Source organism: Microcella alkaliphila, from assembly GCF_004216855.1.
In the GTDB taxonomy this organism is placed as follows: Bacteria; Actinomycetota; Actinomycetes; order Actinomycetales; family Microbacteriaceae; genus Microcella; species Microcella alkaliphila.
Genome location: NZ_SGXT01000013.1, coordinates 56,188 through 113,483 on the forward strand (window position 1 = coordinate 56,188; position 57,296 = coordinate 113,483).

Here is a 57,296-nt window from a genome sequence, read left to right on the forward strand (position 1 = left end):
GCCTACACGGCGCGCATGCTGCGAGCCACCTTCAACCCGCCCGGCGACTTCTCGGGCGCCCGCGAGCTCACCCGGCCCGCGCGCACCGTGGCCATCGTGCCGCTGGCACTCGCCGCCCTGTCGGTGGTGCTGGGTCTCATTCCGTGGCTGCTCATTGAGGTGCTGAGTGCCGCGCCGATGGGAGGTGGCGCATGAACGACGACACGGTCACCGTGATGAGCGCGCTGCCGGTCGTGCTTCTGCTGACGTCGCTCGTGCCGGCGCTGCTGATCTTCGCGCTGCGCGAGAAGCAGACGGTACTGCGCACCACCCTGAACCTCGCCGGCGCGATCGCGAAGGTTGTGCTCGTGATCGTGCTGATTCCGCGCGTCGTGGCGGGCGAGGAGCTACGCGCCGAGTTCACGTGGATTCCCGGGCTCGACATCGTCTTCGTCACCGACACGTTCTCGCTGTTCTTCGTCGCGCTCTCGGCGGGCCTGTGGTTGGCGACGACGATCTACGCCGTCGGCTACCTGGAGGGCTCGCCCAACCGCAGCCGGTTCTTCGGCTTCTTCAGCCTGTGCGTCACGGCCACGGTCGGTATCGCGTTGGCCGGCAACCTGCTCACCTTCCTGATCTTCTTCGAGCTGTTGACGCTCGTCACCTACCCGCTGGTGGCTCACCGCGGAACGCGGGCGGCCCTGCGCGGCGCCCGCATCTACCTCGCGTACACGCTCGGCGGCGGCGTCGCCCTGCTGCTCGGCGTCGCCTGGCTGACTCTCGAGGTCGGGCCGGTCGAGTTCCGTGCCGGCGGCATCCCCGAGGTGGCGGAATTCGCCGCCCGCGACCCGCTCACCGCGACGGTGATCGGCGCAGTGTTGTTGCTCGGCGTCGGCGTGAAGGCCGCGCTGTTCCCGCTGCACGGCTGGCTGCCGATTGCCATGGTTGCCCCCGCGCCGGTGAGTGCCCTGCTGCACGCGGTCGCCGTGGTGAAGGCCGGCGCGTTCGGAATCATCCGCATCGTCGAAGACGTTTTCGGCCTGGCCCTGTTCGCCGAGCTCGGGATGCTGCAGGCGCTCGCCGTCGTCGCCTCCGTCACGATCGTCTACGGGTCCGTCCGCGCGCTCGCGCAGGATGACCTGAAGAAGCGCCTCGCGTATTCGACGGTGTCGCAGGTGTCGTACATCGCGCTCGGCGCGGCGCTACTGTCGCCGATCGCCACCGCCGGGGCGATCGTGCACATGGTCAACCAGGGCTTCATGAAGATCACACTGTTCTTCTGCGCCGGCCTGTTCGCCGAAGAGCTCAAGCTGTCAAAGGTCAGCCAACTCGCCGGGGTCGGCCGACGGATGCCCGTCACGAGCGCCGCCTTCACCATCGCCGCGCTCGGCATGATCGGGCTGCCGCCGTTCGCCGGCTTCATCTCGAAGTGGGCCCTCGGGCTGGGCGGGCTCGACGCGGGCCAGCCATGGGTGATCGCCGTGCTGCTGACAAGCACGGTGTTGAACGCCGCCTACTTCCTGCCGATCATCGCGACCATCTGGACGTCGCCGCGATCCGAGTCGGAGGGCAGCGATGAGGGCACGTTCCCGGCACCCGCCCGGCGGTCGGGCTGGGAGGCGCCCGCGAGCCTCCTGCTGCCCGCGGTCGCGACCGCACTCTTCGTCATCCTGTTTGGCGTCGCCGCCGGCTGGGACTACTCGCCCTGGGTTCTCGCGCAGATCGTGGGGGAGGGAGCATGGCCGTGATGTGGGCTCTCTCCTTCGTCGTCCCGCTTCTGGTGGCGGCGACAATCGCCGCGCTGAGTCTCGGAGCGGGCGAGGCGCGCACCCGCGCCCGCGAGCTCGTCGTGCAGTACGCGTGGCTCGCGGTCGTGCCGACGGGCATCGTCGCGAGCCTCGACGACGGCGCGCTGAAAACGGTCGACTGGATGCTGTTCGGCACCGCGATCCGCCTCGATGAGGTGGGGCGCCCGCTCGTGCTGCTCGCGGTCATCCTGTACGGCATCGCGCTGGCGTTCGTGCCGCGGTCGATCTCCGAGCGCCCCGCCGGGCTGAACGGCTTCCTGCTGCTGTGCTTCACCGCGAACGTGGGGGTCTTCGTTGCGGCGAACCTCGTCACCTTCTACCTCGTGTTCGCCGCGATGAGCTTCCTCGGCTACGCGATCGTCGTGCACGACCGCACGACGTCGGCCCGCCGGGCCGGTGCGGTGTACCTCGTGATGACGGTGTTCGGAGAGTCGGCCGTGCTGGGCGCATTCCTGCTCATCGCGTCCGAGGGCGTCACCGACGTTCTCGACGTGCCTGCGGCAGTCGCCGCATCTGACGCTCGCGACGTCATCGTGGCGCTGCTCATCATCGGCTTCGGGGTGAAGGCCGGCACGATTCCACTGCACGTGTGGTTGCCGCTTGCCCACCCCGCCGCGCCGAGCCCGGCCAGCGCCGTGCTGTCGGGTGTGATGCTCAAGGCGGGAATCATCGGCCTGCTGCGCTTCTTGCCGCTCGGCGAGGGCGCCGCCGAACCGCTCTGGGGCGGTCTGCTCGTCACGCTCGCCCTCGTCGGGGGGCTGCTCGCTGCCGTCGTGGGCGTACTGCATGACAACCCGAAGGTGATTCTCGCGTACAGCAGCATCGGCCAGATGGGCTTCATAACCGCGCTCATCGGTGCGGCACTGCTTGAGCCGGCGATCGCGCCCGCGGCCATCGCCGCCGCCGTCGTCTACAGCGTCGCCCACGGGCTGATCAAGGGCGCGCTGTTCTTCAGCATCCAGGTGTGGGATCTCAGCCGCGCCCCCACCTGGGCTGTCGTCGTGCCCCAGACCGTGGCCGCGCTGGGCCTTGCCGGAGCGCCGCTGACGGCGGGCTTCATCGCCAAGTACGTGTCGAAAGAGTCGCTCGGAGACGTCGCATTGCCCGGCCTTCCGGTGGTCGCGCTCGCCGACCTCCTCCCGTGGTTTGCCGTTGGGTCGACCGTGCTGCTCGCCCGATTCGCCATCGCCATGAGCCGCCGATCGCGCCGCCGCACCGCTGGTAAGCCGATCAGCACCACGGCCTGGGCGGTGCTGGCGCTCGCCGCGGCCGCCCCCGTGTGGTGGCTCGCGACCGGGTTCGCACCCCCGCTCACCGTGCCCGGCTGGTTCTCGCCCGGCCCCGTCGTCGACCAGTCGTGGCCGTTCCTGCTCGGCATCGCCCTCGCGCTGGCCGCGGCCGCGCTCGCGCGTCGGCCACGATTCCGGGATGCTCGCCTGCTGCATCCGCGCGGAGACATCGTGCCCGAGGGCGACGTCGTGGTGCTGCTTGAGCGGGCTACCGGCGGCACGATGCGGGGCGTGATCCGGGCATCCGGTGTTCTGGGGGCGACGCGCGACGCGCTCGTGGAGCGCGTGCGGCGGGGGCCGTCGCCGATGCCGACGGTCAGCGGCGTTCAGGCGCGGCTGGGAACCTGGGTGGTGTCGGGTGCGCTTGCGGTCGCAGCCCTGGCCGGCGCCCTCCTATTCGTGGTGCTGGCGGGAGGGGGCGGCTGATGGTGGTCTCGGTGATCTTTCGCACGATTGTCATCGCGGCGGCGTGGTTCGCTGTGACGGAACTGCGCCCCTCGGCAATCGTCTACGCGCTCGCGGCCGTGCCCGTGGGGGTTGCCGCTACGTACCTCGTGACCGGGATGCCCGCGCGGGGAGGCTCGCTGCGACTCTCTCGGGGCGTCGCGGCGACGGCCGCGAGCCTGCGTTTCGTCGGCTGGATCGCCCGCAGCGCGATCCTGGGCGGCGGTGACGTCGCGCGCCGGGCGTTGTGGCTGCCGCGCCCCGACGTGGACCCCGCATGGGTGACCCGGCGCACCACCCTCGGGACCGCGGCGGGGCGCGTGACCCTGGCCCTCGCCATCAACCTCGCCCCCGGAACGCTCAGCGCGCGCATCGACGGGGACGAGCTCGAGATTCACGTCATTACGAATGAGCTCGATGTGGACGCGGCGGTGACGGCGCTCGAAACCCGCATCGCGGCCATCGAACGCGCGATGGCGTGATGTCAGGCGGGGGATGCCGTGTCGAGCGCGGCTTCCACCCGTTCCACCACCCGACGCTGCGCGTCGTTCAGGGAGTCATTCGAGTACTCCGCCAACAGGGCAACTGCTCGCGGGTCGAACGACACCTCGTCGTCTCGAAGAGCTCTGATGACGTCTCCGTACGTCGCCACCATGTCGGCGACGATCGCCTCGACGACGCTATCCGGAGCATCCGCGTCGAGGTCGGCGAGGCGGCGGGTGAGCGTGAGTGACGTCTCGAGCAGCGCGGGTTCCGAGAAGCGCGCGTACAACCCCGCCAACTCGTCGAGCACCTCGGGGCTCGCCAGGTGGCCGATCAGGATCGCCTGCTCGCGGTCAACGCGGGCCAGCGTAGAGTCGCCGAGTCGTGCGGCGAAGAGCGCGATGTGCGGCGCGAAGGCATCGGGCAAGTCGGGCGCGGCGTTCCACGCCATGAGCTGTGCGATCAGCGCTCGACGCTCGGTTAGGCGCTCGATCTCCCGGGCCGTCTCATCGTCGAGCCGCTCGAGCACCTCTGCCGTGTCCTTGCCGTCGCGGTCGAGCATCGGCGCCAGTTCGCCCAGGCGGAAACCGAGCGACGCGAGTCGGACGATACGCAGCACGCGCACCAGGTGGTGCACCGAATATTCGCGGTATCCGTTGGTCGTCCGCGGAGGCTCGTCGAGGAGGCCGAGCTGGTGGTAATGCCGCAGGGTGCGCACCGTGACGCCGGCGAGGTGGGCGAGGTCACTGCTGCGCATCGGTCGGATCCTCATCGGCAGGGGGCGTCGACGAGTTCAGACTACGGAGTGATCGCGAGACCAGCGAGACAGCGAGGGCAATGAGCCAGAGGGAGGCGATCGACCACGACGCGATCTCGAGCGTGGCGTACTCGACGAGCAACGCCGCGGCCATGATGCCTGCCGGTGCCGCCACCGTGAGTGCGGCATTCTGCGTACTCAAGATGCGGCCGCGCATGCTTTCGGGAATGCGCTCGATGAGCACGACCCCGATGATCGTGTTGAGGATTCCGCCACCCGCGCCGACCAGTGCGGCGGCACCGATGACGATCAGCACCGATGGCAGCGAGGCCATGGCGAAGAAGCCCGCGGTCGCGAGCAGCAGTCCGCCCATGAACCACGCTCGTCGGTGGCCCGGCGTGCCGACGGCGGCGAACAGGCCAGCGCCGAGCAGGATGCCGCCGGCGAGGGCCGACAGGATGAGGCCGAGCATTCCCGCCTGATCCTGAATGGTGACGTACACCGGCAGAATCAGGCCCTGGTAGGCGGCGAGCACCATCGCCACAATGACGCTGAAGACGGTGACAGTGACGAGAAAGCGATCGCGGGCAAGCGTTCGCCATCCCTCGCTCAGATCGCGCCAGGGCGACCGCGTGGGGGTGGGTGTAGGCGTGGGCGTGCCGGGTGCGCCCGCGGTCGCAACGGGCACGTCGGCGCTGATGCGCCCGATTCGGTGAGGCATCGCCAGCGTCACCATCGCGGCGAGAAATGACGTGCCGGCCGTCACCCACAGCACCGTCGACCCGTCGAGGAGGGTCACCAGTAGCCCGGCGAGCGCTGGCCCGATGAGGAAGGCGACCGAGCCCAGCATCTCGCGCAGACCGATGAGTCGCTCGGCGCTCATCGCCCCGTGCCGCACGATCGCCGGGAGGAGTGCCTCGCGTGCGGTGATGCCCGGCACGTCGCCGATCGAGCCGAGGATGCCGAACAGCACGAACCACCCGATGGTGAGTCCCGTGATCGCGTCGACGATGGGAAGTGCCGCCATCGCCGCCGCCGAGACGAGGTCGGTGACGACAGAGGAGGTTCGCCGGTTGATGCGGTCGATCACGACGCCCATGAGCAGCCCCGCAACCACGGCGGGGAGCGCTGTTGCCGCGGCGACGGTTCCCGCGCCTAGCGCGCTTCCCGTCGTCAGAAGCACGATGAGGGGTAGGGCGATCGCGGCGATCGAGTTGCCGAGCGTCGACAGGAAGTATGACGCCAGATACGCAGTGGGGATGAGTCGCATGCCCCCATCTGAAACTATGACGTTACGTCGGGGTCAAGCGGCCCCGTAGTCAGTGCGCCAGCGTCACCTTCAGCACGACGACGACCCCGGCGGCGAGGGCCAGCGCGATGCCGCTCCACAGTGTGCGGAGCGTCGGCCGGCGGCCGCTGAGGCGGGCGACATCGACGCCGAGGAACGAGAACTGCAGGGCGATCCAGCCGCCCGCGATGAGCTTACGCGGCCTCGGTGGGGAGCGACGTCACGGTGGGTAGCAGCAGCACGATCGTCGGTGTCACGCCGGCAAACAGAATCGGAGTCGAGTCGCGCGCCTCCTGCCGCCAGTGATCGCGTTCCGTGCCGCGCGGCCGCCCGATCTGCTCGCCGACCCGGTGCGCGAGCACGTGCGCGAGATAGGTCGTCGCCGTCGTCGCCGCGACGACAAGGGCCGCATGACCGTCGGCGATCGTCTCACCGTTTGCCACGGCGATCGCCCCGAGAACCAGAATCCCGCCGTATACGTACGCGGCGAGCCGCAGCCTCATGCGCTCGACGGGCAACGACTTTCCGCGGCGCACGAGCAGCCAGCGCGGCAGTCGGGTCGGCAGCTCGACAGTGCTCACCCTGTCACTGTGCCACGCGCGAGCGATCGGCGGAACATCCGAGGCCGCTCGGGCGTTACCCCAATATGACCCTCAGCCCTGCCCCCTACGCTGGAGGGGTGACCGAGGCCGCCCCGTTCTCCTCCGCTGAGCTGGAGCACATTCGCGCGCAGTTTCCCATTCTGCGCCGCGACCTGCACGGGCATCCCCTCGTCTACCTTGACTCGGCGGCGACCGCGCAGAAGCCGAGCCGCGTCATCGAAGCCGAGGCCACCTTCTATTGGGAGGCGAACGCCGCCGTGCACCGCGGCGCGCACACGCTCGCCGGCGAGGCGACAGAGCTCTACGAGGATGCTCGTGGCACCGTCGCGCGCTTTCTGGCCGTCAACGATGACGAGGTCATCTTCACGTCGAACGCTACCGAGGGCCTGAACCTGATCGCGTACGCGATCGGGAACGCGAGCCTCGGTCGCGGGGGAGCGGCGGCCGCTCCCTACGCGCTGCGCGAGGGCGATGAGATCGTCGTCACCGAGCTCGAGCACCACGCGAACCTCATCCCGTGGCAAGAGCTCGCCGCCCGCACAGGCGCGACCCTGCGATACATCCCGGTCGACGACAGCGGGGCGATCGACGTCGACGCTGCAACGGGCGTGATCGGGGCGCGCACGCGCATCCTCGCCGTCAGCCACGTGTCGAACGTGACCGGGGCGCATTCCCCGCTCGAGACGCTCGTTCCGCTCGCGCGCGCGGCCGGAGCGCTCGTCGTGCTCGACGCGTGCCAGTCGGCGCCGCACCTCCCGCTGCGCCCGCGCGAGCTCGACGTCGACGTCGCGGTGTTCAGCGGGCACAAGCTCTACGGCCCGACCGGCATCGGCGTGCTTTACGGCCGCGCCGAGCTGCTCAACGCGCTGCCGCCCTTCCTCACGGGCGGGTCGATGATCACGACCGTCACGATGGAGGGCGCCGAGTACCTGCCGGCACCCCAGCGCTTCGAGCCGGGCACGCCGCGCATCGCGCAGGCGATCGGGCTGGCCGAGGCGATCCGCTTCGTCGACGAGTTGGGTTTCGACCGCATCGCGGCGACCGAGCACCAGCTCGGTGCGCGCCTGCTCGCGGGGCTCGCTGAGTTGCCGGGTATCCGCGTGCTGGGGGCGGGCATCGACGCGCCGCGGGTGGCGCTCGCGAGCGTCGTCGTCGACGGCGTGCACGCGCACGATGCGGGTCAGGTGCTCGACAACGTCGGCATCGCCGCGCGTGTCGGCCACCACTGCGCGCAGCCGCTGCACCGCCGCCTCGGCGCGACGGCGAGCCTGCGCATCAGCGCGGGCGTGCACACGACGGCTGACGAGATCGACCAGGCCGTCGCCGCCATCGCGGGCGTTCGCCACTTCTTCGGACTGACGGGAGAGAACGCATGAGCGGGCTCGAGCAGCTGTACCAGCAGATCATCATGGACCACTCGAAGTCGCCGCATGGCTACGGCCTAACGGAGGGCGACGTGACGAGCCACCAGCGCAACCCGGTCTGCGGCGACGAGGTCACGCTGGCGCTGCGCTGGAGCGCGGACGGCACGCGCGTCGAGGAAGTCGCCTGGGAGGGCTCGGGATGCTCGATTTCGCAGGCGAGTGCGTCACTGTTCGCGACGCTCGCGGCCGAGGACGCCGACGCCGGCAACGCGTGGACCCCTGACGACCTGCAGGCCTTCATTGACGAGTTCCGCGAGGCGCTGCGCTCGCGCGGTCAGATCCCCCTCGACGAGGAGCGCTTCGGTGACGCCGCCGCCCTGAGCGGGGTGTCGAAGTTCGTCGCCCGCGTCAAGTGCGCGATGCTCGCGTGGGTTGCGGCGGAAGACCTGCTGACCCGCCGCGCTGCCGAGGCGTGACCACGGAGGGAATGTTTCCCTGCTGTCACTGAGGATCACTAGAGTCGGCACATGACCGACGACGACGTCCAGTTCGCCCGACTTTTCCAGCGCTTCCTCGAGCGTACGACGCAGCTTGCCGTCGACGGCGCCCCACAGCGCACACCGCTGGGCGACCGACTGAGTGAGCACCTGGGCGTCGACGCCGCGGGCCTGTCTGTCGTCGACGAAGACATCCCCAGTCACCGCCTCGCCGACCTTGAGCTGGCGTTCGATGCGCTCGGACCGGGGGCCGACCTCATCGGTGTCGGCGGCGGTCAGAACAAGTACTTTGAGCGTTTCGCCGACATGATCGCGCACCCGCACTTCCACTACGCCCCTGCGCAGGTGGACTACACGACCGTGGCAGAGGGCCCCGGAAACTCGCGGATGGCGGTGGCCTTCGGCGTGCGACTCCTCGAGGTCGATGGCGAGAAGATCGCCGTGTTGCAGCGAACCGCTGACCCGCAACGCGGCGTACCGACCGCGCGCATCGAGGTGCTGGCGCGTGAACCGCAACTCGCCTCGTCGGCGATTGCGCGCATCCGCGAACTGATGGATGCACGGAGCGCTCTGCGCGGTCAGGTTCTGACGTTCGGGCATCACCCCGACAACTACGGGCAGGTCACCGCGCAGTTCCGCGAACGTCCGCGGGTGGACGCGGAGGCGATCGTGTTGCCGGATGGCGTGCTCGATCGCGTGCGGCGACATGTGCTCGGGGTCAGGGAGCACGCCGAAACCCTGCTCGCTCAGGGCGGCCACCTGAAGAGGGGCGTGCTGCTCTACGGTCCTCCCGGCACCGGCAAGACCCTCACGGCGTCACACCTGGTGAGTGAGGCGCAGGGCGTGACGTGCATCCTGCTCACCGGCGCCTCGATCGCATTCATCTCCGAGGCCGCTGCCCTGGCCCGGTCGCTTCAGCCGAGCCTCGTGGTGCTCGAAGACGTTGACCTCGTCGCCTTCGACCGAGACATGCATTCTGGTGGCGGTCAGCCGCTGCTGTTCGCCGTGCTCGACGCACTGGAGGGCCTCGACGGTGACGCCGACATTGCCTTCGTTTTGACGACCAACCGCGTCGAGGTGCTGGAGGAAGCGCTCGCGCAACGCCCGGGGCGCGTCGATCTCGCCGTCGAGCTGCCGAGGCCATCAGATGCGGAGCGGCGGCGGCTCTTCGCGCTCGCCGCGCACAACGCCCCGTTCAGCGCCGCGGCCGTCGCCGCCGCTGCAGACCGTGCAGAAGGAGTGACCGGGTCGTTCGCCAAGGAGCTCGTGCGACGGGCCCTGTTGACGGCGGCGAGCGACGGGCGAGAGCCCTCAGACGACGATCTTGCCGACGCGCTCGGCGCGCTGCTCTCCGAAGCAGAGGCGCTGTCGTCCCGCATGCTCAGCGGGCCGAGTGGGCCCGATGACGGAGGGCACCATATTCACCTCTCGAGCCACTTCTCGTAGGGGGCTGCACCGGGCTCTTGGCGTGTCGGGGCGGCCCGGCATACTATCGAGCATTCGAACACACGTTCGAATGCGGGCCGCGTGTCGCGGCACCGCGTCAGCGTGACCCGTGCCGGAGGTGAGGCGAATGGCCCACGCCATCCGCACAGCAACAACAGCAGAGCGTGCGCCCGAGCAGGGGCACCGCGCGTCGCCCGACATCGATGCCGTCGTGTGGTCCGATGACGCCGGTCGCCCGCTGCGGTTGATCTGGCAGGGGCTCCGGTGGCGGGTCACCGACCGGCCAACGGTGATCACCGCGCCGGTGTCGTGGTGGCGGCGCGTCGACCCAGCGGGCGACGACCTCGATCTCGCCCCGAGCGAGTGCGTGGGGTGGCGTTTTCAGGCGACGGGCGAACACGGCGAGACGCGCGTGTTCGACATTCGCGACACGGGGGACCCTCGGCGCTGGCGCGTCGCGAAAACCTACCGCTGAGGGGCGGCGCGCGTCACGACTCGTCGATGAGTCGGGCCAGGTTGGCGATGAACCCCGCGAAGTCACCGCTATCGCGCGCGAGCCCCGCGACGTCTCGACGTGCGGCGAAGACGTTCACGAACTGGTCGAACAGCGGCTGGAAGCGGGCGCGGCCGTCGGCACTGAAGGCGATGAACGCGACGACGGAGACGCGTGCATCCCCCCATGTCACGGGGTTCGGGCACAGCGCTAGTGCAATCGCGGTGCGGTTGGCGGTGAGCCCCATGGCGTGCGGCACGGCCAGGGTTTCCGTGAATGCCGTGGACGACATACGTTCCCGCTCGAGCGCTCCCTCGACATACGCCTCGTCGGCCGCGCCGACCTCCACGAGCGCCGCACCGAGGCCGCGGATGATCGACTCGGGGTCGTCGCCGGGCGGAGTGGCGAAGAAAAGTCGTTCGTCGAAGTACTCCAGCAGTTCGTCCGCGATGCCGGCTCGGCGACGTTGGCGGCGTGCCCGCGATGCGGCCTGCCGGATCGCGTCGATGTCGTCGTCAGTGAGGAAGGGTTGCACAACGACGACGCCCTCGCGCACCGCCCCCGTCGGCACTGTCGTGATGACCAGTTCGCTCGCGAGGTCGCGCGGATCGACGTCGGATCGAGTCACCACGTACTCGATCGTGAGCTGATCGCCGAGTTCCTCCTCCACCTTCTTCCGCAGAATCTGGTGCAGGTCGTAGTAGCTCGGGCAGACGATCGAGCACGTGACCCGTTGCTCCCGACGCGACGCGCGCTCCAGGTGCGAGCCGAGGTGCAGGGCGATGTACGAGATCTCGTCGTCGTCGACGGTGATGTCGCGCTCGCGCTGCACGATCGAGGCGATGAACACGGCGATGTCGAAGATGAGCGGGTACGAGCTCTTGATCGACCGCGTCAGCGGGTTGCGACTGCGGGCGTTGTCTCGGGCCCGAGCCACGAGGTTTCCGAGGTGGATCGCGAACCGCGTCATGAACGCGTCGTCGCGGAAATCGACCGAGTACTCGTCGAGCACCTGCGTGACGATGCGGTCGACGGTGTCACGGTCATCCGGGTCGATGGCGGGAGTCTCGGCCGCGCGGTTGCCCGGCGCAACGACGCGCGTGACGAGAAGGCGCGCCAGGTACTCGAGGTCGGCCGCATTCAGCTCGACGCCGTAATGCTCGTGAGTGAGTCGACGCAAAACGTCGACGACCGCCACGTGCTGCGGGTCGGGGTGCACGTTCGCATCCGACAGGTGCTGATCGCGTCGCGCGCGGTCAACCGCGATCGCGATGTGCAGCAGAACGGCGTCGACCCCGTACTCGTTGACGAAGAACCCGTCGGCCTCGAGCGCCTGCATCAATTCGGCCTTGAAGGCGCCGAGCGCTGTCAGCCCAAACTCGTTTTCGAGTGCATCAAGGTCGATGACCCCCCGCGAGCTCTCGGCCTGCAGGAGGCTGCTCAGCAGTCGGCGGCGTGAGCCCTCGGTTCCGATGAGACGCACGCGGCTGCCGGCGCGCTCGAGCGAGGCCCCGGCCGTGTCGGCGATCGTCTTGACCTTGCGCAGATCGGCCTCGAGGGTCGACTCACTGACGAAGAGGGTGTCGGCGAGGGCGAACACATCGATTCCGTCGTCGAGCTCGGTAAGTCGACGAACGAGGTGGTGCACTCGCTCCTGGGGCGTTCCCGCGATGTCACCCCGGGTGCGGGCCCGGTCGAGGAACTCGCCGTACGCCTCACGGTTCAGTCGGTAGCCCGACGTCGAGGCAATCACGATCGGCAGCGGCTGAGCGGCGGTCTTCGCGGCAGCGACGTAGCTGCGCACCGAGCGGGTGGTCACGCCCAGATCGTCGGCGAGCTCCGACGCCGTCACCCAGTCGTCGGTCTGCGCCAGGAGCTCGAGCATGCGCTCGTACTTGTCCGCCATCGTGCGTTCACTGTAGGTGATTGCGCCGCACGGCACACGATTTCCGCAGGGGAGGAAACACGTCTGTTGGCGACCGGATGCCCGCAATGCGCACCATGGGAACACGAACGGGGCATCCCGTCTCGTGCCCGTCGACAACCCGCACCGCCCGCATGATTCGCAAGGAGGCGACCGTGACCCATCGCGTTGGTCTCGTCTGTGCGGCGGGCGTATCGAGCACGTTTCTCGCCCACGGGCTGCGTGTGGCGATCGCCGATGCGGGCCTGGACGCCGTCAAGCTTGAGCCTCTGTCGGCCGACCGCGCCGTCACCGCCGAGGTCGACCTCCTGCTGCTTGCCCACCACCTGCGAGGCGCCGCCGATGAGCTGCGCACCGCGGCGGCCGCCCCGATCGTGCTGCTGACCACCGACGATCGGGCGGCCGTCATTGACGAAGCGATCGGCGAGATTGCTCGCCGCGTCGCCGACACCGCCTCGATGGAAGGACACTGACCATGGCCGAACGCACGCTTGCCGTCGCCTCCGCAAACGGATTGCACGCCCGCCCCGCTGCACTGTTCGTGAAGACCGTGACCGACTCGGGTCAGCAGGTGCAGCTCACCAAGGGGGAGCGCTCGGTCAACGCCGCGAGCATCCTCGGGGTCGTCTCGCTCGGCATCGAACACGGCGACGAGGTGACCGTTGCGGTCGACGGAGACAACGCCGACGCCACGCTGGATGCCCTCGTCACCTTCCTCTCGACGGACCACGACGCCTGATGGTCACCACCGAACTGATCCGTGGCGTCGGCATCGGACGCGGCACCGCTGTCGGCCCGGTCCTGCGGATGCCGGACCCCGTACCCGACCCCGCCGACGCACGCCGTGACGGCTCGGCGGAGGACGAGCAGGCTCGCGCAACCGAGGCTCTGGCGGCCACCTCCGCTCAGCTGCGGGCCCGCGGCCAGGCAGCTGGCGGCACCGCCGCCGAGGTGCTCGACGCGCTCGCGATGATGGCCGACGACCCCGCCCTTGCCGCCGACGTCACCCACCGTATCGACGACGGCGCGACCGCCGAGTACGCCATTCACGCCGCCATGGCGTCCTTCCGCGACATGCTCGCCTCGATGGGCGGCTACCTCGGCGAGCGTGCCGGTGACCTTGACGATGTCGCCCGACGGGCGATCGCCCACCTCATGGGGCTCCCCGAGCCGGGCGTTCCTCGGTCAGACACCCCGTTCATCCTGGTCGCCCGAGACCTCGCCCCCGCCGACACGGCCACCCTCGACCTCGACAGCGTGCTCGCGCTCGTGACCACGGATGGCGGACCCACCTCGCACACCGCGATTCTCGCCCGCGAGAAGGGCATCACCGCCGTGGTGGGCGCAACGGGTGCGGCCGAGCTCGTCGATGGCGACCAGGTTCTGGTCGATGCCGAGAACGGAACCGTCGAGCGCGACCCCGACCAGGAACGTGTTGACCTCGCGCTGCAGCGCACGGCCGCGCTGTCCGCCATTCGCGCGGCCAGCACCGGCCCGGGGCGATTGGCCGACGGGCACGCTGTGCCGCTGCTGGCCAACATCGGGTCGATCGATTCGGCGCGCGAGGCCGCGGCACGCGGAGCGGAAGGGGTCGGCCTCTTCCGCACCGAGGTGCTGTTCCTCGGCGCCGAAAAGGCTCCCAGCATCGACGAGCAGGCAGACACCTACCGGGCGGTGTTCGCGGAGTTTCCCGACCAGAAGGTCGTCGTGCGCGTGCTCGACGCCGGGGCTGACAAGCCGCTCGCCTTCCTCACCGACCAGGGGGAGGAGAACCCCGCTCTGGGTCGCCGCGGCCTGCGGGCACTGCAAGCCCACGAGCAGGTGCTGCGCGACCAGTTGACCGCACTGGCGAAAGCGGCCGCGGCGAGCGATGCCCACGTGCAGGTCATGGCGCCCATGGTCTCGACGCCCGAGGAAGCGGAGTACTTCCGCGCCCTCGCTCACGAACTCGGTGTTCCCACCGCGGGCGTCATGGTCGAGGTGCCGAGCGCCGCGATCCTCGCCGACCACCTCGTGCCGCACGCCGACTTCGTTTCGATCGGCACCAACGACCTCACGCAGTACGTGTTCGCCGCCGACCGACTCCTCGGCACAGTGGCTCACCTGCAGGACCCGTGGCACCCAGCCGTGCTGCGCCTCATCGAGACGGTGGGTCGTGCCGGCGCGGAAAACGGTGTGCCGGTCGGCATCTGCGGCGAGGCCGCAGCCGACCCATCGCTGGCCATCGTGCTCGTGGGGCTCGGGGCGACGACGCTGTCGATGTCGTCCACGTCGATTGCCGACGTGCGCGCCGAGCTGTCGCAGGTCACCCTCGACGACGCGCGGCGCCTCGCGGCGCTCGCCGCCTCCGCCCCGAGCGCGGAGGCCGCGCGGCGCGCGGTCGCCGACGCCCGTTCCTAAGCCCCCGTCCGTCCCTCTATCCCCGCACCATCCACCCCCTCTATACAAGGAGACACTCATGACGACGACGTCAGCCCCTCCGGCCCGCTCAGGCGCGCGCGTGCGCGTTCAGCGGTTCGGCACCTTCCTGAGCGGCATGATCATGCCGAACATCGCGGCCTTCATCGCCTGGGGCTTCATCACGGCGTTCTTCATCCCGACGGGGTGGACGCCGAACGAGCAGCTCGTGCAGCTCGTCGATCCGATGATCCTGTACTTGCTGCCTCTTCTCATCGCGAACACCGGTGGACGCATGGTCTATGGCGTTCGTGGCGGTGTCGTCGCGACCATCGGCACGATGGGCGTCATCGTGGGCACGTCGATTCCGATGTTCATCGGCGCGATGCTGATGGGACCGCTGGCCGCGTGGTTGATGAAGCAGGTCGACAAGATCTGGGCGGGCAAGATCCGCGCCGGTTTCGAGATGCTCGTTGACAACTTCTCGGCCGGTATCCTCGGCTTCCTTCTGGCGCTCGGCGGCTTCTTCGGAATCGCCCCCGTCGTCACCGTGCTCAGCGACGCGCTCGGCGCGGGCGCCCGCTTCCTCACGGAGACCGGCCTGCTGCCGCTCGCGAGCCTCGTGATTGAGCCCGGCAAGGTGCTGTTCCTCAACAACGCCATCAACCAGGGCGTCCTCACGCCGCTCGGTATTCAGCAGGCGGCGCAGGACGGAAAGTCGATCCTGTTCCTGCTCGAGGCCAACCCCGGCCCGGGTCTCGGCCTGCTGCTTGCCTTCGCGCTGTTCGGCGTCGGTATCGCCCGCGCATCGGCCCCGGGTGCGATCATCATCCACTTCCTGGGAGGAATCCACGAGATCTACTTCCCGTACGTGCTGATGAAGCCGATCCTGATCGTCGCGATGATCGCGGGTGGCGCCACCGGCATCACCACGAACCTGATCTTCGGTTCAGGGCTTCGCGCACCCGCGTCGCCCGGCTCGATCTTCGCGGTGTTGCTGCAGACCGCGAGCGACAGCTACGTGGGCGTCGTCCTCTCGGTCGTGCTGTCGGCCACCGTGTCGTTCCTGGTCGCGAGCCTCATCCTGCGGGCGAGCCGCAAGAAGGACCTCGCGGCAATCGAGGCCGGCACCGACACGTTCGGCGCATCCGTCGCGCAGAACGCCGAGAACAAGGGCGGCGAGTCGAAGGTGGCGAGCCTGCTCGGCACCGACACCGCCACGGCGGTTCGCATCGACAACGTCGTGTTCGCATGCGACGCCGGCATGGGGTCAAGTGCCATGGGTGCGACGATCCTGCGCAAGAAGTTCGCCGACGCGGGCCTCGCCGACGTGACCGTGACCAATGTGTCGATCGCCAACCTCGACGAGACCGCCGACCTGGTCATCACCCACCAGGACCTGACCGCTCGAGCGACGGAGGCGGCGCCGCAGGCGCAGCACATCTCGGTCGAGAACTTCATGTCGAGCCCGAAGTACGACGAGGTCGTCGCCCTCGTCAAGAGCCAGCGAGTCTAGGCTCGCTGACACCGTCACGGGGGCATCGTGAGCAGCTGTGCCGCGGTGCCCCCGTGCATCCCCTGATCGAGACCGTGACTCTCGAGACCGTGACCACCGACGAGAAGGAGACCACCATGAGCGCCGACGTTCTCACCCCCGACCGCATCGTTCTCGGCGGCACGGCCCGCACCCGCGAGGAGGCGATCAACGAGGGTGGCCGGCTCCTCGTCGCCGCCGGCGCCGTTGACGAGTCGTACGTCACCGCGATGCACGACCGCGAAGCGTCGGTGTCGACCTTCATGGGCAACCACCTCGCGATCCCGCACGGCACAAACGAGGCGAAGGATGCGATCCACGTCTCGGCCATGACGCTCGTGCGCTACGACCACCCCATCGATTGGGATGGCAACCCCGTGCGCGTCGTCGCCACCATCGCCGGCAAAGACGGCGGCCACATGACCGTGCTGCAGGCCCTCGCGCTCGCGTTCAGTGACGACGCCTCGGTGCAGCGCGTGCTCGACGCCGCCACGCCCGACGACGTGCTCGCCGTGCTCGGCGACGTCAACGCCTGAGGCGACGGTCATGACGGCCGTTCACTTCGGCGCCGGCAACATCGGCCGCGGCTTTATCGGCCTGCTGCTGCACCAGGCGGGGCATGACCTCGTCTTCATCGACGTCAACGCACCCCTCATCGCGGCCCTGAACGCGGCCGACAGCTACCGCGTCATCGAAATCGGGCCAGGCGGTGGAGAGACGACCGTCACGGGCTTTTCCGCCATCGACAGCGCTGCCGACCGTGGCGCCGCCGTGACCGCCGTCGCGACCGCCGACATCGTCACGACGGCGGTGGGCCCCACCGTGCTGCGCTTCCTCGCGCCGCTCATCGCCGACGGGCTGCGGGCCCGCACGGCGGATGCGCCGCTCGTCATCATGGCCTGCGAGAACGCACTGCAGGCGACCGACGCCCTGCGTGCGGAGATCGTGGCGGCGCTCGGCGACGACCGGCGGGCACTGTCACGCGCGATCTTCGCGAACACCGCCGTCGACCGCATCGTGCCGACCGCCGACCCCGCCGACGGACTCGACGTGCGGGTCGAGCCGTTTTACGAGTGGGCGATCGAATCCGCGCCGTTCGCGGGCTCGCCCCCCAGCATCCCGGGCGCCCACTTCGTCGACGAGCTCGCGCCATACATCGAGCGCAAGCTGTTCACCGTCAACACCGGCCATGCCTCCACCGCGTACGTCGGACGTCTCGCGGGCGCCGCCACCATCCACGAGGCGATCGGGATGCCCGCCGTGCGCGACGCCGTTGACGCGGCCCTTCGAGAAACCTCCGCGCTGCTGGTCGCTCGACACGGCTTCGACCCGGTCGTGCAAGACACCTACCGCGAGACGGCGCTCGGTCGCTTCGCGAACGACGCCCTCGCCGACCCGGTCGAGCGCGTCGGGCGACAGCCGCTGCGCAAACTCTCGCGGCACGAGCGCCTCATCGAACCGGCGGCCGACCTCGCCGAGCGGGGCGAGCATCCGACCGCACTGGTCGAGGTGATTGGTGCCGCCCTGCGGTTCGTCGACGTTGCGGACGACTCGGAGAGCGTCGAACTCGGCGAGAAGCTTGCGTCGCTGACACCCGAAGCGTTCGTCGCCGACGTCACGGGAGTGGAGCCGGGGCATCCTCTGCACTCGGCGCTCGTGAGCCGCGTCGCCGACGCACAGAGCGCACGCTGACCCATACGATCGCGGCGATCACGCCGAGCACCGCCAGCCACGGGAGCATGATGCCCGCGAGCACCAGTGCGGCCGAGCCGAAGGTGACGAGAGCGTCCCACCCCTGACGGAGTCCGTCGAGGAACGTCCCGGGCTCGGTCGGCGGGGCGACCGCCTCCGAGCCGAGCGTGAGGGTCAGCGTCGATAGCGACACGCGGTCGGCCAGCGAACGGCGCTGGGCTTGCAGGCTCTCGAGCTGGCCCTGCCGGTCGGCGACCACCGACTCGAGCGTGATCAGATCCTCGATGTCGTCGGCCTGCACGAGCAGCGCCAACAGGCGATCAAGCGACGCTTCGAGAGCGCCGATGCGCGCATCCAGGTCTTGCACCTCGCGCGTCACGTCGCTCGCGCTGAGGCTCAACTCTTCGAGCTCACCGAGCGCCTTCAACTCGTCGATGGTCGGCTGAAGCACCTCGCTGGGAATGCGCAGCACCAGCTCGGCGCCGCCCGCATCCTCGTTGTGCGGCGCGTACTCGGTGCGTCCATCGACGCGACCGCCCACTCGCTCGGTGATGCGGGCCGCCTCGGCGGCGGCCTCCAGCGGCGCCTCGACCGTCACGTACATCCACCCGGTGGTGATGACTTGGCGACCGTCGCCGGGCGCCGGGGCGCTGATCGGGCCTCCCTCGTCACCGGCCGATCCGTCGCTGCCGAGATCGCGGTCGTCGACCGGCGTGTCGGGAGCCGGCATGCCGGGCTCGAATTCGCCGCTCCAGCCGCCGCCGGCGTCCGATCCGGATTCGGCGCCTGCCGAGCATCCGGCAAGCAGGAGGGCCGCAGAGAGCGCGGCGAGCGGGGCGAGGGCGAGGCGTGTGCGAGTCATGGCGGTGACGCTACGCCCGCAATTGTTCGCCCCACCACCCAACGTTTTTCGGAGATGCGCAACCGTTATCTGAACTCTTCCTGACAGGGCACAGAGCGTCCGGTGCAAACCCTCGAACGGGATGCGCGGCCCCCGATAGCGTCGAAGCACGCGGTCACACACCGCGACCCGCTTCCCCGGGAATCGACCGACAGAGGAGGACGACCGTGGGTTTGATGGATAGCGCGAAGGACGCCGCCGAGGCGACCGGCGAGAAGATCGGCCGCAAGGTCGACGATGCCAAAGAGGCCGCCAGCGACAAGGTCGACGAGATGCAGGCCGACGCTGAGGTGAAGAAGAAGGAAGCCGAGCTGAAGAAGGCCGAATCCGAGGCCGAGGCGACGAAGGCGAAGAACGAATACAAAAAAGACCTGCGCGACTAGGGGTGGACGCGAAGGGCACGGGGGTCGGCTGAGCCGGCCCCCGTGTTGCGTGTTCCGGCTGTCCTGTCGGGCGTGGTGTGGGGAAGAATGCGGGCATGACGGCAACACTCGGAGACCGGTTCCGCGCGTGGGTGCGCCGACGCCGGGCGCCGCTGCTGCACATCGCCGGTGACACGGGAGGCGACGGGCCGGTCGTCGTCATGATTCACGGCATCGCGTCGTCGTCCGTGACCTTCCAGAACCTCGTTCCGCTCCTGGAGGCAGACCACCGCTGCATCACGATCGACATTCTCGGGTTCGGCCAATCACCCGCCCCGCCCGACTGGGACTACACGCTCGCCGAGCACGCAGCGGCGCTCGACACCACGATCCGGTCCCTTCGGATTCGGAGGCCGTTCATCCTGATCGGGCACTCGCTTGGCAGTCTCATCGCCACTCGCTACGCCGCGAGGCACCCCAACGGTGTGTCGCGGTTGGTCTTGGTCAGCCCTCCGCTGTACCTGCCGCCCGAGATGATCGGCGACCGCGCCGACCGAACGGGCATGGGCGCGTACTTTGCGCTGTACGAGTTTTTGCGCGGCAACCAAGAGTTCACGGTGCGCGCCGCCGCCGCACTTGCCCGCATCGCGCCGATCAAGAACGTGCTTGAGGTCACGGCCGACAACTGGGTGCCGTTCACCCGGTCTCTGCAGAACGCGATCGAATCGCAGACCACAATCGCCGACCTCGCCGCTGTTGACGCGCCCGTCGACCTGGTCTACGGCACCCTCGACCCATTCCTCGCCCCGGGCGGGCTGAAGATCGCCGAGCGCCTGCGCCATGTCTCTGCTCACCGCGTGGCGGGCAACGACCACCTGGTGCGGCCGCGACTCGCCGAAGCGGTCGCCGCCGTCGTACGGGATGACAAGACCGCCGACGAGCGCGGTTAGTCTTTTCGAATGCATACATCGGTACTGGGTCGCACCGGAGCGACCGTCTCATCGATCGGACTCGGAACCTGGCAGCTCGGTGCCGACTGGGGCGAGGTGAGCGAGGCCGACGCATTCAGCGTTCTCGACGCTGCCGTTGAGTCGGGCGTCACGATCTTCGACACCGCCGACGTCTACGGCGACGGCCGCAGCGAGCAGATCATCGGCCGCTACCGGCGCGAGCGGCCCGACGCGAATGTTTTTGTCGCGACCAAGATGGGTCGTCGCCTGCCGCAGGTGCCCGAGAACTACTCGACCGAGAACTTCCTCGCCTGGAACGATCGCAGCCGCCAGAACCTGCAGGTCGACACGCTCGACCTCGTGCAGCTGCACTGCCCACCGACCCCTGTGTACTCGATCGACCGCGTCTACGACGACCTCGACGCCATGGTCGACGCCGGCCGCATCCGCCACTACGGCGTCAGCGTCGAGACGGTCGAGGAGGCGCTCACCGCCATCGCCCGCCCCAACGTCGCGAGCGTTCAGATCATCGTCAACGCGTTCCGCCTGAAGCCCCTGGATGCTGTTCTGCCGGCCGCGCAGGAATCCGGCGTCGGCATCATTGCCCGCGTCCCGCTCGCCTCCGGCCTGCTGAGCGGCCGCTACTCGCGCGAGACGACGTTCGCCGAAAACGACCACCGGAACTACAACCGCAACGGCGACGCCTTCGATGTCGGCGAGACCTTCTCGGGCGTGAACTACGACGACGGTGTGGAGGCCGCCCAGCAGTTCGCGGCGCTCGCCGCCGAACACGACCTCGCCCCCGCCACCGCAGCGCTGGCGTGGCTTGTGCACCTGCCCGGCATTTCGACCGTGATCCCGGGGGCGCGCTCGCCCGAGCAGGCCCGCATGAACGCGGCGGCGGGCGGCGTCGAGCCGCTCGGGGACGACTTCCACGCTCGCGTGGTGGCGCTGTACGACCAGTACTTCCGCGCCGCCGTGCATCCTCGCTGGTGAGCTCGGAGGCCACCCCGGGCAGTGAGCGGCGCGGCCTCGGCCGCACCTTCGCCAACGTTTTCACGGCGAACTTGGCCTCGAGCCTGGGTGACGGCATTGCGCGCACGGCCGCGCCGCTGCTCGCGGCGCGCCTCACCGACGACCCGGTGCTCATTGCCGGGCTCGCCGCGCTCGCGATGCTGCCCTGGCTGCTATTCGCCCTGCCGAGCGGGATCCTCGTCGACCGCATGGACAGGCGGCACGCCCTCGCGCTGGCCGCCTCGGTGCGCACCGTGCTCGCCGTAGGATTGCTCGCGCTCGTGTGGACCGACGCCCTCACCATTTGGTGGCTCTACCTGCTGATCTTCGTCTACGGCGCGTGCGAGACCCTCTACGACGGAGCGATCCGCGCGGTGGTGCCGAGCGTTGTGCCGAAGAAGAAGCTGTCGCGCGCGAACGCCCGCATCGAAGGCGCCGAGCTGGTGGTGCAAAACTTCGCCGCGGCCCCGCTGACCTCGGCGCTGTTCGCCGTCGCCGTGCTGATCCCGCTCGGACTGCTGGGCGCGGCCTACGGGCTCGCCGTCGTGCTTGCGGTGTTGCTGCCGCAGGTGGCGTCGGGGCGGCAGTTTCGGGGCGCAGCCGCGACGAGCGGCCGGCCGGCGCAGCCGGACGCCGCGGACGCGAGCGACGAGCAGGGCGCACCGCGAGCATCCACTTCAGCTCTTTCGGCGCCGCCCGCCGAGCCGTTCCGCCGCCAGCTGGTCGACGGCTGGCGGTTCATCATGGCGAACCGGCAGCTGCGCACCCTGTGGTTCTTCACGACCGCGACCGGGCTGCTGTACGCCGCATCGTCGGCGACGCTCGTGCTGTTCGTGCTGCAGACGCTCGCGATCCCGGAGGCGGCGTTCGGACTCTTCCTGCTGTCGGGCGCGGTCGGCGGGCTCATCGGGTCGGTGGTGGCATCGCGACTGCAAGGTCGATTCGGGCTCGGGGCGATCATGGCCGCGATGAACCTCATCGCCGGGGCGGCGACGCTCGTCATGGGCATGTGGTCGGTCGCCGCCGTCGGCGTCATCGGGTTCGCCGTCGCGTCGGGCAGCGTCACCATCTGGAACATCCTGATGATGTCGTACCGGCAGGCGATCGTGCCCGGCCGGTTGCTCGGGCGGGTGCACGGAACCTGGCGCACCTTGCTGTGGGGGTCGATGCCGCTCGGCTCGGTCATCGGCGGCGCCATCGCGCTCGTCGACCTGCGGCTGCCGTGGATTATCGGCGGCGGCCTCATGACCCTGCTCGCGCTCATGTTCTACCGGTTCCTGATGGGGCTGCCGAACCCCGAAGACATCGACAACGGCGACGAGCCGCCGCCCGTCACCGACGCGCTGCCGGCCGTCGGGTCGGGCACGCCGCCGGGCCAGCCGACGGCCGACCGGTAGGAGGCCCTCGGTATGCACCGCCCGCGACGGGTGGGGGCGGGGGTTCGAGGGTTGGGGCCGTCCGGCTAGGCTCGGGCGCATGCCCGTGAGCCTGTACCGCGACAAGTACCCGGAGGCGTTCCGACACCTGCGGCTGGTATCGCGGCAGGAGATTGCGACCGACTTCTGGCGGGTCAGGCTCGCCGTCTCCCCGGATACCCCAGACGCTCTCATCGGCTACCGCGCGCCCGGCGCCGGAGACCACGGCCGGGTCTACGTTGGCCGCGCCGACGACGACTGGGCGGTGCCGGTCGACGCGTCGGGGGTTCCGGCGGGGGAGTTTCGCATCGAGACCGTCGTCGATCACTCGGCGGCGGAAGGGTGGATCGACCTCGACCTGCTCGTGCACCGCGGGGCCGACGGCTCTCCGGCGGGTTTGATCGGCCCCTGGGCCCTGGCCGCGCCGCTCGGGTCGCCCGTCATCGTGGCCGACCCCAAGGGTTCCGTCTTGATGCGCGGAGCGCCGGAGGCCTGGGTGCTGGCGGGCGACGACTCCGGCGTGCCGGCCGTGCGGCGCTACATCGCGGCGCTTGCTGGTGCGGGCGCCCCAGGCCTCGTGCTGCTCGAAACCCGGCACGGGGTGGACGAGCTGGAACTCGACGTTCCTGCGGGGGTGGAGGTGCGCATCCTCGAGCCGGGCGCGACGCTGTCGGCGGCGCTCGCCGACGCGCTCGAGTCGCTGCCCCGCCCGCTACCTGCGCCCGAGACGATCGAGCCCGAGGCAGACGTGCTCCTCTTCGCCTGCGCCGAGCAGTCGCTCGTGTCGGTCACCCGCCGGGTGCTCGAGCGCTGGCGCGTCGACCCCGAGAACGCCGTCGCCAAGGGCTACTGGAAGCGCGCGACCGCGAGCGTGAAAGCATGAGCGAGTCCGAGGAACGGTCACGAGGCCCGGTGCGAGTCGTCGCCGTCGTCACACTGGTCGGTGTGCTCGCTGCGGCGTTCGTCTTCGTATCGGCGCTCGTCGCGCCCTCCTTCGGCGAACGGGCCATGCAGCGCTGCACCGCGCTGGGGCTCGAGGCGGGCGGGGACACGGTCGGGCTGAGTGCCAACGCTTTCCTTCCGCTGCAGTGGACCTGCACCTACTCGGACGAGTCGGGCCGGATGCAGCGCACCACCATCACGATCGGCGACCTCGCGAGTTAGTCCAAGGTTCGCTGCGGTTCAGAAGTCGGCGAGCCAGTCGTGCATCGCGTCGAGCGTGTCGATCGGTGCGTCGCGGTGCACGTTGTGGCCGGCCGGCACGATGCGCTGCTCGATGAGCGGGTTCGCGGCGAGTGCCTGGGCGGCGAGGTCATCCGCGAACAGCGCGCCCCGGTCGGCGTCGCCCGCGATCACGAGCGTCGGCTGGGTCAGGTGCGGAAGGTGCGGCAGCCCATCCCAGTCGGGGTTGTCGAGCACGGCGTGCTCGAGCGCGAACCGGGAGGCGGCGTGCACGGCCCGTACCCGCAACTCGACATCGAGCGGGTGCCAGTGCGGGTTTTCGGCCGTCGCGCTCTCGATCGTGATGGCGTCTTTCGCGGCCAGCTGCCGGTGACGAATGGCGTCGCGCGCCTGCTCGTTGGCGTGCAGCGCGGGGTCGAGCAGTACAAGGCGCTCGGCCCAGCGAGGGTGCGCGGCGGCCGCGACCACCGTGGCAGCGCCGCCGATCGAGTGGGCGACCACGAGGTTCCAGGTGCCGCGCTGGGTGGTGGGGTGAGCATCCTCGTTGCCGGGGTCGTCGCTCGCGCCGCGCGGATGCGTGGTCGCGAGGTCAACGGCGAACTCGTCGATGCGATAGCTCGAGGTGCGGGGCGCGTCGCCGTGCCCGCGCAGGTCGACGGCGTCGACGCTCCAGCCGGCGTCGGCGAGTGACTCGGCGACGCGCCACATGGTGTGCGCGCTCGAGCCCAGGCCGTGCACGACGAGCGCGCGGCGGTCGCTGGCGGTCCCCCAGTGCAGTCGCGGCAGCGTCACGGCGTTCATGCCGCCACCCTAGCCCCGCGCCCCGCGCCCTGCGCCCCGCGCCCTGCGCCCTGCGCGCGGCCGACCCCGGCGCCCCGCGCCAGCGCCCCGTCCCCGCGCTCGCGCGCCACCCCGCCACCCCCGCGCCCCGTACGTTGTGCAGGAGTACAGCCGGCTCCGGCGCGTAAGCACGCGTCCCCTGCAGCGGGGTCGAGGCTGTACTCCTGAGAAACGTCACGCCGCTCCCTCACACCCGCGGGCGCTTTCACCCGCAGCACATGTCCGCAATCCGGTGCTCAGGGCTGGGTGTCGACACGCCATCGTCGCGCCATGTTCGTACTCAACCCACTCAACGTTTACTCGCGATCCGATCTCCTCGCGTCTGTGCCCATCTCGGCCGTGCGTCGAGCAATCGCGCGGGGCAATCTTCTCCGCCTTCGCCGCGACGTGTACGTCAGCCCAGCAATGCCGCCTCGCATGCAAGAGGCTCTCGCCATCGGCGGCAGTCTGTGCTGCGTCTCGGCGCTCGCTGAACGCGGAGCCTGGCATCCTCCCGCGCGCGGTCTACATCTCACTGTTCCGCACAATGCGTCTCGGCTCGCCCGTCCGCGCAGTGGGGCGCACGCTGTCACCGTTCACTGGAGCATGGATGAGGTCACGCGGCCACTGTCGACCGTCGACGACGCGCTTACCCGGCTCTTGGCATGTCAGCCCCGGCGGATGTCGATCGCAGTACTTGACAGCGCCCTGCGCGCAGGGATGGTCGACGCCGAAGGTGTGAACCAGGCAAACGCTCGAGTCCCCGCAGTCTTCAGGGTCTCGCCCGGTGAACTCGACGCGACGGCCGAGTCGGGTATCGAGTCGCTCGTGCGCGTGGCGTTGCGAGACGCGGGGTTGCGGGTGGCGTCCCAGGTCGTGATCCCGGGCGTCGGGCGCGTTGACTTCCTTGTTGAAGGCCGTGTCATCGTCGAGGTGGATGGCCGCGAGTGGCATCGCGGAGAGCAGGAGCGCGACTACCGGCGCGACCTCGAGGCGGTGCAGCGCGGGTATCGCGTTGTGCGGGTCGACTACGAGCACGCTGTCGCGCACGCCCCGTTGGTCGTCGCCGCCGTGGTGCGGTCGGCCTCAGCCGCAGCCGGCATTGGCGAGGGCGTGACGTTTCTCAGGAGTTCAGGCCCGTCGCGCGCGGATTTACGCGACAACGTCGGCGGGCAGGCGCTCTACTCCTGAGAAACGTCATATGCTCGGTCGCAGGCGGCGGCCAGGCGTGGCTGCGGGCAGTGCGGGCGGCGGTACGCCGCGCGCCTACCCGAGGTCGTCGGGGTGCCGGCCGGTGCGTTCGCCGGTTTCGAGCTGCGCAATCTCGGCCATGTCGGTGGCGGTGAGCTCGAAGTCGAAGATGTCGGCGTTCTCGGCCACGCGCTTCAGCGACGTCGACTTCGGGATCACGATCAGCCCCTGCTGCACGTGCCAGCGCAGCGCGACCTGGGCGGGCGTCTTGTCGTGCCGCGCCGCGATGTTGCTCAGCACCTCACGGTCGCGCGACCCGGCCTCGAGTACGCGGCCGCGCGCGAGCGGGCTCCAGCTTTCGACGGCGGCGCCCATCGCCGAGGCGGCGGCCCGGACGTCACGCTGCGGCAGCCACGGGTGCAGTTCGACCTGGTCGACGACGGGCGCCACCCCGGTCTCGTCGACGAGACGCTGCAGGTGGTGCGGCTCGAAGTTGCTCACACCGATCGACCGCACGAGGCCCTGCTCGCGCAGGCCGATGAGCGCCTTCCACGCCTCGACGTAGCGGTCTTGCCGCGGTGCGGGCCAGTGAATCAGGTAGAGGTCGAAGTAGTCGAGCCCTGACGCGTCGAGCGCGTCGAGGAACGCCGCGCGGGTCTCGTCGACCCCGTGCCGGTCGTTCCACACTTTCGAGGTGACGTACAGCTCGTCGCGGGGCACGCCGCTGGCGCACACGCCCTCGCCCACCTCGGCCTCATTGCGGTACAGCGCCGCCGTGTCAACGTGGCGGTAGCCGAGTTCGATCGCGCCGGCGACGAGCTCGGCGGTCTGCTCCGCGGGAACTTTGTACACCCCGAGCCCCAATTGCGGGATGCTCGTACCGTCAGACAGCGTGATGCGCGGGGCGAGGGGCTCGGCGGCGGTCATGCAGACAGTATTTCGAAGCGTCCCGAGAGAACGCACAGCGTGCATCCAGACCTTGCCGGAATTGATCCAGGATGCCCGTGGTTGGCTTCCAGCATGGCTCACGTGATGATCGTCGTCGGTTCCGTCCGCCCTGGCCGCATTGGCCTGCCCATCGCCGAGTGGGTGCGTTCGCGGGTCGAGGAGGCGGGTCACGCCGTCGACTTCGCCGACCTGAAGGCGCTCGCGCTGCCGTTTCTTGACGAGCCGAGCCACCCCAGCAAGCGCGACTACCAGCACGCCCACACCCGTGACTGGAGCGCGCGCGTCGAGGCAGCCGACGCCCTCATCTTCGTCACCCCTGAGTACAACCACAGCTACTCGCCGGCCCTGAAGAACGCGATCGACTACCTCTACGCCGAGTGGCAGGCGAAGCCGGTCGGCTTCGTCAGCTACGGCGGCATGTCGGGCGGTTCTCGCGGCGTGACCGCGCTCGAGCTGGTGCTCTCGTCGGTGGGCGCGGTCAAGATTCCGACGGAGGTCAACCTGGTCGCCGCGAGCAAGCAGCTCGCTGATGGCGCGTTCGCGGCCGACGACCGGCAGAACGGCGGCGTGGATGCGCTGATCGCGCAGGTGGTTGCCTACGGCGAGGCGCTGCGCCCCCTGCAGGCCCGCAGCTAGCTGATCGTCGTCACCGGTTCGGTGTCGGGCAGCGGCGACGCGTCGCGACCGCGCAGGTCGGGGTGCCAGCGCACGAACATCGCGCCGACGACGGTGGCGGCGAGGGCAAAGCCGATGGCGGTGTAGAAGCCGCCGACGGGCCCCATGTCGTCAATGACGAATCCGGCGATGGCCGAGCCCAAGGCCGCCCCAATGAGCTGCCCGGTGCCGAGCCAGCCGTAGGCCTCGGCGGTCGCGCTGAACTTCACGCTCGCCGACACGATGGCGAACATGACGGCGAGGGCCGGGGCGATGCCGATGCCGGCCACGCAGAGGGCGATGGCGAGCCACCAGAATTCGAGCGCGAACGGCGCCATGGACATGCCGACGAAGATGATCGCGAGTCGCCGGGTGAGCGCCCACGGCCCGATCGGTAGGTGCCCCATCGACAGGCCGCCGACGAGCGAGGCGATGGCCCAGATGCCGAGCAACAGGCCGGCCTCGGCTCCGCCCTCGCCGAAGACCGCGACGACGCCGACCTCGATGGCGGCAGCCGAGCCGATCATGAGGAACCCGGTCAGGGTGGCGAGCAACACGGCGCGGTTTTTGAGCACCACGCCGATGCGGTGCTTGCTCGGCGGAATGCGCACCTTGCCGACCTCGGGGCTCGAGATGAACCACGTGCCACCGAGGATAAGGAAGCTGCCGGCGACGGCGATCGCCACGACCGGCGAAATCTGCAGCGCGAGGAACACGGTGACGACCGGGCCCATGATCCAGATCAGCTCTTGCGCCGAGGCGTCGAGCGAGAACAGCGGGGTGAGCTGCTTGGAGGTGACCATCTTCGGGTAGATGGTGCGCACCGCCGGTTGAATCGGCGGGTTCGACAGGCCCGTCACGAGGGCCACGAGCATGTAGCCCCACAGCGGAAGCGGGGCGAAGGCGATGAGGGCGATGCCGCTCGCGCAGATGAGCAGGGTGGTGATGAGCACCGGGCGCATCCCGAGTCTGCCCATCCAACGGCTGGTGAGCGGGCCGGCGACCGCCTGGCCCACGCTGGTCGCGGCGAGCACGAGCCCGGCCGAGCCGTACGAGTCGAAGATTCGCTCGATGTGAATGAGGAAGGCGAGCGAGAGCATGCCGGAGGGCAACCGCGCGACGAGTTGGGCGGAGATGATTCGCGCCACGCCGCGGGTTTTCAACAGGTCGATGTAGCCGCTCACGAGAGCACCAGCCTATTGGCTTCGTGAAGGGCGAATTGTCGCCCCATATTGCGGGCTTTTCCCGCATCCTCTCCGCGTGTCGGAGGTCTCTGGGATGCTGTGGATAAGCCCGACAAGTTATACACACCTGTGGACGACACGCCCACAAGATATAGGGGGTGATGTTTGTCGGTGCCCCGATATATAGTGGCCAGACCACGGCGTGGGGATGCCGTGACAGACCCGGTTTTGCGGGCCGCAGAACCTCTCCACCACAGCGAAGAACCGCCGGGAAACCGGCCCAACAGATGACCCGCCGGGCGGGCCTGAATGGAGTACCAGTGAGCATCACGGTCGTGAAGCGAGACGGCAGCCGCGAGCCGTACGACGCGAACAAGATCAACCTCGCTATCGAGCACGCCGCCGAGGGGCTCGACCCGAACATCACGTGGGTCACCCAGATCGCCAGCGAGCTCGAGTTGACCCTGTTCGACGGCATCACGACCCAGCAGCTCGACGAGGCGGTGATCCAGGTCGCCCTGCAAAACGTCAAGGATGACCCTGCCTTCGACCAGGTCGCCGCTCGCCTCTTGCTCAAGACCATCTACAAGCGGGTGCTGGGCGACTACACCGATGCGGCCGACCTGAAGCGCCTGCACCGCGAGCACTTCGCCGCGACGATCGCGCGCGGCGTTGACGAGGCCCTGCTCGACCCGCGCTTCACGACCGGCCTGTTCGACCTCGAGGCGCTCGCTGAGGTGCTTGAGCCGGCCAACGACGAGCTGCTCAAGTACATCGGCGTCGTCACGCTGAACAACCGCTACGGCATCAAGGCCCGCAACAACGAACCGCTCGAGGTTCCCCAATACTTCTGGATGCGCGTGGCGATGGGCCTGTCGCTCAACGAGGCAAACCCCACCGAGCACGCGATCGCCTTCTACAAGAAGATGTCGACGCTCGAATACCTCGCCGCCGGATCGACGCTCGTCAACGCGGGCACGAGCTACCCGCAGCTGTCGAACTGCTTCGTCATGGAGATGCACGACGACATCGAGCACATCGCCAAGAGCGTGCGTGACGTCATGTGGCTCACGAAGGGCACCGGCGGCATTGGCCTCTCGGTCACGAAGCTGCGCGCCCAGGGTTCGCCGATTCGCTCGAACAACACCACCTCGACCGGTCCGATCCCGTTCATGCACACGATTGACTCGGTGCTGCGTGCGGTCAGTCGTGGCGGCAAGAAGTTCGGTGCCCTGTGCTTCTACATGGAGAACTGGCACATGGACTTCCCCGAGTTCCTCGACCTGCGCCAGAACTCGGGTGACCCCTACCGCCGCACCCGCACCGCCAACACCGCCGTGTGGATCAGCGACGAGTTCATGAAGCGCGTGCAGAACGACGACGACTGGTACCTCTTCGACCCGCTCGAGGTCACCGACCTCAACGAGCTGTACGGCAAAGAGTTCTCGACCCGCTACGCCGAGTACGTGGCGATGGCCGAGCGCGGCGAGATCAAGATGTTCAAGAAGATCGGCGCGCGCGAGCAGTTCAAGCAGATCCTCATCTCGCTGCAGTCCACCAGCCACCCGTGGCTGACGTGGAAGGACACGATCAACAACCGTGCGATCAACAACAACACGGGCACGATCCACCTGTCGAACCTCTGCACCGAAATCTGCCTGCCGCAGGACCGCGACAACATCTCGGTCTGCAACCTCGCCTCGATCAACCTGAGTCGCCATTTCGCCGACGGCAAGGTCGACTTCGAGAAGATCGCCGAGAGCGCGAAGCTCGCCGTGCGTCAGCTCGACAACCTCATCGACATCACGGTGTCGAGCGTCGACGAGGCCGACCACGCCAACACCACGAACCGCGCCATCGGCCTCGGCGTCATGGGCTTCACCGACCTGGTCGAGAAGCTCGGCTACTCGTACGACTCGGAAGAGTCGTTCGACCTGATCGACGAGATCATGGAGCACGTCTCGTACGCCGCCATCGAGGCCTCGGTCGAGCTCGCCCAGGAGCGCGGCGCCTACGACAACTTCGAGGGCAGCCGCTGGTCGCAGGGCCTCGTGCCGTTCGACACGATCGACCTCACCGAGGCCGACCGTGGCATCGAGGTGCAGGTGAACCGCACCACCCGCCTCGACTGGGACGCGCTGCGCGAGAAGGTCAAGGGGGGCGTGCGCAACGCGACCTTCATGGCGATCGCTCCCACGGCATCCATCGGTCTCGTTGCGGGCACGACGCCGGGCCTCGACCCGCAGTTCTCGCAGATCTTCAGCCGCTCGACCAGTTCGGGCAAGTTCCTCGAGGTGAACCGCAACCTCGTCGAGGCGCTCAAGGCTCAGGGTCTGTGGGAGCGCACGCGCGAGGCGATCCTGCGCAGCCAGGGCGACATTCAGGGCATCGCCGAGATCCCGGAAGACATCCGCGCCTCGTACAAGACCAGCTTCCAGCTGTCGCCGTACGCGTTCCTTGAGGTCGCGGCCCGCGCCCAGAAGTGGATCGACCAGGCCATCAGCCGCAACATGTACCTCGAGACGCGCGACATCGACGACATGGTCGACATCTACTCGGCCGCGTGGAAGAAGGGCGTGAAGACGACCTACTACCTGCACATGAAGCCGCGCCACACCGCCGAGCAGTCGACCGTCAAGGTCAACAAGTCGGAGGCGATCGGCGGCGGGCAGAAGAAGGGCTTCGGCGCGGCCGGTGGCTCCTCGGCCGCTCCGAGCGCAGAGCCGGCCGCGGCTCCCGCGCCAGCGCGCAAGGGCTTCGGCTTTGGCGGCGCCGCGAAGGCGAACGGCTAATGGGCCCGCACGACAGCGTCGACGGTTACGCCGTTCCGGTCGACCCGATGGACGACCTGCACTGCGAGAGCTGCCAGTAACCAGACCGTGAGATTCCCCGGATGCGCACCACGCGCATCCGGGGATCGTCACCCCTCCAGACCCCCCGATCAATTCATTCCCGCACCACACTCAGAGAAGGAAGCGCACACCATGGGCATTCTCGGCACCGGCATTCAGGATGGTCTGCTCCTGAAGCCCGTCACCTACAAGTGGGCGATGGACCTGTACGACCAGGCCGTTGCCAACACGTGGTTCCCCAATGAGATTCAGCTCGGCGAAGACATCGCTGACTTCAAGAAGATGACGGACGAGGAGCGCCACGCGATCACGTTCCTGATGTCGTACTTCAACCCGAACGAGCTGCTCGTCAACAAGGCGCTTGCGTTCGGCGTGTACCCCTACGTGAAGGCTCCCGAGGCGCACCTCTACCTCGCGAAGCAGATGTGGGAGGAGGCCAACCACTGCATGAGCTTCGAGTACGTGCTCGAGACCTTCCCCATCGACCGCGCTGCCGCCTACGACAGCCACGTCGAGGTGCCCTCGATGGCGCGCAAGGAGGAGTTCGAGGTTAAGTTCATCAAGCGCATGACCGAAGACACCCTCGACATCACGACGACCGAGGGCAAGCAAGACTTCATCCGCAACCTCGTGGCGTACAACGTGATCCTCGAGGGCATCTGGTTCTACTCGGGCTTCATGGTGGCCCTGTCGTTCCGCCAGCGGAACCTGCTGCGCAACTTCGGCTCGCTCGTCGACTGGATCGTGCGCGACGAGTCGCTGCACTTGAAGTTCGGCATCAACCTGATCCTCACGGTGCTGGAGGAGAACCCCGACCTGCAGACCGAGGAGTTCGCCGCCGAGATCCGCCAGATGATCCTCGACGCCGTCGAGATGGAGGAGGCGTACAACCACGACCTCCTGCCGAACGGCATCCTTGGCCTGAACGCCAACTACATCAACCAGTACGTCAAGTATCTGGCCGACCGCCGCCTGGAAGAGCTCGGCTTCGAGCCCGAGTACAACGTGGCGAACCCGGCCAAGTGGATGGCGACCGCGAACGACACCCTGCAGCTCGTGAACTTCTTCGAGTCGGTGAACACCTCGTATGAGGTGAACTCGGGCTCGAGCTCGCGCAGCTAGTCAGTCGTTGTTGTAGTTCTCGATCGAACCGCCCGTGTCCACGCCGTGCGACCTCCTGTTTACGAAAGGGGTCGTCTGGCGCGGCGCGGGCGGTTCGTCGTTGCCGGAGCGCCTCGATGTCGCCGTCACCGACGGCGTCATCGTCGCGGTGGATGCTGATCTCTCGCGGCTGCGCGGCCCCGGCACGTCGGTGGTCGACTTGGCGGGCGGCCTGCTGCACGCCGGCTTCGTCGACGCGCACATCCACCCCATCCAGGGCGGGTTGGAGCGCCTGTCGTGCGACCTGAGCGAGGGCGGCTCGGTCGCGGAGTACCTCGACGTCGTCGCGCGCTACGCGGCGGCGAACCCGCCCCGCGGCTGCGACGCCTCGCGCGCGTGGATCACGGGCGGCGGCTGGGCGATGAGCGCCTTTCCGGGTGGCGCGCCCACGGCCGCCGAACTCGATGCAGTCGAGCCGATTCGCCCGGTGTTTCTGTACAACCGCGACCACCACGGCGCATGGGCGAACTCGGCGGCGCTGGCCCTCGCGGGCATCAAGGCTGACACCCCCGACCCGGCCGACGGCCGCATCGAGCGCCTTCCCGACGGCTCGCCGTCGGGAACCCTGCACGAGGGGGCCGCGAAGCTCGTTGCGGCGGTCGCGCCCGACCCGACGCCCGACGACGAGTTCGCAGCGCTGCTCGAGGCGCAGCGGTATGCGCTGAGCCTCGGCATCACCGGGTGGCAGGACGCGATCGTCGGCGACTACTTCGGAGCCTCGGACACCGCGCTCGTCTACCGGCGCGCCCTCGATGAGGGGCGACTTTTCGTCGACGTGACGGGCGCGCTCTGGTGGGACCGCGACCGCCGGGTCGAGCAGGTGCCCGAGTTGGTCGCCCGGCGCGAGGCGCTCGTCGCGGCGCTCGGGGAGGGCGCCCGCTTCCGCCTCCCGGCCGTGAAGATCATGGCCGACGGCGTGGTCGAGAACGGTACGGCGTCGATGCTTGAGCCGTACCTGGGCGACGTGGCGAGCCCCGAGCATCCCCACGGCATCGCATTCGTCGGCGGGCAGGCACTGGTCGACGCGATCGTGGCCCTCGACGCGGCGGGCTTCTCGGCCCACGTGCACGTGATCGGCGATCGCGCGGTGCGCGACGCCCTCGACGGTTTCGCGGCCGCACGTGAGCGCAACGGCTGGAGCACCCCCGGCCGCCACCACCTGGCGCACCTGCAGTTCGTGCACCCCGACGATGTGGCGCGCTTCGCCGCGCTCGGCGTGACGGCGAACATACAGGCGCTCTGGGCGTGCAACGAGCCGCAGATGCGCGAGCTGACGGTGCCGATTGTGGGGCCGCAGCGCGCCGCGACGCAGTACCCGTTCGCGTCGATCCTGCGTCAGCAACCGGTGGGCGCGCCGGCGTCCGCAGCCCCGCGCCTGTGCGCCGGCAGCGACTGGCCGGTGTCGACTCCCGACCCGTGGCAGGCGATCCACGTCGCGGTGAACCGCACGCTGCCGGCTTCCGACCCTGAGCACGACCCAGAGCCGCTGCTCGCCGACGAGGCGATCACGCTCGGTGATGCCCTGCAGGCGTACACCGCCGGCTCCGCGTGGATCACGGGCCGCGGTCCCGCCGATCCGGTGGTGGATGCGCGCGGTCGCGTCGCGCATGGCGCGGGCGTAATCGAGGTGGGCGCCGTCGCGGACTTCGCCGCGGCCGACCGCGACCCGTTTGCGGGGCCGGCGGAAAGCATCCACGAGACACGGAACGTCGGTACCTGGATCGCTGGCCGTCGCGTGTTTGGCTAGCGGCATGGACGACGGCGCCCTGAACCCCGCGCTCGCGCAGCGTCTCGTCGACCAGGTAGCCGCCTCGGTGGCGCACAACGTGAATCTGATGGACGCGGAAGGCGTCATCATCGCCTCCCTCGATCGCGCCCGCGTGGGGCGCACCCACTGGGCGGCGGCGCGCGCGGCGACCGAGCGGGTGGTGGTGCGGGTACATGCCGCGGACGCGCGCGACGAGGTGCGGGCCGGGGTGAATGCCCCGCTGATCATCGACGGAGTGGTGTTGGGGGTTGTCGGCGTCACCGGCGACCCGGCCGAGGTCGACGAGGTGGCGACCCTGCTCCTGCTCGCGCTGCGACTGATCCTCGACGCCGAGTCTGATCAGGATGCCCGCACCGCGCGCGACGCGATCGCCCGCGACCTCATCGCCGGTCTCGCGGCCGGCTCGGTGGGTGAGGCCGAGTTGGCGGCCCGGTCGGCGTCCGCTGGGGGGATGCTCGTCGCGCCGTTCCGGGTCATCGTCGCGGTCGATCCGCGCGGCCTCGGCGACGGGGCGGCAGGGCCGGCATCCCCGCCGCCTGCCGCCGCCCGTCTCCTGCGCGCGGCGCGCGCCGTGGGCACCGGAGTCAGCGTGGTCGACGGCGACGGGTTGTGGCTGATCGTGGGCGGCGCGAGCGGTGAGCGGGTCGACGCGTTTCGGATGCGGGCGCGCGAAGCCGATGCGTGCATCCTCGATTCGGGGATTCTTGGTTCGGCGGGGGCGCTGACCGATGCGGTTCGCGGCCTTCGCGCGCTGTTGGTGGTGCCTGCACTGATCCCGGTGGGCGGTGCGCAACTGGCGACTCTGGAGGCCGAGGCGGTGGTCGCGGCCATGGGGCCGTCTGCCAGGCGGCACCTCGTCGAGCGGACGCTGCACGGGCTGTCAGCGCGCGACCGGCAGACGTTGCGCGCCGTCGTTGAGTCGGGCGGCTCGGTGGCGCGTGCGGCGACGACGCTCGGATTGCACCGCAACTCGATGAGCGCGCGGTTGGAGCGCATCGAGGCTCGCGCCGGGTGGTCGATTCTTGCTCCGGGTGCGAGCACGCGCGTCGCGCTCGCCCTGCTCGCGGACCGCGCCGAGGCGACATCGGCACCCTGATTGTGCTGATTGCCCAGCCTGAGAGGGCAGAGCGCGGAGAAAGTTGGGCATTTTGCTGGTGACGCGGTGGGTTTCCGTTTCTACGCTCGACACGTGCTCACATCGTCGTCGGCATTGCCGCTTCGCATCCTGGTCGCTCCCGACTCGTTTAAGGGAAGCCTGACCGCTGACGCGGCCGCCGCCCACATCGCCGCCGGCCTGACCGAAGCGTTCGGCACCGATGCCGAGATTCGCCTCCTGCCGGTCGCCGACGGCGGTGAAGGAACCCTCGATGTGCTTGTCTCGGCCACGACCGCGCGCGTGATCGAGGTGCCGACGACCGATGCCCTCGGGCGTGATCGCGTCGGGTGCATCGCGATGCTGCCGTCGGGGCGCGCCATCATCGAGGCGGCCGAAGCGAACGGGCTGCCGCACGTCGCGGATGCGCCCCTGCGCGCGGTCGATGCCGACTCCGCCGGCGTCGGCGTCCTCGTCCGCGCCGCGCTCGACGCTGGCGCCACCGAGCTCGTGCTGACCGTCGGCGGCTCCGCGACGACGGATGGCGGCGTGGGGCTGCTGCGCGCGCTGGGCGCCCGCTTTCTCGATGCGCATGGCCGCGAACTGCGACCCGGCGGTGGTTCGCTCATCGACCTCGCGACCATCGACCTGGACGGCCTCGACCCGCGGGCCTCGGCCGCCCGGTGGCGCATCGCGTGCGACGTCACGAACCCTCTCGTCGGTGACGACGGTGCAGCCGCCGTCTTCGGGCCGCAGAAGGGTGCGAGCCCACACGACGTTGCGGCCCTCGACGACGGCCTTGATCGGCTCGCGAGCGTTGTCTCGGCGGAAACCGGCGTCGACATGCGGTCGGTGGTTGGCGGTGGTGCGGCCGGAGGGATCCCCGCCGCGCTGCACGCGGTGTTCGGCGCGCGTTTGGAGCCGGGAATGGAGCTTGTCGCCGAGGCGATCAGCCTCGACGAGGCGATTCGCGCATCCGATCTCGTGATCACGGGGGAGGGGGCCCTGGATGCGCAATCGCTGCGCGGCAAGGCTCCCGGCGCGATCGCGGCGATCGCCCGCGAGGCCGGGATTCCGGTCGTCGTCATCGCCGGCCGTGTCGCGCTGAGCGTCGACGAGTTGCGGTCCGCCGGCATCGCGGCCGCTGTTCCGATTGCCGACGCCCCCGCCGAGTTGGACGACCTTCGCGCCCGCGCGGGCGAGTTAGTTCACGCGGCCGCACAGCGGGTGGCCGCGCTCATCGCCGTCGGGCTCCGGGCGGAGCGGCGTTCAACGCCGACGACCGCGCCGGTGCCCCCACCCACCCCGCACCCGCGGGACTAACCCCTGCAAGAACCATCAAAGGAGAAGGTTCATGATCGACGTCATCATTCTGTTGGTGCTTGTCGCGGCGATCGTCGTCGCGACGGCTCGATTTCGGTTGCACCCCTTCCTCGCGCTGCTCGGCGCCGCGTTCGTGGGAGCCTTCGCGCTGCGGTTGGCGCCGCTCGACATCGTGCCGACCATCACCGAGGCCTTCGGGCGCACGCTCGGCAACATCGGCATCGTGATCGTCTTCGGCACGATCATCGGCGTGATTCTCGAGCGCACGGGCGCCGCGATCGCGATGGCCGAGGCGATCTTGCGCGTGCTCGGCAAGCGATTCCCGGGTCTCACAATGACGATCATCGGCTACATCGTGTCGATTCCGGTCTTCTGCGACTCGGGCTTCGTGATTCTCAACTCGCTGAAGAAGGCGGTCACGGTGCGCACCGCCGCTAACCCGATCGTCATGACGATCGCGCTTATGACGGGGCTGTACTCGACCCACGTTTTCGTGCCCCCGACGCCGGGCCCGATCGCGGCCGCGGGCAACTACGACGTGCTCGACCAGCTGGGCCTCATCATCGGCCTGGGCCTGATCGTGGCGGCCGTGTCCGCCGCGGCCGGGCTCGCGTTCGCGCAGCTGTATCGCAAGTCCGACATCCCGCTGCTTCCGGAGGAGTCGGAGGACGCTATCGCGGCCAACGCCTCGTGGGAGGAACTGCGCGCCAGCTACGGCAAGCTGCCGAGCGCGTTCGTATCGTTCCTGCCCATTCTCGTGCCGATCATCCTGATCTGCCTCGGTTCGGTGGCGGCGCTGCCGACCGCGCCGTTCGGCGAGGAGTCGCCGCTGACGATCGCCTTCCGCCTGCTCGGTGCGCCCGCCGTCGCGTTGGCCGTCGGTCTGATCGTTGCGGCTCTCGCGCTCGGGGGTGCGCGCCGCGACAACGACTCGTTCAGTGACCGCGTCGCGGAGGGTATTCGCGTCTCGGCGCCGATTCTGCTGATCACGGCGGCGGGCGCGAGCTTCGGCGCGGTGCTCGCCGCGTCGACGCTCGACGACGTGCTGGGCGAGACGCTCGCGAGCCTCGGTCTCGGTATCGCGGTGCCGTTCCTCGTGTCGGCCGCGCTTAAGTCGGCGCAGGGTTCGTCGACGGTGGCGCTGGTGACCACGTCGACGCTGCTCTTCCCGCTGCTCGGCTCCCTCGGCCTCGACAGCCCGATCGGCGCCGTGCTCGCGGTGCTCGCGACCGGCGCGGGAGCCATGGTCGTGTCGCACGCGAATGACAGCTACTTCTGGGTCGTCTCGCAGCTCAGCCGCATTCCTGTCGCCACGGCGTACCGCACGCTGACGCCGGCCACCGCCGTTCAGGGCGTCGCGGGTTTCGCCGCGGTGTGGGTGCTGTCGCTGTTCCTCCTCTAGGGGTGGGGGATGCTGTGGGCGTGGGTTCCGGGGACGGGCCCGCGCCCACAGGCGTCTGAGGATGCTGCACATGCGTCAAATGGTCGGATGGCAGACTCGCTCGCATGAGTGTGCCGGCGAAGAACGCGACGCGGTCTGTGTCTCCTTGGGTTGTCGTGCTTGCCTCCTCGCTCACCGCGTGGGCGGTACTGGCCGTGAGCACCGGTATCGCACTGACGGTTGCCGGCCCCGCCGCGCTCGACACCGCAGGCGTCGCTCTGTCATTGGCGGGACTCGTGGCGCTCGCGGCCATCGTGCTGCGAGCGGCATGGCGGGCGCCGCGGCAGCGTGACACGGCCTCGACGAGCTCGCGTCTGTTGGTTGCCGTCGCGACGGCGCTCGCCGCGCCCCTCCTGGTGGCTGTTCTTGTCACCTCGGCATCGGCTCCGTCGGTGACCAACGTGGGGCTGGCGTTGCCCGTTCTGGGCGTGCTCGGCGGGCTGTCGAACCGCGTGCGCCGGCGTACGTTCTCGGCCGGCGGGGTCATCGTCGCTCTCATGCTTGCGCTGGTTGCCACGATCGTCGCGTTGCGCGCGCTGGGCGGGGGTCTCGAATCACTCGTGACCGAACTGGTGGTCGCGGCGCTCGCGGGCTTTGTGGCGCTCGCGATTGTGGTGCTCGTCGTCACCCTGCTGACCGTGCTGCTGCGCCCAGCGGGCGAGCTCAGCGACTGAGCGCCTCAAGCCGCCCGCCGTGCGGAGCCGCGAGCCCGAGCGGTTCGCCGTCGAGCGCGAGGACGAACAGTCGCTCCGCGCGTTCGTGGTCGGCTGCCGAAACCTGAACGTCGGCCATCACATCGCGCCCCTCCAGACTGGTGACGTGGTCGGCGAGCGCGCGCAGCGATGCTGCCGCGTGCATCCGGTCGTCGGGGGTGAGGTAGGCGAAGACGGCGCTGTGCACGACCACCAGCGTCGCGTCGTCGGGAGCGTCGGCGACGAGCGCCGTGAGATCGTCGCGCAGGTCGCCGCGCGTGATCGCAGGGCGCGCCACGGCCACCGTCTGCAGCGCTCGATCGAGACGCTCGCGGCGCTCGGTGTGCTCGGGCCAGACAAGTGTCTGGAGCCAGGCCACCTCGTCGGCGTCGTCGAGCGAAACCGGGTTGAGGTCGATGCCGTGCCGCCACACAATGTGGGGCATCGCGGCCGGGGCGGCCATACCCCGCAACTCGCAGGTGATCGTCACGTGCCCGGCGTCGTGACGGGGCACGAGTTCTGACCGCGTGCCATCGACATCGAAGGCATACCGGTAGTAGTCGGGAATCAGACAGGTGCCAGCAGCGGCCCCCACCTCCAGCAGGGCGATCGGCCCAGGGATGCGCGCGAGCGCCACCGCGAGGTACGCGGTGCGGGCGGCCTCGTTGGTCTGGGTCGACCGAGTGAGCACCGTCTCGCGCACAGCGGCCCAGTGCGCGCTGAGCCAGTCGATGAACGCGTCGGCCCCCGAGGGTGCGCCGTGCCAGCGCGCGGCCGCGAACACCAGATTGGGCTGCTTCTTCCCGGCCGGGAGAGCGTCGATGAGGTCGATCAGCGCGTTGTTCGCCGCGATCGCGCGAGCCCACGCGGCGTACTGCGGGCTCGACCCGTCTGCCTCCAACCGCGCCCAGCGATCCCACCTGCTCGAGAGCGAATCCATCCGACAACCGTAGTGATCCCCATCGAGCTGTGTGCCGTAAACGGCACATCCGCCAACCGCATTGCCGCCTTCCCGCGCAGACGTCGCAGCCTGGCCCGGGGGAACCGCGAATCGCTTAATCCGCGAGCGCTTTCCGCACCCGCTGCACCGAGATCGGCCCCTGCGGGCCGAGCGGCTGGGCGAAGAGCGACAAGCGCAGCTCCTCGAGCATCCACCGCACCGTGACCAGGTTGGCACGTGCGTCCGCCGCGAGCGGTAAAACCCCGCCCGCCTGCTCGAACAGGCGCAGCGCCGTCTCGAACTCGGACTGACCGGCGCGGTCGCGGCCCGGGTTGTCGGCCAGCTTCTCCACCCGGTGCACGATGCCGCGCAGGTAGACGACCAGCCGCGGCAGGCGCTCGAGCCCCGTGCGGCCGATGAAGCCGCCAAACACCAGCTGCCCCAGCTGCGCGCGGCAGTCGGCCAGCGGTGCCATGAGCGACAGCGACGAGCTCCGGCTGATCGCGACGTCCGCCTCGCGGGCTGCCGCCAAGACGGATGCTGCCGTCGCCACGATCCGGAACAGGCGATCCGGCAACCCCCGGTTCACCGCGTCGCGGACCGCCTCGAAATCGGCGCGCGTCCAGGGCAGCTCGCTGCGCGCATCCATTTCGGCGTCGATGACGGCGCGCAGCGCGTCGTCGATCAGTGCCGCCGTCGACCGGTATGGGGAGGCCGCGAGCGACAGCTTCTCGGCGTGGGTTAGGTGCTCCTGTACGTAGCTCAGCGGCGACGGCACGGCCAGCTGCACGAGGCGCCGCACACCCGCCCGGTGCGCCCGCAGCTGATCGTCGACCGACACCTGAAGGCGAAGCGCCACCGCCGCGCCCTCGTCGACGAGCGCCGGATACCCGCGAATCGTCGTGTCGGCCCGGCGCACCTCGACCTGGCGGGGCACGGTGCCTGCCTCGCCGACGGTGTCGTCCCAGACGGTGATGCCGCCGCGCTCGATGGGGCTCCGCGCCGCGGCCGTCGCGACGCGCGCCACCGAGTCGCGGGTGCGGGTCTTCAGCTTCGCCTGCAGCTGCGCCAGGTCGGTGCCGCGGGCGAGGCGGCGGCCGCGGTCGTCGACGACGGCATACCCCATGCGCAGGTGCGCCGGCAGGCGGTCGAGGTCGAAGTCGTCGGGCTCCACAGGCGTGAAGGTTTGCCGCCGAATCTCGCGCGCCAGAAACTCGGTGATGCGGAGCTCCCGCAGGTCGGCGCCGTCGGGCACCTCCGCCAACAGTCGCGTCGCCCAGTCGGCGGCCGGCACCACGTTGCGCCTCACCGACTTCGGAAGCGTCTTGATCAGCGCGGTGACGAGCTCGTGGCGCAGGCCCGGCACGAGCCAGTCGAAGCCGGCGTCGTCGAGCCGCGGCAACAGGGGCAGCGGCACGGTGACCGTAACCCCGTCGTCGGCACTGCCCGGCTCGAAGCGGTAGCCAACGCTCAGCGTCTGGTCGCCGAGGGTCAGCCGGGTCGGGTACGCGTCGTCGTCTCCCTGCGGGAGCTCCTCCGCGTCGACGAGGTCGGACCTCGTCAGCGTGAGCAGATCCGGATGCTCGCGGCGCGCATCCCGCCACCACCGTTCGAAGCGGCGCACGTCGGTGACGTCCTCCGGCAGCCGCGCCTCGTAGAAGTCGACGAGCCTCTCGTCGTCGAGCAGGATGTCGCGGCGTCGCTGCCGCTCCTCGAGCTTCTCGAGCTCGTGGCGCAGCTGCGCGTTCGTGCGGTGGAAGGCGGTGAGGCGCTTGTCGAGGCGGGAGGTGTCCCAGTCGCCCTCGACGAGGGCGTGGCGGATAAACAGCTCGCGCGCGAGCGGCGCGTCGATGCGGGCCAGCTGCCCGCGGCGGCGCGGCACGATGGGCACGCCGAAGAGGGTGACCTTCTCGTCGACGACGGCGGAGCCCTGGCGCTTCTCCCACCGCGGCTCGGAGTACTGCCGCTTCACCAGGTGCGTGGCGAGTGGCTCGGCCCACGCCGGGTCGATCTGCGCGACCGTGCGGGCGAACAGCCGGCTCGTCTCGACGAGTTCGGCGGCCATCACGGCGGCCGGCTGCTTCTTCGCGAGCCCCGAGCCGGGGAAGATCACGAAGCGCCGCTGCCGTGCCCCTAGGTATTCGCGGCCGCGGGCCGCCCGGCCGGCGGAGCGGCCGTCGCGGCCCTTGTTCGTCGAGGTCGGGCTGCCCGCGTCGCGGTCGTCGCGCAGGCCGATGTGGCTGAGCAGGCCGGAGAGGATCGCTTTATGGATGGCATCCGCATCCACCGCAGTGTCGGCTTCGGCCCGACGGCCGAGACGGCCGTCGGCGCTGGCGTCGCGGCGACGGCCAGAAATGGCCCCCGCTTGTCGCTCCAGCGCGCGCTCGACGTCTTGCCACTCGCGAATGCGTAGGTAGTTGAGGAACTCGCCGCGCACCTCGCGCCGGAACCCGTTGCCGGAAAGCTCCTTCTGTCGCCGCTGCAGGTGCTTCCAGAGGTTCAGCAGCGTGATGAAGTCGCTCGTCGGGTCCCGGAAGCGCGCGTGCAGCTGATCGGCCTTCTCGCGGTGCTCGGCGGGCCGCTCGCGCGGGTCTTGGATGCTCAGCCCGGCCACGATCGCGATGACTTCGCGCGCGACGCCGAGCTTCTGGGCCTCGACGACCATGCGCGCGTAGCGCGGGTCGAGCGGCAGCGGCGCGATCGCTCGTCCGACGCGCGTGATGCGCAGCTCGTCACCGCGCTTGTCGATCGCGCCGAGCTCGAGCAGCAGGTCGACGCCGTCTTTCACGCCGCGCTTGTCGGGCGGCTGCAGGAACGGGAAGAGCTCGATGTCGCCGAGCCCGAGCGAGATCATCTGCAGGATGACCGCGGCGAGGTTGGTGCGCAGAATCTCGGGGTCGGTGAACGCGGGCCGCTTCTCGTAGTCGAGCTGCGAGTACAGCCGGATCGCGATGCCGTCGCTCGTGCGCCCCGCGCGGCCGGAGCGCTGGTTGGCGCTCGCTTGCGAGATCGGCTCGATCGGCAGGCGCTGCACCTTCGCCCGCGCCGAGTAGCGCGAGATGCGGGCGGTGCCGGTGTCGACGACGCTGCGGATGCCCGGCACCGTCAGGCTGGTTTCGGCGACGTTCGTCGCGAGCACGATGCGGCGATGGATGCCCGGGGCCGGCTTCTCGAAGACACGGTGCTGTTCGGCGGCCGACAACCGCCCATAGAGCGGCAGCACTTCCGTGGCGGCACCTCGGGCCCCTCGTCTTTGGAAGTGGCCGCGGAGCGCGTCTGCCGCATCCCGAATCTCGTTTTCGCCGCTGAAGAAGACGAGCACGTCGCCGTCGGTGTCGCGTTCGAGCTCGTCGACGGCCGCGATGATGCCCTCGATCATGTCGACGGCGTCGTCGGGGGTGCTGGGGGCGTCGGCGCCGTCGGACTCGTCGTCGCCCGCCCCGCCGGCGCCACCTGCAGGCTCGGTAGCGTCGGGCACGAGCGGCCGGTAGCGAATCTCGACCGGGTAGGTGCGCCCGCTCACCTCGATGATGGGCGCGGGCGTGCCGTCGCCCGCCGCGAAGTGCTTCGCGAAGCTCTCGGGGTCGATGGTCGCCGAGGTGATGACGAGCTTCAGCTCGGGGCGGCGCGGCAGCAGCTGCTTGAGGTAGCCGAGCAGGAAGTCGATGGTGAGCGAGCGTTCGTGCGCCTCGTCGATGATGATCGCGTCGTAGCGGTCCAGCTCGCGGTCTCCGCGCAGCGCCGCGAGCAGGATGCCGTCGGTCATGAGCGTGAGGCGCGTCGCGTCGGTGACCTCGTCGGTGAAGCGCACCTTGTAGCCGACGGTGTCGCCGACGCGGGTGCCGAGCTCGTCCGCGACGCGTTCGGCGATGGTGCGCGCGGCGATGCGCCGCGGCTGCGTGTGGGCGATGCGCTCGTAGCCTAGTTCGAGCAGCATCTTCGGCAGCTGCGTGGTCTTGCCCGACCCGGTTTCGCCGGCGACGATCACGACCTGGTTGTCGCGGAGGGCCTCGAGGATGTCGTCGCGCCGCTGCGACACCGGCAGGTCCGGCGGGTAGTGGATGCGCGGGGGAGCTCCCGGCGCGGCGGCGGCAATCATCAGCCCTCCAGTCTATGGCGCGGCGACTGCTGTGCTGGCCGTGCGTATCCTCCCCACGCGGTGCGCGGAGAGCATGTGCCCGGTTTGCGTATGTGCCTCGCACGGCACGTGCCGTCAGAGGCACATTCGCGTAATGGACATCCTTTTTCTCGTGGTTCATCCCGTTCGCTGGCGCATCGTCGAGATTTTGGCGAGCGGCGAGCACACTGCTGGGCAGATCGCCGCCGAGCTCACGCACCGACACCGCATCGGCCGGGAGGCGGTGTCGAAACATTTGACGAAACTCACCACGGCCGGCCTGATCGCCGTTCGACCGGACGAGAACTTCCGCGTTTATCGGCTCAGCCCGCGGGTGATCGGTGCACTGGCCGGGCTCGTCGAACACCTCTTGTCGCTGCGTGGCGCGACCGAATACGACGACATCGAGCTTGACGGCAGTGAGCGAGACATCGGTTACGAGCGCGACCCACACTGGCGCGAAAGCGACCCTGACTACTGCTGGTGTATACGGAAAACGCTCAATCTGGTCTGAGTATCGATTCTCGACGAATTTATGTATACATTAGGGCTGTGGTTCAGGAGATCGGCACGGCGGCAGACCGCGCCTACGCGACCCTGCGCACCGCCATCATCGACGGCGAGCTCGCCCCCGGCAGCTCCCTCGCCGAGGTCGACCAGGCCCAGCGCCTCGGCATGAGCCGCACCCCCGTGCGTGAAGCGTTCGCCCGCCTCACCGACGACGGCCTCGCCACCGAGCTCGGCCCCCGCACCCTCGTCGTCAGCACCATCGACGCCGACGACGTCACCGCCCTCTTTGACCTGCGCCGGGCCCTCGACGAGCAGGCCTCCCGCCTCGCCGCCCGCCGCGCCACCCCCGAGCAGCGCGAGCAGCTGCGCACCCTCGCCGAACGCTTCGGAAACGTCACCACCTCATCCCTTGCCGACGACGACGCAGGACGACACGGCTACTACGCCCTCGTCACCGAATTCGATGCGACCATCGACCAGGCACTCGGCCGCAGCCCCCACCTTGCCGCCGCCATCGGCCGCGTGCGCACCCACCTCGCCCGCGTGCGCCGCCTCGCGCACGACGACGACGCCCGACTCGTCGCATCAGCCTCCGAACACGGCGCCATCGCCGCCGCCATCGCCGACGGCGACGCGGAGCGGGCCGCCCACGCGACGCACCTGCACCTGCACAACGCGCTCACGAGCATCCACGCCCACCTGAAAGGGAGCACCCCATGACCACCAGGCACACCGTGCGCACCTACAAGAGCAGCGAGCCCCTGCCGCCCGCCGAGCAGCTGGCCGGCAAGCTCGCCGCCCTCGCCTCCGAACAGGACCGCCCGCTCGACGACGCCGCCGTCGACATGGTCATCAACCGCGTCATCGACAACGCCGCCGTCGCCACCGCGAGCCTCGGCCGCGCCCCCGTCGTGAGCGCCCGCGGTCAGGCCGAAAACCACCCATACACGCCCGGCGCCACCGTCTTCGGTTTGCCGCAGACGCAGCGAGTCAGCCCAGAGTGGGCCGCCTGGGCCAACGGCGTCGCCGTGCGCGAGCTCGACTACCACGACACCTTCCTCGCCGCCGACTACTCGCACCCGGGCGACAACATCCCGCCGATCCTCGCCGTCGCCCAGCACGTCGGCGCCACCGGCGAGCAGCTGCTGAAGGGGCTGCTCACCGGGTACGAGATCCAGATTGACCTGGTCAAGGCCATCTGTCTGCACGAGCACAAAATCGACCACGTCGCCCACCTCGGGCCGAGTGCTGCCGCGGGCATCGGCACCCTCCTTCAACTCGACAAGGAAACGATCTTCCAGGCCATCGGCCAGGCCCTGCACACCACGACCGCCACGCGGCAGTCGCGCAAGGGCGAAATCTCGACCTGGAAGGCGCACGCCCCCGCCTTCGCCGGCAAGATGGCCGTCGAAGCCGTCGACCGGGCCCTCCGCGGCCAGACCAGCCCCAGCCCCATCTACGAGGGCGAAGACGGCGTCATCGCCTGGCTGCTCTCCGGCCCGAGTGCCCGCTACGAGGTGCCGCTGCCCGACAGCGGCGAGCCGCTCACCGGCATCCTCGACAGCTACACGAAGGAGCACTCGGCTGAGTACCAGGCGCAGGCCTGGATCGACCTCGCCCGCCGCCTCGGCACCGAGCGCCCCGAACTGCGCGACCCCTCAAACATCAGAAGCATCGTGCTGCACACGAGCCACCACACGCACTACGTGATCGGCTCGGGAGCGAACGACCCGCAGAAGTACGACCCGACCGCCAGCCGCGAGACGCTCGACCACTCGATTCCGTACATCGTCGCCGTCGCCCTGCAAGACGGCCGCTGGCACCACGTCGCCTCGTACGCTCCCGAGCGCGCCGCCCGCCCCGACACCGTCGAGCTGTGGCACAAGATCACCACCGTGGAAGACGAAGAGTGGACTCGCCGCTACCACTCGCTCGACCTCGCCGAGAAAGCCTTCGGGGGCCGCATCGAGATCGAACTCACCGACGGCACCCGCGTGATCGACGAGATCGCCGTCGCCGACGCGCACCCGCTCGGCGCCCGCCCCTTCGGCCGCGCCGAATACGAAAACAAGCTGCGCACCCTCGCCGACGGCGTGCTCGCCGACGAGGAGGTCGACCGCTTCCTCGCGCTCGCCGCCCGCCTGCCCGAGCTGACCGCCGACGAGCTCACCGGGCTCACGGTCACCCCGATCGAACCGGTTCCCGCCGCCCCGAAGGGACTCTTCTGATGCTGTCCACGACGACGACCCCCACTGACCGCCGGAAGGCCTTCCGCGCGGGGCTGCGAAGCGACCGCCTGCAGGTCTTTCCCGGCGCATTCACGCCGCTGAGCATCCGCCTCATTCAGGAGAAGGGCTTCGGCGGCGCCTACATTTCGGGCGCCGTCATGGCCGCCGAGCTGGGCCTTCCCGACATCGGGCTGACCACGCTCACCGAAGTTGCCCAGCGCGCCCACCAGATCAGCCGCATGAGCGACCTGCCGACCCTCGTCGACGCCGACACCGGCTTCGGCGAGCCGATGAACGTCGCCCGCACGGTGCACGAACTCGAAGACGCCGGAGTCGCCGGCCTGCACCTTGAAGACCAGGTCAACCCGAAGCGTTGCGGGCACCTCGACGGCAAGGCGGTCGTGGATGCCGACACCGCGATCAAGAGGATCCGCGCGGCCGTCGACGCCCGCCGCGACCCCGAACTCGTCATCATGGCCCGCACCGACATCCGCGGCGTCGATGGGCTCGACGCGGCAATCGACCGCGCAAAAGCCCTGGTCGACGCGGGGGCCGACGCGATCTTCCCTGAAGCGATGGCGACCCTTGACGAGTTCGCCGCAATGCGGGCGGCCGTCGACGTACCGATCCTCGCCAACATGACCGAATTCGGCAAGAGCGCGCTGTTCACCCACGCGCAGCTTGCCAACGTGGGCGTCAACATGGTGATCCACCCCGTGTCGCTCTTGCGCGTCGCGTTTGGTGCGATCGAACGCGCGCTCGACACGCTTGCCGCCGATGGCACCCTCGACGCGGAGGTTGACAGCATGCAGACTCGAGGCAGGCTCTACGAGCTGCTCGACTACGAGGCGTACAACGCCTTCGATGCGGGCATCTTCACCTACACCGGCCGCTGACCGCCACACCGAGATCGACCCCCGAGCGAAGGAGCACGGCATGAGCGACGACATCAAGAAGGGTCTCGCCGGCGTGATCGTCGACGAAACCGCCATCAGCAAGGTCAACCCCGAGACCAACTCTCTGCTGTACCGCGGCTACCCCGTGCAGCAGTTGGCGGCGCAGTGCACGTTCGAGGAGGTCGCCTACCTGCTGTGGCACGGTGAACTGCCCACCGACGACCAGTTGGCCGAGTTCGAGGACCACGAGCGGGCAAACCGCCACCTCGACCGGGTCGTGAAGGACGCGATCGACGCGCTGCCGCTCACCGCGCATCCCATGGATGTTGTGCGCACCGCGATCAGCGTGCTCGGCGCGCTCGACGAAACGCTGTCGAGCGACCGCACCTGGATCGACCGCGACTTCACGCTGCAACGATCAATGCGGATGCTCGCGAAGCTTCCAGCGATCGTTGCGTACGCGCAGCGCCGCCGCCGCCGCGACGGGAACCCGGTCGAGCCGCGCGACGACCTCGGCTATTCGGCGAACTTCCTGCACATGGTCTTCGGCGAGGTGCCCGAGAAGGTCGTCGTCGACGCGTTCGACACGTCGATGACGCTCTACGCCGAGCACTCGTTCAACGCCTCGACGTTCACCGCGCGGGTCATTACGTCGACCCTCAGCGACGTCTACTCGGCCGTCACGGGCGCGATCGGTGCGCTGAAAGGCCCGCTGCACGGCGGAGCGAACGAGGCCGTCATGCACGTGCTCGCCGAGATCGGCTCGGCCGACCGCGCCGAGGCCTGGCTCGATCAGGCGCTCGCCGAAAAGCGCAAGATCATGGGCTTCGGGCACCGCGTCTACAAGAACGGCGACTCGCGGGTGCCGACCATGAGGGCGTCGCTCGAGACGCTGGTCGCGCACTACGACCGGGCAGACATGATCGAGCTGTACGAGGCGCTCGAGCAGGCGATGGATGCTCGCAAGGGCATCAAACCGAACCTCGACTACCCGTCGGGCCCGGCCTACCACCTCATGGGTTTTGACACCGAGGTGTTCACGCCGCTGTTCGTCGCCGCCCGCATCACCGGCTGGACGGCCCACGTGATGGAGCAGCTGAGCGCCAACGCGCTGATTCGCCCCCTGAGCGTTTATAACGGGCCGGATGAACGTCGCGTCCCAGGTGCCTGAGAGGCGGATGCGGGAAACTGGAGGGATGACTGACGCGATTCTTGCACCGCACCTGACCCTCAACGACGGCAACCGCATCCCGCAGCTGGGTCTCGGCGTCTTCCTCGTCGAGCCCGACGAGGCCGAGCGCATCGTCTCGGACGCCTTCGAGGTCGGCTACCGGCACATTGACACCGCCCGCATCTACAAGAACGAGGAGGGCGTCGGCCGCGCCATCGCCTCCTCGGGACTTTCGCGCGACGAGCTCTACATCACCACGAAGCTGTGGAACAGCGACCAGGGTGCTGACACCGCGCGCGGGGCGTTGGAGGCGAGCCTCGAGCGGCTTGGCCTCGACTACGTCGACCTGTACCTCATCCACTGGCCGGCGCCGAAGTACGGCAAGCACGTCGAATCGTGGGAGGCGCTCGTCGCGCTGAAGGAGGCCGGGCTTGCGAAGTCGATCGGTGTGTCGAACTTCATGCAGTCCCACCTCGAAGACATCGACAAGGCGACCGGCGTCGTGCCCGTGGTGAACCAGATCGAGCTGCACCCCGCTTTCCAGCAGCGAGAGCTGCGGTCGTTCCAAGAGCCGCGCGGCACGCTCACCGAGGCGTGGGGACCGCTCGGCCAGGGCAAGTACGAGCTCGCTGAGCTGGCGGGTCTCGCTGAGATCGCCGAGCGCCACGGAAAGAGCGTGCAGCAGGTTGCCATTCGCTGGCACATTCAGGAGGGCATCATCGTCTTCCCGAAGACCACGAAGCGCGAGCGCATGGTTGAGAACGCCGACGTGTTCGACTTCGAACTCTCGGCCGACGAGATGGCGACGATTGCTGCGGTCGACCAGGGTCTGCGCGTCGGCGCGCACCCCGAGAACACCGACTTCTAAGGGAGCGAGTCGAGTGCGGCGCGCAGCGTCGTGCCCGACGGGTGATTCGGCGTGAATGCGTCGTCCGCGATGAGGGCGTAGCGTGCATCCTCGCTGGCGGCGGGGTCGTCGATGACCCACCACGCCCAGGCGAGCGCGCCGACCGCGTTGCCGCGCGACCAGTCGAGCACGGCGTCGAGGTGATCGCTGCCGCCGTCGCTCTGGCCGAACTCTGCGACCAGCAGGGGCGCGACCTGAGTGACGGGGCCGAGCTCTGTCTGCCAACACTCGACATCGCGACAGCGCTGCTCGGGGTAGAGGTGCACGCCCGCGATCAGCTGGTCGTCGGCGGGGCGGTGATCGACCCACGCCCGCAGGTCGTTCGCGTAATCCAGACCGCTCACGATGACCGGCTGGCGAGCTCCGGATGCGCGCACCGCGGCGACGAGGTCGGCCATGCCGCTCGCCGCGAACGTCGAGCCCGACACCGTCGAGGCTCGGTCAATCTCGCGCGGCACCCGGCACCCGCCGTCGCGCCAGCACTCCGGGGTGAGTTCGAACGCCCACTGTTGCCGGTCGGCGTCGTAGCGGCTGTGCGGCTCGTTGAACACGTCGAACATCACCGCGCGGTGTTTGCGATAGTCGGCGGCCACCTCGTTCCAGAAGGTGACGCTGTTCGCGTCGGGCATCGCGCGCAGACCATCGGCGATCTCGCCGCCGGGGGCGCTCCAGTGCAGGTCGACGATCACGACGAGTCCTGTGTTGGTCGCAAGCGACACGAAGCGCTCGAGATTGGCGCGGTAGTCGTCGACGGTACCGAACGCCACGCTCGGCCGGTCGACGCCCCAACACTGCTGGTTGAGTGGAATGCGGACGGCCGTGAAACCCCACTCGATCATGGCAGCGACAGCGTCAGCGGTGGTGCCTCCGTCGTCATGCCCGCGACCCTGGATGCACGCGTACTCGAACCCCGGAACGTTCGCGCCCCAGAGCGCGAGCGGTTTGCCCGTGCGCCCATCGACAAGCTCGCTGCCCCGCACGTACGGAGCGGGGGCATTCGGGGTGGCGCTCGTGAACGTTGGTGCCCACGCCTTCGCAGGCCCCGGGGTGCCGATGAGGAGCACGACCGCGATGGCGGAACCCGCGAGCGCCACGGTCACGCCCGCGGCGATGACGAGCGCGACGATGCGGGTTCGGCGACGGGAGGGAGCGTTCTGCATGACCTCAGTCTGCATACTGGTGCCCGCCGCCCCGCGCACTTCGGTGAGGCAGTCGGCGGGCGAAACGCTTTGGGAGCACCGTTCCGCCCGCCGACGCTCACGGCGAGTCGTTATTGGTCGAGTCGGTGATCGTTCCCGACCCCTCGTGGATGAGTTCACCCGTCTCGAGGTCGCGCAGAATCTCTTCGATCTCGTCGAGGCGTACGGGCACCCACGGCGAGCTATCGGGATCGGCGGCGTGGGCGGCCGGGCTGTCGCCCTGGGTCCACCACTTCGCTTCGTACGCGGTGTCGTCGAAGAGCACGCGCGCGCCGCGGTCGTAGACGGCGGTGCCTTCCCATTCGGGATAGGTGCCGTACGGCAGGGTGGGAATCTGCATGGGTTTCTCGCCGTCGAGCACCGGCCCGACGAGCACCCAAGGGGTCTCCCACTCGTTCAATACGGGGTTGTCCGGCAACTCTCCGCGCGTCCACCATTTTGCTTCATACACATTGCGGTGCCAGACGACCTTCGTGCCGGCGAGGTAGGCAAACTCGGCGTTCCAGATTGGGTATGGGCTCGTCTCGGGGTCGTCGATGTATTCCGCCGGGTCGCGAGGTTCGGGAGTCGTGACGAACCCGGCAACCGAATCGATGCGGCCAGTGAAGCCTTCGGCGAGGATGTCGGAGAACCGCGCCTCTCCCTGCGGGATACCTGAGCACGCATCCGACACCCGGCGCAGATCGACGTAGTTGGGACCGCACGGCACATCACGGTTGAGCGACCACATACCCATGCGGCCGATCGTTGTGTCGATGGCGAAGGCGTTGAGTTCGTAGGCGTCTTCGAGTGTGAAGATCTCTTCGAACACATCGTTCTGGCCGATCATCGGTGTCGCGCCGACCTTGCGCCATAGCGTGGCGTCGCTGAGCTCAATCTCGGCGATTTGGTAGATCACCCCCAGTTGACGGTGGGTGGACTGGAGCGCCCGGATGGACGCCTCGGCCATCGACTCGCCCGTGTCGCGCGCCTGCCCATAGTTCATGGTCATCACATTGACTCCGGCCAGGTCGACGCCAGCCTCGATCATCTGCTGCACGGCGGTGGTGCCGTCTTCGGTCATCCCCGAGGGGATCACCGGCAGCGTCATCCATACGGCGAGCTCGTCACCGGATGCGCGTCGCTGCTGCTGCAGCTCGGCGATCGCGGCGGCGCGCCTCTCGCCCGCCTCGCGGTCGCTGAGGTTGATGCCTTCGACGTCGAGATCGATCGTGGTCAGGTCGTAACGGTCGACGACGGAGCCGTAGGCGGCAACCAACTCGTCGTGGTCGGTGCACACGGTCGCGAGTTCGTCGTTGAGCAGTCCGCCGAATGACACGGTGAAGTCAGCGCCCGCCTGGGAGAACCGCGCGAGGCGACGGTCAAGGTCGAGTGCCTGCGACGCCTCATCCATCGTGTATGCGGTGCCCCACGTGGGCAGGCACGGGTCGTCGCGATCGGCGACGATGAACGACAGCACGATGTCTTGGGCTGTCTGCGCGTCGACGTTCTCGAAGGCAAACGTGGGCGTTGCCGTGACATCGACGTATGCCGCGAACCAGGGCTCTTCCTGCGTCTCGGCCTGCGTCGCCACCCAGTCGGTGACGTGCGTGTAGCCGAAGACGCCGAGTCCGCTGGTCAGCAGAAGGGCGATGAGCGCTCGGAAGGGGCTGAGGCGTCGGCCGTCTCGCCAGAGGATGCTGGGGCGTGGTGCGGCGGCCATTATGCGTTGCTCCGTTCGGTGGTGCTCGAGGAGGTGCGTGCGCCGCGGGGGCTGACGACGTGGTCGGCCGTCGCGCGCGAGTGAGTCGGAACCGTCCCGTAGTACAGAACCGACTGCCAGTCGACGGCGACTTCCTGCTCGGCAGCGACGGGGGTCTTCGGGCGGCGCGGCGCGGCGTACAGCCAGTTCGTTGCGCCGTAGCCGAAGTCGACCAGTGAGGTGCCGAGGCCGATGTACGCGATCACCGCGTAGAGCGCGAGGAGAGCGTTGAAGCCGGCGAACGCAGCGTTGCCCCAGTTCTCGGCCTGTACGTCGCGCACGAGCGTCACGATCGAGAACACGATGATGGCGTACGGTGCGACCACGTAAAGGAACGGTGTCGCGGTGCGGTCGCGAACCTTCGGCGTGCGCGCGAACGGAATCTTCTTGCTGGTGATGGCCTGTTCGAGTGACTTGAGCACCCCGGCAAGGTTCACGGGTAGAAGGATGAGGTTGAAGCCGTAGATCCGGAACACGTCGGTTCGCTTGTAGCCGCTGTAGTGCAGATCGCTCGCCATGGCGAGGAAGTAGGGCAGAGCGGCGAGCAGGACGACGGGGGAGAGCAGACGGCTGTCGTAGGGGTAGGCCAAGAGGAAGACGAGCCCGAAGCTCGCCCAGGCAATCGACGACATGTAGTTGACGCGAAGCAGAATCTCGATGATGGAGACCCGTTCGCCGCGTGCGCGACGCTCACGCACCTGTCGGAAGTATTTCGGCAGGATGAGAAGACCGCCGTTCGCCCAGCGCCGCCGCTGAATGACGAGCGACCCGAAGTCAGGCGGGGTCGCCGAATAGCTCAAGCGCTCGGGGTAATTGGTGAGTGTCCACCCGTGGGTGCCGAGGTCGATACTCGACTCGGTGTCTTCGATGACCGTCCGGTCTTGAACGTACCGCTTGACGACAAATCCACCCGTCGTTTCCAGCTGAACGATGTCATCGAGGGCGCGTTTGCGAATCACCGCGTTGGCACCGACCCAGAACGTCGCGTTGTGGTGCGAGAAGCCCTGGTGGAGGATGTGCTGGATGTCGGTCGTCGCCGCCGCAAGTCGCTCGATGCGGGTTCGTGCGCCCCGGTACGACGAGTACGGCGTCTGCGTGACGGCGACCTGCGCGTTCTCGGGCTGCTCCATCGAGTGCACGAGCCGCACGCAGTAGTCGCGAAGGAGCATCGAGTCGGCGTCGAGCGTCAGGATGTAGTCGGGCTCGGGAACGACCAGATCGGCCTCGTGGGCGAAGGGCACCGCTCGCAGCACCGGTCCCTGCGGGGTCTGTTCGCGGGTGTAGGCCCCGCCCATGAGCCCGATGTAGGCGTTCAGGTTCATCGCCTTGTTGGCTTCGTGCGAGAGGGATGCGTACGCCTTGCGCTCGAAGCTCGTCACCTCGGCGGTGAACGTTCGGGCAAGTCGTCGCATCATGTGAACAGCCATCTCGCCGCTAATGCCGTGCTCACTCGAGCGGGCAGCGTCGAGTGCGTCTGCTGTGGCCGCGAACTCCGACCGGAGCCCGCCGAGCACCTGGTCCACGAAGAAGCGGTCGACGTGATCGGTCACGGTGTGCTGATCGATGCGCGCGTCGACCCAGTCGACGGCCCACCGGAAGTGCGTGATGAGCTGTTCGATCTCGGAATCGAGGATCGATTCGGGGCGCTCGACCTCCCACTCGAGCAGAGCGCTGCGGAAGCGCTCCGACGGCTCGCGAAGCGCGTCGTTGATCGCGGCGGGAATGGCGCGCGTTGCGTCGAGCCGGGCGAGCTTGTCCTCCTCCGTGGGGTTCGTCGGGTCGTCGATCAGCAGCACCACGCGCAGTTCGGGGTACTCCTGCAGCGCGGCGGACCACAGCGTCGTCGTCACGACGTCGGGCTCTTCGGCGTAAGACGGAACGAGCACTGTCATGGAGGTGGAGCGGTCGGCGAAGTGGCGGTCGAGTTCTGCGCGGGGGACGCGCACGTGTGCGGCGAACCGTTGCAGCGCTCCGTGGCGCGCGATCAGGTACATGAGTGCCGAGAACGTCAGGAAGGTGACGACGACGACGTAGGAGATCGCCTGAGTGGTGAACTCGAAGCTCTGGGTGCCGTTGTTCAGGAACTCGGCGATGACCGTGTACACGACGTACACGACCCAGAACACGATGGTCGCGACGATCGCGACGCGCGCCATGGCGATGCGGCGATCGCTCGGACGAGTGTGCACGATCGGGAGCGGCTCGGTGCGCTTTTCGGCGCCCCATTGGCGCTTTCGGGCAGGCAGGAAGGCAGGGGAAAGGGGGGTGGTGGGCACGGGTAACCTCATGCGCAGCTTCGCCAGTTCGGGTTCTGGCGAATTCGGGTGTTGCTACGCGTAGACGACAGTAGGCGGTCTAAGGAATCTTCGAAACCCCCAAACGGGGTACAAATGGTCCCCCAAAGGGCGGACAGTGGTGAATTGTGGGTAAACGGACTCCTGAAACGTCTCGCCGAGGGCCGAACGGGTCACTCGCGAGTCGGCAGAAAGGTGCCTACCGCACCTGCTTCTTGCTGCTGATGACGCCGGTGTCGAATCCCATGAGATGCAAACCGCCGTGGAACCGAGCGTGCTCGACCTTGATACAGCGATCCATGACGACGGTGAGCCCGCGAGCTTCGGCGTCGTACGCCGCTTCTTCGTTCCAAATGCCCAACTGCACCCAGATGGTGGGCGCGCCGATGGCCACGACGTCGTCGACGACAGAGGGAATGTCGCTCGCCTTGCGGAAGACATCAACGATGTCGGGTACCTCGGGCAACGAGGCAAGGTCCGGGTAGGCCTTCTGGCCCAGAATCTCGGTGGCGTTCGGGTTGACGAAGTACACCCGGTAGTCGCTCGACTGCAGCAGGTAGGTGCCGACGAAGTAGGACGAGCGTGCGGGGTTCGGTGAGGCACCAACGATCGCGATGCTCTGTGCGCGCCGAAGAATGCCAAGGCGCTCCTTGGCGCTGGGCCCCACCCACGTGCGCTGCGACTTGAGCCGCTTCGCAAGCGGCGAGCTGGCCGGGATGCTGCAGGTCAGTCCGTTCGCGAGCGTCACGGTTTCTGTCTCGGTCGCGGCGTTCGCTGTCGAGACGGCGCCATCCAGCGAAGCGGATGCCGGGGTGCTGACGTCGGTCATGGTCACGCCTCCTTCACGGCTGCGTTGAGTGCCTGATCGAGGTCGTAGATGATGTCCTCGACGTCTTCGATGCCAACGGACAAGCGCACCAGTCCCGGCCCGATGCCGGAGTCGGCAAGCTGCTGCTCGGTGAGCTGCGCGTGCGTCGTGGAGCCGGGGTGGATGATGAGCGTCTTCGCGTCGCCGATGTTCGCGAGGTGGCTGGCCAACTGCACGTTCTCGATGAGCCTCTCGCCCACAGCGCGACCGCCCTTGACATCGAAGCTGAACACCGAGCTCGGGCCGAGCGGCGTGTACTGCTGGGCCCGCTCGTAGTGACGGTGGGAGGGAAGCCCCGCCCAGCGCACCGTCTCGATGCGGGGGTCGGCCTCGAGCCACTGCGCGACCGCACGTGCGTTGTCGACGTGCGCCTGCATGCGGTACGGCAGCGTTTCGACGCCCTGCGCGAGCAGGAACGCCGAGTGCGGGGCGAGCGCCGGGCCGATGTCGCGCAGTTGCTCGGCGCGCAGGCGCGTGAGGAAGGCGTACTCGCCGAAGTTGCCGTACCAGGTGAGGCCGCCGTAGTGCGGCACGGTCTCTTCGAACAGCGGGAAGTTGTGGTTCGACCAGTCGAAGCGACCCGACTCGACGACGACGCCGCCGAGGGTCGTGCCGTGGCCGCCCAAGAACTTCGTGGCCGAGTGGGTGACCACGTCGGCGCCCCACTCGATCGGGCGGCACAGGTACGGGGTCGCGATCGTCGAGTCGACGATGAACGGAATCTCGTGCGCCCGCGCCACGTCGGCCAGCGCCTCGAGGTCGGCGATGTCACCCGACGGGTTCGCGATCGTCTCGGCGAAGAGCACCTTCGTGCGACCCGGGATGATCGCGGCCGCGTAGTCGTCGGCCTGGTCGCTCGCGACGAAGGTCGTCTCGACGCCGAAGCGGCGAAGTGTCACATCGAGCTGCGTGATTGACCCGCCGTACAGGTTCGACGACGCGACGACGTGGTCGCCGGCGCCGACGAGCGAGGCGAAGGTGATGAACTGCGCGCTCAGTCCGCTCGCCGTGGCGACGGCGCCGAGTCCGCCTTCGAGGCTCGCGATGCGCTCCTCGAAGCTCGCAACGGTCGGGTTCGCAAGGCGCGAGTAGATGTTGCCGTACTTCTGCAGGGCGAAGCGGGCGGCGGCATCCTGCGCGTCGTCGAACACGAACGCGCTCGACTGGTAGATCGGCAGGGCGCGGGCGCCCGTCGCCGAGTCGGGAACGTTGCCCGCGTGCAGGGCACGCGTGCGGAAACCGTAATCGCGGTCGGCCATCTCGCCACCGTATCCGAGCGACGCGACGTGCCCCGCGCATCCCCGTCACATTTCGTAAGCGCCCGCGGCCTCCCCGCCCGGGCCCACACACCGACGCTCGCCAGCACCCCGCCTCCGCACGCGGATCAGCGCATCGTGGGCGGCCCATCGGCGGTTCCCTTGGGCCGACCGAGGGTCGCTGAAGGGCGACTCTCGCATGACGTTTCTCAGGATTTCAGG

At 69.0% G+C, this 57,296-nt stretch carries 50 protein-coding genes (1 of these 50 running past the window's edge); 35 read left to right on the forward strand and 15 right to left on the reverse strand.

What is annotated here, in order from left to right; genetic code table 11:
- The 4 genes in view from EV140_RS03595 to EV140_RS03610 are tightly spaced (each overlapping or abutting the next) and all read left to right on the forward strand, a layout consistent with a single transcriptional unit that may run on beyond the window.
- Positions 1 to 195 carry the 3' end of a complex I subunit 5 family protein gene (locus tag EV140_RS03595; RefSeq protein ID WP_130281182.1) on the forward strand. It extends 1,263 nt beyond the left edge of the window, so 195 of the gene's 1,458 nt are visible here — the last part of the coding sequence; its start codon lies off the left edge, out of view; it ends in the stop codon at positions 193 to 195.
- Entirely contained in the window at positions 192 to 1,727 is a 1,536-nt protein-coding gene (locus tag EV140_RS03600; RefSeq protein WP_241969008.1) for a complex I subunit 5 family protein, read from the forward strand. The genes EV140_RS03595 and EV140_RS03600 overlap by 4 nt, the downstream gene beginning before the upstream one ends.
- Positions 1,718 to 3,502 carry a complex I subunit 5 family protein gene (locus tag EV140_RS03605; protein ID WP_130281184.1) on the forward strand — a complete coding sequence of 595 codons (1,785 nt, stop codon included), beginning with the start codon at positions 1,718 to 1,720 and terminating at the stop codon, positions 3,500 to 3,502. Before EV140_RS03600 ends, EV140_RS03605 begins: the two co-directional genes overlap by 10 nt.
- Positions 3,502 to 4,002, forward strand: coding sequence for a Na+/H+ antiporter subunit E (locus EV140_RS03610; protein WP_130281186.1), 501 nt, complete (start codon positions 3,502 to 3,504; stop codon positions 4,000 to 4,002). The genes EV140_RS03605 and EV140_RS03610 overlap by 1 nt, the downstream gene beginning before the upstream one ends.
- 2 nt (positions 4,003 to 4,004) lie before the next feature.
- Here EV140_RS03610 and EV140_RS03615 read toward each other — a convergent pair whose 3' ends face one another.
- From EV140_RS03615 to EV140_RS03625, 3 genes are all read right to left on the reverse strand, one after another.
- Positions 4,005 to 4,760, reverse strand: a complete 756-nt coding sequence (locus EV140_RS03615) for a helix-turn-helix domain-containing protein (RefSeq protein ID WP_157985592.1) — start codon at positions 4,758 to 4,760, stop codon at positions 4,005 to 4,007.
- Positions 4,747 to 6,030, reverse strand: coding sequence for an MFS transporter (locus EV140_RS03620; RefSeq protein ID WP_130281190.1), 1,284 nt, complete (start codon positions 6,028 to 6,030; stop codon positions 4,747 to 4,749). The genes EV140_RS03615 and EV140_RS03620 overlap by 14 nt, the downstream gene beginning before the upstream one ends.
- Positions 6,031 to 6,242: 212 nt before the next feature.
- Positions 6,243 to 6,629: a hypothetical protein gene (locus EV140_RS03625; RefSeq protein ID WP_130281192.1), complete on the reverse strand. Its 387-nt coding sequence runs from the start codon at positions 6,627 to 6,629 to the stop codon at positions 6,243 to 6,245.
- 65 nt (positions 6,630 to 6,694) lie between these two features.
- Between EV140_RS03625 and EV140_RS03630 the strand changes: the two genes are divergently transcribed.
- The 4 genes from EV140_RS03630 to EV140_RS03645 all read left to right on the forward strand — a co-directional run bounded on the left by EV140_RS03630 (position 6,695) and on the right by EV140_RS03645 (position 10,432).
- Positions 6,695 to 8,026, forward strand: a complete 1,332-nt coding sequence (locus EV140_RS03630) for a SufS family cysteine desulfurase (protein WP_130281194.1) — start codon at positions 6,695 to 6,697, stop codon at positions 8,024 to 8,026.
- Positions 8,023 to 8,490 carry a Fe-S cluster assembly sulfur transfer protein SufU gene (gene sufU / locus EV140_RS03635; protein WP_130281196.1) on the forward strand — a complete coding sequence of 156 codons (468 nt, stop codon included), beginning with the start codon at positions 8,023 to 8,025 and terminating at the stop codon, positions 8,488 to 8,490. The genes EV140_RS03630 and sufU overlap by 4 nt, the downstream gene beginning before the upstream one ends.
- Before the next feature lie 51 nt (positions 8,491 to 8,541).
- Positions 8,542 to 9,957: an AAA family ATPase gene (locus tag EV140_RS03640; RefSeq protein WP_130281198.1), complete on the forward strand. Its 1,416-nt coding sequence runs from the start codon at positions 8,542 to 8,544 to the stop codon at positions 9,955 to 9,957.
- A gap of 127 nt (positions 9,958 to 10,084) precedes the next feature.
- On the forward strand, positions 10,085 to 10,432 hold the full coding sequence (locus EV140_RS03645; RefSeq protein ID WP_241971281.1) for a hypothetical protein: 348 nt from the start codon (positions 10,085 to 10,087) through the stop codon (positions 10,430 to 10,432).
- A 13-nt stretch (positions 10,433 to 10,445) separates the two neighbouring features.
- Here the strand turns inward: EV140_RS03645 and EV140_RS03650 are convergent, their stop codons facing one another.
- Positions 10,446 to 12,356 carry a BglG family transcription antiterminator gene (locus tag EV140_RS03650; protein WP_130281200.1) on the reverse strand — a complete coding sequence of 637 codons (1,911 nt, stop codon included), beginning with the start codon at positions 12,354 to 12,356 and terminating at the stop codon, positions 10,446 to 10,448.
- Positions 12,357 to 12,529: 173 nt separating this feature from the next.
- Between EV140_RS03650 and EV140_RS03655 the strand changes: the two genes are divergently transcribed.
- From EV140_RS03655 to EV140_RS03680, 6 genes are all read left to right on the forward strand, one after another.
- Positions 12,530 to 12,847, forward strand: coding sequence for a PTS sugar transporter subunit IIB (locus EV140_RS03655; protein WP_157985593.1), 318 nt, complete (start codon positions 12,530 to 12,532; stop codon positions 12,845 to 12,847).
- A gap of 2 nt (positions 12,848 to 12,849) precedes the next feature.
- Entirely contained in the window at positions 12,850 to 13,113 is a 264-nt protein-coding gene (locus EV140_RS03660) for an HPr family phosphocarrier protein (protein WP_096420819.1), read from the forward strand.
- A complete protein-coding gene (gene ptsP / locus EV140_RS03665) occupies positions 13,113 to 14,774 on the forward strand; it encodes a phosphoenolpyruvate--protein phosphotransferase (protein ID WP_130281204.1) in 1,662 nt (553 codons plus the stop codon). The genes EV140_RS03660 and ptsP overlap by 1 nt, the downstream gene beginning before the upstream one ends.
- A 58-nt stretch (positions 14,775 to 14,832) precedes the next feature.
- Positions 14,833 to 16,287, forward strand: coding sequence for a PTS mannitol transporter subunit IIBC (locus EV140_RS03670; RefSeq protein WP_130281206.1), 1,455 nt, complete (start codon positions 14,833 to 14,835; stop codon positions 16,285 to 16,287).
- An 89-nt stretch (positions 16,288 to 16,376) separates the two neighbouring features.
- Positions 16,377 to 16,841: a PTS mannitol transporter subunit IIA gene (locus tag EV140_RS03675; protein ID WP_241971282.1), complete on the forward strand. Its 465-nt coding sequence runs from the start codon at positions 16,377 to 16,379 to the stop codon at positions 16,839 to 16,841.
- 10 nt (positions 16,842 to 16,851) lie between these two features.
- Positions 16,852 to 17,997 carry a mannitol-1-phosphate 5-dehydrogenase gene (locus tag EV140_RS03680; RefSeq protein WP_130281208.1) on the forward strand — a complete coding sequence of 382 codons (1,146 nt, stop codon included), beginning with the start codon at positions 16,852 to 16,854 and terminating at the stop codon, positions 17,995 to 17,997.
- Here the strand turns inward: EV140_RS03680 and EV140_RS03685 are convergent.
- Entirely contained in the window at positions 17,921 to 18,859 is a 939-nt protein-coding gene (locus tag EV140_RS03685; protein ID WP_130281210.1) for a DUF4349 domain-containing protein, read from the reverse strand. The genes EV140_RS03680 and EV140_RS03685 overlap by 77 nt on opposite strands.
- Positions 18,860 to 19,074: 215 nt before the next feature.
- Here EV140_RS03685 and EV140_RS03690 point away from each other — a divergent pair, with 215 nt between their 5' ends.
- From EV140_RS03690 to EV140_RS03715, 6 genes are all read left to right on the forward strand, one after another.
- On the forward strand, positions 19,075 to 19,281 hold the full coding sequence (locus EV140_RS03690) for a hypothetical protein (protein WP_241971311.1): 207 nt from the start codon (positions 19,075 to 19,077) through the stop codon (positions 19,279 to 19,281).
- Between the two features lie 95 nt (positions 19,282 to 19,376).
- The gene (locus EV140_RS03695; protein ID WP_130281214.1) at positions 19,377 to 20,210 is read left to right on the forward strand and encodes an alpha/beta fold hydrolase; all 834 of its coding nucleotides are present in this window, start codon (positions 19,377 to 19,379) and stop codon (positions 20,208 to 20,210) included.
- Positions 20,211 to 20,219: 9 nt separating this feature from the next.
- On the forward strand, positions 20,220 to 21,206 hold the full coding sequence (locus EV140_RS03700) for an aldo/keto reductase (protein WP_130281216.1): 987 nt from the start codon (positions 20,220 to 20,222) through the stop codon (positions 21,204 to 21,206).
- Positions 21,203 to 22,621: an MFS transporter gene (locus tag EV140_RS03705; RefSeq protein ID WP_157985594.1), complete on the forward strand. Its 1,419-nt coding sequence runs from the start codon at positions 21,203 to 21,205 to the stop codon at positions 22,619 to 22,621. The genes EV140_RS03700 and EV140_RS03705 overlap by 4 nt, the downstream gene beginning before the upstream one ends.
- Positions 22,622 to 22,700: 79 nt before the next feature.
- On the forward strand, positions 22,701 to 23,522 hold the full coding sequence (locus EV140_RS03710; RefSeq protein ID WP_130281221.1) for a siderophore-interacting protein: 822 nt from the start codon (positions 22,701 to 22,703) through the stop codon (positions 23,520 to 23,522).
- On the forward strand, positions 23,519 to 23,803 hold the full coding sequence (locus EV140_RS03715) for a hypothetical protein (RefSeq protein ID WP_130281223.1): 285 nt from the start codon (positions 23,519 to 23,521) through the stop codon (positions 23,801 to 23,803). Before EV140_RS03710 ends, EV140_RS03715 begins: the two co-directional genes overlap by 4 nt.
- 18 nt (positions 23,804 to 23,821) lie before the next feature.
- On the opposite strand, the gene EV140_RS03720 is transcribed toward EV140_RS03715, so the two are convergent.
- Positions 23,822 to 24,622, reverse strand: a complete 801-nt coding sequence (locus tag EV140_RS03720; RefSeq protein WP_130281225.1) for an alpha/beta fold hydrolase — start codon at positions 24,620 to 24,622, stop codon at positions 23,822 to 23,824.
- 624 nt (positions 24,623 to 25,246) lie between these two features.
- On the opposite strand from EV140_RS03720, the gene EV140_RS03730 reads away from it, so the two are divergent.
- The gene (locus tag EV140_RS03730; RefSeq protein WP_157985595.1) at positions 25,247 to 25,831 is read left to right on the forward strand and encodes an endonuclease domain-containing protein; all 585 of its coding nucleotides are present in this window, start codon (positions 25,247 to 25,249) and stop codon (positions 25,829 to 25,831) included.
- 75 nt (positions 25,832 to 25,906) lie between these two features.
- On the opposite strand, the gene EV140_RS03735 is transcribed toward EV140_RS03730, so the two are convergent.
- Complete coding sequence (locus EV140_RS03735) at positions 25,907 to 26,758, reverse strand: aldo/keto reductase (protein WP_130281229.1); 852 nt, start codon at positions 26,756 to 26,758, stop codon at positions 25,907 to 25,909.
- Positions 26,759 to 26,851: 93 nt separating this feature from the next.
- Between EV140_RS03735 and EV140_RS03740 the strand changes: the two genes are divergently transcribed.
- Positions 26,852 to 27,415 carry an NADPH-dependent FMN reductase gene (locus EV140_RS03740; RefSeq protein ID WP_130281231.1) on the forward strand — a complete coding sequence of 188 codons (564 nt, stop codon included), beginning with the start codon at positions 26,852 to 26,854 and terminating at the stop codon, positions 27,413 to 27,415.
- On the opposite strand, the gene EV140_RS03745 is transcribed toward EV140_RS03740, so the two are convergent.
- Complete coding sequence (locus tag EV140_RS03745; protein ID WP_130281233.1) at positions 27,412 to 28,617, reverse strand: MFS transporter; 1,206 nt, start codon at positions 28,615 to 28,617, stop codon at positions 27,412 to 27,414. The genes EV140_RS03740 and EV140_RS03745 overlap by 4 nt on opposite strands.
- Positions 28,618 to 28,937: 320 nt before the next feature.
- Between EV140_RS03745 and EV140_RS03750 the strand changes: the two genes are divergently transcribed.
- From EV140_RS03750 to EV140_RS03785, 7 genes are all read left to right on the forward strand, one after another.
- Complete coding sequence (locus EV140_RS03750; RefSeq protein WP_198674339.1) at positions 28,938 to 31,409, forward strand: ribonucleoside-diphosphate reductase subunit alpha; 2,472 nt, start codon at positions 28,938 to 28,940, stop codon at positions 31,407 to 31,409.
- A 192-nt stretch (positions 31,410 to 31,601) separates the two neighbouring features.
- Positions 31,602 to 32,591, forward strand: a complete 990-nt coding sequence (locus EV140_RS03760; RefSeq protein WP_130281235.1) for a ribonucleotide-diphosphate reductase subunit beta — start codon at positions 31,602 to 31,604, stop codon at positions 32,589 to 32,591.
- 34 nt (positions 32,592 to 32,625) lie between these two features.
- The gene (locus EV140_RS03765; RefSeq protein ID WP_198674340.1) at positions 32,626 to 34,377 is read left to right on the forward strand and encodes an amidohydrolase; all 1,752 of its coding nucleotides are present in this window, start codon (positions 32,626 to 32,628) and stop codon (positions 34,375 to 34,377) included.
- Between the two features lie 4 nt (positions 34,378 to 34,381).
- A complete protein-coding gene (locus EV140_RS03770) occupies positions 34,382 to 35,494 on the forward strand; it encodes a sugar diacid recognition domain-containing protein (RefSeq protein WP_130281239.1) in 1,113 nt (370 codons plus the stop codon).
- A gap of 93 nt (positions 35,495 to 35,587) precedes the next feature.
- Positions 35,588 to 36,814, forward strand: coding sequence for a glycerate kinase (locus EV140_RS03775; protein WP_130281241.1), 1,227 nt, complete (start codon positions 35,588 to 35,590; stop codon positions 36,812 to 36,814).
- A gap of 31 nt (positions 36,815 to 36,845) precedes the next feature.
- Entirely contained in the window at positions 36,846 to 38,216 is a 1,371-nt protein-coding gene (locus EV140_RS03780) for a GntP family permease (protein ID WP_130281243.1), read from the forward strand.
- Positions 38,217 to 38,320: 104 nt separating this feature from the next.
- Positions 38,321 to 38,929: a hypothetical protein gene (locus EV140_RS03785; RefSeq protein ID WP_130281245.1), complete on the forward strand. Its 609-nt coding sequence runs from the start codon at positions 38,321 to 38,323 to the stop codon at positions 38,927 to 38,929.
- On the opposite strand, the gene EV140_RS03790 is transcribed toward EV140_RS03785, so the two are convergent.
- Both EV140_RS03790 and hrpA read right to left on the reverse strand, forming a co-directional pair.
- Entirely contained in the window at positions 38,919 to 39,887 is a 969-nt protein-coding gene (locus tag EV140_RS03790) for a DUF2332 domain-containing protein (protein ID WP_130281247.1), read from the reverse strand. The genes EV140_RS03785 and EV140_RS03790 overlap by 11 nt on opposite strands.
- Positions 39,888 to 40,002: 115 nt before the next feature.
- Positions 40,003 to 43,986, reverse strand: a complete 3,984-nt coding sequence (gene hrpA, locus EV140_RS03795; RefSeq protein WP_130281249.1) for an ATP-dependent RNA helicase HrpA — start codon at positions 43,984 to 43,986, stop codon at positions 40,003 to 40,005.
- A 133-nt stretch (positions 43,987 to 44,119) separates the two neighbouring features.
- On the opposite strand from hrpA, the gene EV140_RS03800 reads away from it, so the two are divergent.
- The 6 genes from EV140_RS03800 to EV140_RS03825 are packed head-to-tail and all read left to right on the forward strand — an operon-like array spanning position 44,120 to position 49,677.
- A complete protein-coding gene (locus EV140_RS03800) occupies positions 44,120 to 44,518 on the forward strand; it encodes an ArsR/SmtB family transcription factor (RefSeq protein ID WP_157985596.1) in 399 nt (132 codons plus the stop codon).
- Positions 44,519 to 44,556: 38 nt separating this feature from the next.
- Positions 44,557 to 45,234, forward strand: a complete 678-nt coding sequence (locus EV140_RS03805) for a GntR family transcriptional regulator (RefSeq protein ID WP_130281253.1) — start codon at positions 44,557 to 44,559, stop codon at positions 45,232 to 45,234.
- The gene (locus EV140_RS03810; RefSeq protein WP_130281255.1) at positions 45,231 to 46,742 is read left to right on the forward strand and encodes an MmgE/PrpD family protein; all 1,512 of its coding nucleotides are present in this window, start codon (positions 45,231 to 45,233) and stop codon (positions 46,740 to 46,742) included. Before EV140_RS03805 ends, EV140_RS03810 begins: the two co-directional genes overlap by 4 nt.
- A complete protein-coding gene (prpB, locus tag EV140_RS03815) occupies positions 46,742 to 47,638 on the forward strand; it encodes a methylisocitrate lyase (protein WP_130281257.1) in 897 nt (298 codons plus the stop codon). Before EV140_RS03810 ends, prpB begins: the two co-directional genes overlap by 1 nt.
- Positions 47,639 to 47,678: 40 nt before the next feature.
- Positions 47,679 to 48,809, forward strand: a complete 1,131-nt coding sequence (locus tag EV140_RS03820) for a bifunctional 2-methylcitrate synthase/citrate synthase (RefSeq protein WP_130281259.1) — start codon at positions 47,679 to 47,681, stop codon at positions 48,807 to 48,809.
- Positions 48,810 to 48,834: 25 nt separating this feature from the next.
- Positions 48,835 to 49,677 carry an aldo/keto reductase gene (locus EV140_RS03825; RefSeq protein WP_198674341.1) on the forward strand — a complete coding sequence of 281 codons (843 nt, stop codon included), beginning with the start codon at positions 48,835 to 48,837 and terminating at the stop codon, positions 49,675 to 49,677.
- Here EV140_RS03825 and EV140_RS03830 read toward each other — a convergent pair.
- The 5 genes from EV140_RS03830 to EV140_RS03850 all read right to left on the reverse strand — a co-directional run bounded on the left by EV140_RS03830 (position 49,674) and on the right by EV140_RS03850 (position 57,077).
- Positions 49,674 to 50,876, reverse strand: a complete 1,203-nt coding sequence (locus EV140_RS03830; protein WP_157985597.1) for a glycoside hydrolase family 5 protein — start codon at positions 50,874 to 50,876, stop codon at positions 49,674 to 49,676. The genes EV140_RS03825 and EV140_RS03830 overlap by 4 nt on opposite strands.
- A gap of 97 nt (positions 50,877 to 50,973) precedes the next feature.
- On the reverse strand, positions 50,974 to 52,617 hold the full coding sequence (locus EV140_RS03835; protein ID WP_130281263.1) for a chitinase: 1,644 nt from the start codon (positions 52,615 to 52,617) through the stop codon (positions 50,974 to 50,976).
- Positions 52,617 to 54,650: a glycosyltransferase family 2 protein gene (locus EV140_RS03840; protein ID WP_241969053.1), complete on the reverse strand. Its 2,034-nt coding sequence runs from the start codon at positions 54,648 to 54,650 to the stop codon at positions 52,617 to 52,619. Before EV140_RS03840 ends, EV140_RS03835 begins: the two co-directional genes overlap by 1 nt.
- 499 nt (positions 54,651 to 55,149) lie before the next feature.
- A complete protein-coding gene (locus EV140_RS03845) occupies positions 55,150 to 55,680 on the reverse strand; it encodes a CoA-binding protein (RefSeq protein WP_375880244.1) in 531 nt (176 codons plus the stop codon).
- Between the two features lie 101 nt (positions 55,681 to 55,781).
- Positions 55,782 to 57,077: an O-acetylhomoserine aminocarboxypropyltransferase/cysteine synthase family protein gene (locus EV140_RS03850; RefSeq protein ID WP_130281269.1), complete on the reverse strand. Its 1,296-nt coding sequence runs from the start codon at positions 57,075 to 57,077 to the stop codon at positions 55,782 to 55,784.
- Between the last annotated feature and the right edge of the window lie 219 nt (positions 57,078 to 57,296).

Coding starts and splice junctions, on each gene's coding strand:
- EV140_RS03770 (WP_130281239.1), top strand. CDS start 34,382: ATGGACGACGGCGCCCTGAACCCCGCGCTCGCGCAGCGTCTCGTCGAC.
- EV140_RS03840 (WP_241969053.1), bottom strand. CDS start 54,650: ATGTACCTGATCGCGCGCCACGGAGCGCTGCAACGGTTCGCCGCACAC.
- EV140_RS03620 (WP_130281190.1), bottom strand. CDS start 6,030: ATGCGACTCATCCCCACTGCGTATCTGGCGTCATACTTCCTGTCGACG.
- EV140_RS03670 (WP_130281206.1), top strand. CDS start 14,833: ATGACGACGACGTCAGCCCCTCCGGCCCGCTCAGGCGCGCGCGTGCGC.
- EV140_RS03810 (WP_130281255.1), top strand. CDS start 45,231: ATGACCACCAGGCACACCGTGCGCACCTACAAGAGCAGCGAGCCCCTG.
- EV140_RS03690 (WP_241971311.1), top strand. CDS start 19,075: ATGGATAGCGCGAAGGACGCCGCCGAGGCGACCGGCGAGAAGATCGGC.
- EV140_RS03830 (WP_157985597.1), bottom strand. CDS start 50,876: ATGCAGAACGCTCCCTCCCGTCGCCGAACCCGCATCGTCGCGCTCGTC.
- EV140_RS03760 (WP_130281235.1), top strand. CDS start 31,602: ATGGGCATTCTCGGCACCGGCATTCAGGATGGTCTGCTCCTGAAGCCC.
- EV140_RS03600 (WP_241969008.1), top strand. CDS start 192: ATGAACGACGACACGGTCACCGTGATGAGCGCGCTGCCGGTCGTGCTT.
- EV140_RS03820 (WP_130281259.1), top strand. CDS start 47,679: ATGAGCGACGACATCAAGAAGGGTCTCGCCGGCGTGATCGTCGACGAA.
- EV140_RS03680 (WP_130281208.1), top strand. CDS start 16,852: ATGACGGCCGTTCACTTCGGCGCCGGCAACATCGGCCGCGGCTTTATC.
- EV140_RS03740 (WP_130281231.1), top strand. CDS start 26,852: ATGGCTCACGTGATGATCGTCGTCGGTTCCGTCCGCCCTGGCCGCATT.
- EV140_RS03695 (WP_130281214.1), top strand. CDS start 19,377: ATGACGGCAACACTCGGAGACCGGTTCCGCGCGTGGGTGCGCCGACGC.
- EV140_RS03685 (WP_130281210.1), bottom strand. CDS start 18,859: ATGACTCGCACACGCCTCGCCCTCGCCCCGCTCGCCGCGCTCTCTGCG.
- EV140_RS03715 (WP_130281223.1), top strand. CDS start 23,519: ATGAGCGAGTCCGAGGAACGGTCACGAGGCCCGGTGCGAGTCGTCGCC.
- EV140_RS03720 (WP_130281225.1), bottom strand. CDS start 24,622: ATGAACGCCGTGACGCTGCCGCGACTGCACTGGGGGACCGCCAGCGAC.
- ptsP (WP_130281204.1), top strand. CDS start 13,113: ATGGTCACCACCGAACTGATCCGTGGCGTCGGCATCGGACGCGGCACC.
- EV140_RS03790 (WP_130281247.1), bottom strand. CDS start 39,887: ATGGATTCGCTCTCGAGCAGGTGGGATCGCTGGGCGCGGTTGGAGGCA.
- EV140_RS03835 (WP_130281263.1), bottom strand. CDS start 52,617: ATGGCCGCCGCACCACGCCCCAGCATCCTCTGGCGAGACGGCCGACGC.
- EV140_RS03610 (WP_130281186.1), top strand. CDS start 3,502: ATGGTGGTCTCGGTGATCTTTCGCACGATTGTCATCGCGGCGGCGTGG.
- EV140_RS03785 (WP_130281245.1), top strand. CDS start 38,321: ATGAGTGTGCCGGCGAAGAACGCGACGCGGTCTGTGTCTCCTTGGGTT.
- EV140_RS03640 (WP_130281198.1), top strand. CDS start 8,542: ATGACCGACGACGACGTCCAGTTCGCCCGACTTTTCCAGCGCTTCCTC.
- EV140_RS03800 (WP_157985596.1), top strand. CDS start 44,120: ATGGACATCCTTTTTCTCGTGGTTCATCCCGTTCGCTGGCGCATCGTC.
- EV140_RS03850 (WP_130281269.1), bottom strand. CDS start 57,077: ATGGCCGACCGCGATTACGGTTTCCGCACGCGTGCCCTGCACGCGGGC.
- EV140_RS03660 (WP_096420819.1), top strand. CDS start 12,850: ATGGCCGAACGCACGCTTGCCGTCGCCTCCGCAAACGGATTGCACGCC.
- EV140_RS03645 (WP_241971281.1), top strand. CDS start 10,085: ATGGCCCACGCCATCCGCACAGCAACAACAGCAGAGCGTGCGCCCGAG.
- EV140_RS03710 (WP_130281221.1), top strand. CDS start 22,701: ATGCCCGTGAGCCTGTACCGCGACAAGTACCCGGAGGCGTTCCGACAC.
- EV140_RS03780 (WP_130281243.1), top strand. CDS start 36,846: ATGATCGACGTCATCATTCTGTTGGTGCTTGTCGCGGCGATCGTCGTC.
- EV140_RS03650 (WP_130281200.1), bottom strand. CDS start 12,356: ATGGCGGACAAGTACGAGCGCATGCTCGAGCTCCTGGCGCAGACCGAC.
- EV140_RS03735 (WP_130281229.1), bottom strand. CDS start 26,758: ATGACCGCCGCCGAGCCCCTCGCCCCGCGCATCACGCTGTCTGACGGT.
- EV140_RS03730 (WP_157985595.1), top strand. CDS start 25,247: ATGGATGAGGTCACGCGGCCACTGTCGACCGTCGACGACGCGCTTACC.
- EV140_RS03605 (WP_130281184.1), top strand. CDS start 1,718: ATGGCCGTGATGTGGGCTCTCTCCTTCGTCGTCCCGCTTCTGGTGGCG.
- hrpA (WP_130281249.1), bottom strand. CDS start 43,986: ATGATTGCCGCCGCCGCGCCGGGAGCTCCCCCGCGCATCCACTACCCG.
- EV140_RS03630 (WP_130281194.1), top strand. CDS start 6,695: ATGACCCTCAGCCCTGCCCCCTACGCTGGAGGGGTGACCGAGGCCGCC.
- EV140_RS03615 (WP_157985592.1), bottom strand. CDS start 4,760: ATGCGCAGCAGTGACCTCGCCCACCTCGCCGGCGTCACGGTGCGCACC.
- EV140_RS03700 (WP_130281216.1), top strand. CDS start 20,220: ATGCATACATCGGTACTGGGTCGCACCGGAGCGACCGTCTCATCGATC.
- sufU (WP_130281196.1), top strand. CDS start 8,023: ATGAGCGGGCTCGAGCAGCTGTACCAGCAGATCATCATGGACCACTCG.
- EV140_RS03825 (WP_198674341.1), top strand. CDS start 48,835: ATGACTGACGCGATTCTTGCACCGCACCTGACCCTCAACGACGGCAAC.
- prpB (WP_130281257.1), top strand. CDS start 46,742: ATGCTGTCCACGACGACGACCCCCACTGACCGCCGGAAGGCCTTCCGC.